The 57671-nt window shown below is 58.2% G+C and carries 42 protein-coding genes, 4 tRNA genes and 11 pseudogenes (1 of these 57 running past the window's edge); 32 read left to right on the forward strand and 25 right to left on the reverse strand.

What is annotated here, in order from left to right:
• The first annotated feature begins 259 nt into the window (after window positions 1-259).
• Window positions 260-478 carry a SlyX family protein gene (locus tag AU14_RS16155; RefSeq protein ID WP_041342487.1) on the forward strand — a complete coding sequence of 73 codons (219 nt, stop codon included), beginning with the start codon at window positions 260-262 and terminating at the stop codon, window positions 476-478.
• Window positions 479-499: 21 nt separating this feature from the next.
• Here AU14_RS16155 and dapE read toward each other — a convergent pair whose 3' ends face one another.
• From dapE to map, 6 genes and pseudogenes are all read right to left on the reverse strand, one after another.
• Complete coding sequence (dapE, locus tag AU14_RS16160; protein ID WP_041342490.1) at window positions 500-1636, reverse strand: succinyl-diaminopimelate desuccinylase; 1137 nt, start codon at window positions 1634-1636, stop codon at window positions 500-502.
• Entirely contained in the window at window positions 1623-2651 is a 1029-nt protein-coding gene (dapD, locus tag AU14_RS16165) for a 2,3,4,5-tetrahydropyridine-2,6-dicarboxylate N-succinyltransferase (RefSeq protein ID WP_041342493.1), read from the reverse strand. The genes dapE and dapD overlap by 14 nt, the downstream gene beginning before the upstream one ends.
• A gap of 30 nt (window positions 2652-2681) precedes the next feature.
• Window positions 2682-3029 carry an ArsC family reductase gene (locus AU14_RS16170; protein ID WP_041342496.1) on the reverse strand — a complete coding sequence of 116 codons (348 nt, stop codon included), beginning with the start codon at window positions 3027-3029 and terminating at the stop codon, window positions 2682-2684.
• On the reverse strand, window positions 3026-4228 hold the full coding sequence (gene dapC, locus AU14_RS16175; RefSeq protein WP_041342499.1) for a succinyldiaminopimelate transaminase: 1203 nt from the start codon (window positions 4226-4228) through the stop codon (window positions 3026-3028). The genes AU14_RS16170 and dapC overlap by 4 nt, the downstream gene beginning before the upstream one ends.
• Window positions 4225-6869, reverse strand: a pseudogene (locus AU14_RS16180) ([protein-PII] uridylyltransferase). Before AU14_RS16180 ends, dapC begins: the two are co-directional and overlap by 4 nt.
• Window positions 6870-7640 carry a type I methionyl aminopeptidase gene (gene map, locus AU14_RS16185; RefSeq protein ID WP_041342503.1) on the reverse strand — a complete coding sequence of 257 codons (771 nt, stop codon included), beginning with the start codon at window positions 7638-7640 and terminating at the stop codon, window positions 6870-6872. It abuts the pseudogene before it with no gap.
• 253 nt (window positions 7641-7893) lie between these two features.
• Between map and rpsB the strand changes: the two genes are divergently transcribed.
• The 17 genes and pseudogenes from rpsB (at window position 7894) to AU14_RS16270 (ending at window position 23563) form a co-directional block, all read left to right on the forward strand.
• On the forward strand, window positions 7894-8646 hold the full coding sequence (gene rpsB / locus AU14_RS16190) for a 30S ribosomal protein S2 (protein WP_041342506.1): 753 nt from the start codon (window positions 7894-7896) through the stop codon (window positions 8644-8646).
• A gap of 90 nt (window positions 8647-8736) precedes the next feature.
• Window positions 8737-9606, forward strand: coding sequence for a translation elongation factor Ts (gene tsf, locus AU14_RS16195; RefSeq protein WP_041342509.1), 870 nt, complete (start codon window positions 8737-8739; stop codon window positions 9604-9606).
• A gap of 182 nt (window positions 9607-9788) precedes the next feature.
• Window positions 9789-10517, forward strand: coding sequence for a UMP kinase (gene pyrH, locus AU14_RS16200; protein ID WP_041342512.1), 729 nt, complete (start codon window positions 9789-9791; stop codon window positions 10515-10517).
• A gap of 70 nt (window positions 10518-10587) precedes the next feature.
• Window positions 10588-11145, forward strand: coding sequence for a ribosome recycling factor (gene frr, locus AU14_RS16205; RefSeq protein WP_041342515.1), 558 nt, complete (start codon window positions 10588-10590; stop codon window positions 11143-11145).
• Between the two features lie 70 nt (window positions 11146-11215).
• Window positions 11216-11986 carry a polyprenyl diphosphate synthase gene (gene uppS / locus AU14_RS16210; RefSeq protein WP_041342518.1) on the forward strand — a complete coding sequence of 257 codons (771 nt, stop codon included), beginning with the start codon at window positions 11216-11218 and terminating at the stop codon, window positions 11984-11986.
• A gap of 22 nt (window positions 11987-12008) precedes the next feature.
• A complete protein-coding gene (locus AU14_RS16215; protein ID WP_041342521.1) occupies window positions 12009-12848 on the forward strand; it encodes a phosphatidate cytidylyltransferase in 840 nt (279 codons plus the stop codon).
• 2 nt (window positions 12849-12850) lie between these two features.
• A pseudogene (ispC, locus tag AU14_RS16220) lies at window positions 12851-14034 on the forward strand (1-deoxy-D-xylulose-5-phosphate reductoisomerase).
• 48 nt (window positions 14035-14082) lie between these two features.
• Window positions 14083-15432: an RIP metalloprotease RseP gene (gene rseP, locus AU14_RS16225; RefSeq protein WP_041342524.1), complete on the forward strand. Its 1350-nt coding sequence runs from the start codon at window positions 14083-14085 to the stop codon at window positions 15430-15432.
• A gap of 44 nt (window positions 15433-15476) precedes the next feature.
• Window positions 15477-17794, forward strand: a pseudogene (gene bamA, locus AU14_RS16230) (outer membrane protein assembly factor BamA).
• Between the two features lie 46 nt (window positions 17795-17840).
• Entirely contained in the window at window positions 17841-18338 is a 498-nt protein-coding gene (locus AU14_RS16235) for an OmpH family outer membrane protein (RefSeq protein ID WP_041342527.1), read from the forward strand.
• Window positions 18339-18380: 42 nt separating this feature from the next.
• Window positions 18381-19430, forward strand: a complete 1050-nt coding sequence (gene lpxD, locus AU14_RS16240) for a UDP-3-O-(3-hydroxymyristoyl)glucosamine N-acyltransferase (RefSeq protein ID WP_041342530.1) — start codon at window positions 18381-18383, stop codon at window positions 19428-19430.
• Window positions 19417-19854 carry a 3-hydroxyacyl-ACP dehydratase FabZ gene (gene fabZ / locus AU14_RS16245; protein WP_041342533.1) on the forward strand — a complete coding sequence of 146 codons (438 nt, stop codon included), beginning with the start codon at window positions 19417-19419 and terminating at the stop codon, window positions 19852-19854. Before lpxD ends, fabZ begins: the two co-directional genes overlap by 14 nt.
• A complete protein-coding gene (gene lpxA, locus AU14_RS16250) occupies window positions 19854-20645 on the forward strand; it encodes an acyl-ACP--UDP-N-acetylglucosamine O-acyltransferase (RefSeq protein ID WP_041342536.1) in 792 nt (263 codons plus the stop codon). Before fabZ ends, lpxA begins: the two co-directional genes overlap by 1 nt.
• Before the next feature lie 18 nt (window positions 20646-20663).
• A pseudogene (gene lpxB / locus AU14_RS16255) lies at window positions 20664-21850 on the forward strand (lipid-A-disaccharide synthase).
• Window positions 21851-21852: 2 nt separating this feature from the next.
• On the forward strand, window positions 21853-22548 hold the full coding sequence (gene rnhB / locus AU14_RS16260) for a ribonuclease HII (RefSeq protein WP_041342539.1): 696 nt from the start codon (window positions 21853-21855) through the stop codon (window positions 22546-22548).
• A gap of 69 nt (window positions 22549-22617) precedes the next feature.
• Window positions 22618-22694: transfer RNA gene (locus AU14_RS16265), tRNA-Met, on the forward strand.
• A 605-nt stretch (window positions 22695-23299) separates the two neighbouring features.
• On the forward strand, window positions 23300-23563 hold the full coding sequence (locus AU14_RS16270) for a fibronectin type III domain-containing protein (RefSeq protein WP_236744163.1): 264 nt from the start codon (window positions 23300-23302) through the stop codon (window positions 23561-23563).
• A gap of 35 nt (window positions 23564-23598) precedes the next feature.
• On the opposite strand, the gene AU14_RS22220 is transcribed toward AU14_RS16270, so the two are convergent.
• The 6 genes from AU14_RS22220 to AU14_RS16290 form a co-directional block, all read right to left on the reverse strand.
• Window positions 23599-24633 carry a PAS domain-containing sensor histidine kinase gene (locus AU14_RS22220; RefSeq protein ID WP_330217993.1) on the reverse strand — a complete coding sequence of 345 codons (1035 nt, stop codon included), beginning with the start codon at window positions 24631-24633 and terminating at the stop codon, window positions 23599-23601.
• On the reverse strand, window positions 24605-25753 hold the full coding sequence (locus tag AU14_RS23035) for a CHASE2 domain-containing protein (protein WP_269079069.1): 1149 nt from the start codon (window positions 25751-25753) through the stop codon (window positions 24605-24607). The genes AU14_RS22220 and AU14_RS23035 overlap by 29 nt, the downstream gene beginning before the upstream one ends.
• 8 nt (window positions 25754-25761) lie before the next feature.
• Window positions 25762-27231: a CHASE2 domain-containing protein gene (locus AU14_RS22225; RefSeq protein WP_269079070.1), complete on the reverse strand. Its 1470-nt coding sequence runs from the start codon at window positions 27229-27231 to the stop codon at window positions 25762-25764.
• 32 nt (window positions 27232-27263) lie between these two features.
• On the reverse strand, window positions 27264-27827 hold the full coding sequence (locus AU14_RS22230; RefSeq protein ID WP_236744165.1) for a LysM peptidoglycan-binding domain-containing protein: 564 nt from the start codon (window positions 27825-27827) through the stop codon (window positions 27264-27266).
• The gene (locus tag AU14_RS16285; protein ID WP_041342542.1) at window positions 27820-28560 is read right to left on the reverse strand and encodes a response regulator transcription factor; all 741 of its coding nucleotides are present in this window, start codon (window positions 28558-28560) and stop codon (window positions 27820-27822) included. The genes AU14_RS22230 and AU14_RS16285 overlap by 8 nt, the downstream gene beginning before the upstream one ends.
• A gap of 114 nt (window positions 28561-28674) precedes the next feature.
• On the reverse strand, window positions 28675-30861 hold the full coding sequence (locus AU14_RS16290) for a DNA topoisomerase III (RefSeq protein WP_041342545.1): 2187 nt from the start codon (window positions 30859-30861) through the stop codon (window positions 28675-28677).
• 126 nt (window positions 30862-30987) lie between these two features.
• Between AU14_RS16290 and AU14_RS16295 the strand changes: the two genes are divergently transcribed.
• Together AU14_RS16295 and AU14_RS16300 are read left to right on the forward strand one after the other, a co-directional pair.
• Window positions 30988-31344 carry a BolA family protein gene (locus tag AU14_RS16295; RefSeq protein ID WP_041342548.1) on the forward strand — a complete coding sequence of 119 codons (357 nt, stop codon included), beginning with the start codon at window positions 30988-30990 and terminating at the stop codon, window positions 31342-31344.
• Window positions 31341-31964: an L-threonylcarbamoyladenylate synthase gene (locus tag AU14_RS16300; protein WP_041342551.1), complete on the forward strand. Its 624-nt coding sequence runs from the start codon at window positions 31341-31343 to the stop codon at window positions 31962-31964. Before AU14_RS16295 ends, AU14_RS16300 begins: the two co-directional genes overlap by 4 nt.
• 21 nt (window positions 31965-31985) lie before the next feature.
• Here AU14_RS16300 and AU14_RS16305 read toward each other — a convergent pair whose 3' ends face one another.
• Complete coding sequence (locus AU14_RS16305) at window positions 31986-32576, reverse strand: hypothetical protein (RefSeq protein ID WP_236744166.1); 591 nt, start codon at window positions 32574-32576, stop codon at window positions 31986-31988.
• On the opposite strand from AU14_RS16305, the pseudogene AU14_RS19210 reads away from it, so the two are divergent.
• Window positions 32548-32823, forward strand: a pseudogene (locus AU14_RS19210) (Y-family DNA polymerase); the annotation flags it as partial. The gene AU14_RS16305 and the pseudogene AU14_RS19210 overlap by 29 nt on opposite strands.
• Window positions 32823-35940 (forward strand): annotated as a pseudogene (locus AU14_RS16310) (error-prone DNA polymerase). The pseudogenes AU14_RS19210 and AU14_RS16310, both read left to right, overlap by 1 nt.
• Before the next feature lie 220 nt (window positions 35941-36160).
• Here the strand turns inward: AU14_RS16310 and AU14_RS16315 are convergent.
• The 4 genes and pseudogenes from AU14_RS16315 to dbpA all read right to left on the reverse strand — a co-directional run bounded on the left by AU14_RS16315 (window position 36161) and on the right by dbpA (window position 41187).
• The gene (locus tag AU14_RS16315; protein ID WP_236744167.1) at window positions 36161-37495 is read right to left on the reverse strand and encodes a sodium ion-translocating decarboxylase subunit beta; all 1335 of its coding nucleotides are present in this window, start codon (window positions 37493-37495) and stop codon (window positions 36161-36163) included.
• A gap of 14 nt (window positions 37496-37509) precedes the next feature.
• On the reverse strand, window positions 37510-39300 hold the full coding sequence (gene oadA, locus AU14_RS16320) for a sodium-extruding oxaloacetate decarboxylase subunit alpha (protein ID WP_041342557.1): 1791 nt from the start codon (window positions 39298-39300) through the stop codon (window positions 37510-37512).
• A 40-nt stretch (window positions 39301-39340) separates the two neighbouring features.
• Window positions 39341-39592, reverse strand: a complete 252-nt coding sequence (locus AU14_RS16325; protein ID WP_041342560.1) for an OadG family protein — start codon at window positions 39590-39592, stop codon at window positions 39341-39343.
• Window positions 39593-39816: 224 nt separating this feature from the next.
• A pseudogene (dbpA, locus tag AU14_RS16330) lies at window positions 39817-41187 on the reverse strand (ATP-dependent RNA helicase DbpA).
• A 128-nt stretch (window positions 41188-41315) separates the two neighbouring features.
• Between dbpA and AU14_RS16335 the strand changes: the two are divergent.
• The 4 genes from AU14_RS16335 (at window position 41316) to AU14_RS16350 (ending at window position 43707) form a co-directional block, all read left to right on the forward strand.
• On the forward strand, window positions 41316-41852 hold the full coding sequence (locus AU14_RS16335) for a DUF2058 domain-containing protein (protein WP_041342563.1): 537 nt from the start codon (window positions 41316-41318) through the stop codon (window positions 41850-41852).
• 112 nt (window positions 41853-41964) lie between these two features.
• Window positions 41965-42300 (forward strand): hypothetical protein, encoded by a 336-nt coding sequence (locus AU14_RS16340; protein ID WP_148312770.1) that lies wholly within the window; start codon window positions 41965-41967, stop codon window positions 42298-42300.
• A 116-nt stretch (window positions 42301-42416) separates the two neighbouring features.
• Complete coding sequence (locus AU14_RS16345) at window positions 42417-43061, forward strand: hypothetical protein (protein WP_148312771.1); 645 nt, start codon at window positions 42417-42419, stop codon at window positions 43059-43061.
• A gap of 142 nt (window positions 43062-43203) precedes the next feature.
• On the forward strand, window positions 43204-43707 hold the full coding sequence (locus AU14_RS16350) for a CHRD domain-containing protein (protein ID WP_041342569.1): 504 nt from the start codon (window positions 43204-43206) through the stop codon (window positions 43705-43707).
• Between the two features lie 60 nt (window positions 43708-43767).
• Here AU14_RS16350 and AU14_RS16355 read toward each other — a convergent pair.
• The 6 genes from AU14_RS16355 to alaS all read right to left on the reverse strand — a co-directional run bounded on the left by AU14_RS16355 (window position 43768) and on the right by alaS (window position 48593).
• Window positions 43768-43844: transfer RNA gene (locus AU14_RS16355), tRNA-Arg, on the reverse strand.
• A gap of 27 nt (window positions 43845-43871) precedes the next feature.
• A tRNA-Arg gene (locus tag AU14_RS16360) sits at window positions 43872-43948 on the reverse strand.
• A gap of 63 nt (window positions 43949-44011) precedes the next feature.
• Window positions 44012-44101: transfer RNA gene (locus tag AU14_RS16365), tRNA-Ser, on the reverse strand.
• A 126-nt stretch (window positions 44102-44227) separates the two neighbouring features.
• The gene (gene csrA, locus AU14_RS16370) at window positions 44228-44425 is read right to left on the reverse strand and encodes a carbon storage regulator CsrA (RefSeq protein WP_007155535.1); all 198 of its coding nucleotides are present in this window, start codon (window positions 44423-44425) and stop codon (window positions 44228-44230) included.
• 190 nt (window positions 44426-44615) lie between these two features.
• Window positions 44616-45854: an aspartate kinase gene (locus tag AU14_RS16375; protein ID WP_041342571.1), complete on the reverse strand. Its 1239-nt coding sequence runs from the start codon at window positions 45852-45854 to the stop codon at window positions 44616-44618.
• A gap of 108 nt (window positions 45855-45962) precedes the next feature.
• Window positions 45963-48593 (reverse strand): alanine--tRNA ligase, encoded by a 2631-nt coding sequence (gene alaS, locus AU14_RS16380; RefSeq protein WP_041342574.1) that lies wholly within the window; start codon window positions 48591-48593, stop codon window positions 45963-45965.
• 140 nt (window positions 48594-48733) lie between these two features.
• Between alaS and AU14_RS16385 the strand changes: the two genes are divergently transcribed.
• A complete protein-coding gene (locus AU14_RS16385) occupies window positions 48734-49267 on the forward strand; it encodes an RDD family protein (RefSeq protein WP_041342577.1) in 534 nt (177 codons plus the stop codon).
• A gap of 15 nt (window positions 49268-49282) precedes the next feature.
• Here AU14_RS16385 and lptG read toward each other — a convergent pair whose 3' ends face one another.
• Together lptG and lptF are read right to left on the reverse strand one after the other, a co-directional pair.
• Window positions 49283-50344, reverse strand: a complete 1062-nt coding sequence (lptG, locus tag AU14_RS16390; RefSeq protein ID WP_041342580.1) for an LPS export ABC transporter permease LptG — start codon at window positions 50342-50344, stop codon at window positions 49283-49285.
• A pseudogene (lptF, locus tag AU14_RS16395) lies at window positions 50337-51439 on the reverse strand (LPS export ABC transporter permease LptF). Before lptF ends, lptG begins: the two are co-directional and overlap by 8 nt.
• Before the next feature lie 247 nt (window positions 51440-51686).
• On the opposite strand from lptF, the pseudogene AU14_RS16400 reads away from it, so the two are divergent.
• The 5 genes and pseudogenes from AU14_RS16400 to AU14_RS16420 form a co-directional block, all read left to right on the forward strand.
• Window positions 51687-53178: pseudogene (locus AU14_RS16400) on the forward strand (leucyl aminopeptidase).
• Window positions 53165-53677: a DNA polymerase III subunit chi gene (locus tag AU14_RS16405; RefSeq protein ID WP_041342583.1), complete on the forward strand. Its 513-nt coding sequence runs from the start codon at window positions 53165-53167 to the stop codon at window positions 53675-53677. The pseudogene AU14_RS16400 and the gene AU14_RS16405 overlap by 14 nt, the downstream one beginning before the upstream one ends.
• Before the next feature lie 86 nt (window positions 53678-53763).
• Window positions 53764-56615 (forward strand): annotated as a pseudogene (locus AU14_RS16410) (valine--tRNA ligase).
• A gap of 4 nt (window positions 56616-56619) precedes the next feature.
• Window positions 56620-57513 carry a ketopantoate reductase family protein gene (locus AU14_RS16415; RefSeq protein ID WP_158498330.1) on the forward strand — a complete coding sequence of 298 codons (894 nt, stop codon included), beginning with the start codon at window positions 56620-56622 and terminating at the stop codon, window positions 57511-57513.
• A 13-nt stretch (window positions 57514-57526) separates the two neighbouring features.
• Window positions 57527-57671: pseudogene (locus tag AU14_RS16420) on the forward strand (cob(I)yrinic acid a,c-diamide adenosyltransferase) (its annotated part continues 398 nt past the right edge of the window); the annotation flags it as partial.

Genomic DNA, 57671 nt, shown 5'->3' on the forward strand with positions numbered 1-57671 from the left:
CGGATATCGGGTAAAATCGCATACCCGGTCGATGAAAACCGCCGGTTGGCCTGTTGGTAAAGGCGCCTGCGGGCAAAAGCGGCATGATACCAGATTATCCGGTTTGCTGACTAAGGCAATGCGGCTGTCAGGTCCAGAACGTGCTGAAGTTATCAGTCGAAGCTATCAACCAAAGCTATCAGCAAAAGAAAGCAGAGGCGCCGAAAGTCACACAGTCACATTCTCAAACGATCCGTGCACGGGAGTTGCAGCAGCAATTATGAGTGAGAAAGATCTGGAAACACGACTCGACGAACTGGAAACGCGGATGGCATTCCAGGATGACGTCATAAATACGCTGAGTGAGCAGGTGGCTAAGCAGGAATTGGAGCTTCGCGAGTTGTGGCAAGCCAAGCAGCTGTTGCATCGGCAATTGAAAGAAGTTTCCCCCTCGAACATCAAGAGTGAAGAGGAGGAAACACCGCCCCCTCATTACTGAGGCAGGGCGGCTTGGGCGGCGTCAGGCCAGAAGCTCAACCAGAATTTGCTCGTAAATCTGGGAAAGCGTATTCAGATCCTCGGCCTTCACGCACTCGTCCACCTTGTGGATAGTGGCATTGATGGGGCCGAGCTCCACGACCTGAGCACCGGTAGGGGCGATAAAGCGCCCATCGGATGTTCCGCCTGAGGTCGACAGCTCAGTTTCCCGGCCAGTGACTGTCCGAATGGCATTCTGGCTGGCTGAAACCAGCGCGCCGCGATCAGTCAGGAACGGCCTGCCACTCAGATGCCAGTCCAGATCATATTTCAGGCCGTGCCGGTCCAAAATGGCGACCACGCGCTCTTCAAGACTCTCGGCGGTGTTCTCGGTGCAGTAACGAAAGTTGAAATGCACCAGGCACTCGCCAGGAATGATGTTGCTTCCGGTTCCAGATTCGATCTTGGTGATCTGAAAGGTCGTGGGCGGGAAGAAATCGTTGCCATTGTCCCAGAACTCCCGGGCCAGCGCGTCCAGAGCCGGCGCGGCTGTGTGTACGGGATTGTCTGCCAGATGGGGGTACGCGACATGGCCCTGAACACCTCGAACCGTCAGGTAGCCGTGCAAAGAGCCACGGCGGCCATTCTTGATCACATCCCCGACTTCCGTCGTGCTGGAGGGCTCACCGATCAGGCACCAGTCAATCTTCTCGTTCCGGGCTTCCAGGGTTTCTACCACCTTCACGGTACCGTCCTGGGCCGGACCTTCCTCGTCACTGGTGATCAGCAGCGCGATTGACCCACGATGGTTAGGATAGGCCTCAACGAAGCGTTCACAGGCGGTGACGAACGCTGCCAGGCTGCCTTTCATATCGGCTGCCCCGCGACCCAGCAGGAAGCCGTCCTTGATGACCGGCTCGAACGGCGGGTGGGCCCAGTTTTTCTCCGGGCCCGTTGGCACCACGTCGGTGTGACCGGCAAAGGCCAGCACCGGACCCTCTGAACCCTTTCGGGCCCAGAGGTTGTCAGTGTCACCAAACCTCAGGTTTTCGCCGTCAAAACCGAGCGGTCCCAGGCGCGACATCATCAGCGCCTGACAGCCCGCGTCATCCGGTGTGACGGATTGCCGGCGGATCAGGTCAATGGCCAGCTCAAGGGTTTTCGACTCAGTTGTTTGCATGCAGTTCTTCGTTCAGCTCGATGGCGGACTTGTTGGTTTTGCATTCCACGGTGCCAGTCTGGCTGTTGCGACGGAACAGCAGGTCGGGCTGGTTTGCCAGGTCACGGGCCTTGATAACTTCCACCAGCTTATTGTTGTCATCCAGCAGTGCTACTTTGGTACCTGCGGTGATATACAGGCCGGCCTCAACCTTGCAGCGGTCACCCAAGGGGATACCGATGCCGGCATTGGCGCCGATCAGGCAGTTCTCACCCACCGCGATGATGATGTTGCCACCACCGGACAGAGTGCCCATGGTGGAGCAGCCGCCACCCAGGTCGGAGCCCTTGCCGATCATGACGCCCGCCGAAATGCGGCCCTCGATCATGCTGGTGCCCTCGGTACCTGCGTTGAAGTTGATAAAACCTTCGTGCATGACAGTAGTACCTTCGCCGACGTAGGCACCGAGACGCACCCGGGCGGTGTCCGCAATGCGTACGCCGGATGGCACCACGTAATCGGTCATCTGCGGGAACTTGTCGACGGATTTTACTTCCAGCGTGCGGCCTTCAACCCGTGCCTGCAGCTGGCGGTCCGGCAGCTCGCCCAGATCGACAGCGCCTTCGCTGGTCCAGGCGAGGTTCGGAAGCAAACCGAAAATGCCGTCGAGCTTCAACGCGTGGGGCTTGGTCATGCGATGGGAAATCAGGTGCAGTTTGAGGTATACCTCAGGCGTGCTGGAAGCCGTGTCGTCGGTTTCCAAGATGGTCACTACAACCGGACGTTTGCTGTTTGCGGCGGTTTCCGCAAGCCGTGCCTGGTCGGCCTCGCCAATCTGACGCAGAGCGTGGGCAAGTTGGCTGAGCTGCTCGGCGGTGGCGCTGATCGCCTGATTTCCGCCCTTGTAGTCCAGGGCGTTCTGAACCACTTCCATCAGGGCGTTATCGGGGGTCATAACCGGCTGCTGGTAATAGACTTCCAGCCAATGTCCCTGCCTGTTCTGGGTGCCGATGCCGATACCGAATGCGAAACTCATCAGGTGGTTGCTCCTTTATGATCGTCAGACTTAAGCGTTTGAAAACTGTTGGGCCCAATCGTCGGCCTTGAAGCCAACGGAAATCGAACCTTCATGCTCGACCACCGGTCGTTTAATGATGGAAGGATTTTCCAGCATGAGGTTGTGGGCAAATGAACCGTCTATGGTATCACGAACCTCGTCCGGAAGTTTGCGCCAGGTGGTGCCACGGCGGTTAAGCAAGGTTTCCCAGCCAACCGCCTGTTTGAGTCTTTGGAGCAGGGCGTCATCCAGGCCGTCTTTTTTGAAGTCGTGAAAGCTGTGTTCAATGCCTTGCTCGTCGAGCCATTTGCGAGCTTTCTTGACGGTGTCGCAGTTTTTGATGCCGTAAATCTTCATGGGGTATTTGCCTTCACAAATTCAACAATTCGCCGCGCTGCTTCCACGCACTCTTCCAGGGGCGCCACCAGGGCCATCCGAACTCGGTTTTCTCCGGGGTTGTGGCCCTCGACGGTACGGGACAGGTAGCGACCGGGCAGCACATGCACGTTTTGCTGGGCCGACAGTTCCCGGGCGAAGGTTTCGTCGTCCATGGGTGTGACTGGCCACAGGTAAAAACCTGCATCGGGGAATTCGACGTCCATGACCTCGCGAAGAACGGGCACTACGGCCTCAAACTTGGCGCGATAGGCGGTTCGATTCTCAACCACGTGAGCTTCGTCCTGCCATGCAGCAATGCTGGCCAGCTGGTTGTGGATGGGCATGGCGCAGCCGTGGTAAGTGCGGTATTTCAGGAACCCCTTGAGTACCGAGGCATCGCCGGCCACGAAGCCGGATCGCAGGCCTGGCAAGTTACTGCGCTTGGACAGGCTGTGGAACACGATGCAGCGGGCAAAGTCATTGCGGCCAATGGCGGCGCAGGTTTGCAGCAGGCCCTCGGGCGGCTGGTTTTCATCGGGGTAAAGTTCGGAATAGCATTCGTCCGAGGCAACGATGAAGTCGTGCTTGTCTGCCAGTTCGATGACTTGTACCAGAGTCTCCCGGGGCATCACCGCACCACTGGGATTGCCCGGCGAGCACAGGAAAAGGATCTGGCAGTCTTGCCAGACCGAATCCGGTACCGCGCCAAAATCAGGAATGAAGCCGTTGGATCCGTCACAGGGCAGGTAGACGGGGGTGGCACCAGCCAGGAAAGCGGCGCCTTCGTACACCTGGTAGAACGGGTTCGGGCTAACCACCGTGGCGGAATCGCTGCCTGCGACAACGGACTGGACCAGGGAGAAAATGCCCTCCCGGGTTCCGTTGACCGGAACAATATTGTCGGCCGCGCTCAGTGAGCCGGTTTCAAGTTGGAAGCGTCGGGTTGCCCACTCGGCGATGGTGGTGCGCAACTCGTCGGTGCCCTTGGTCGTCGGGTAATTGGCGAGCTTGTCGAGATTGTCCGCGATAACCTGCTTTACGAACTCGGGTGACGGGTGTTTGGGCTCGCCGATGCCCAGAGAAATTGGCCGCAGGTGTTCTGGTGTGGAGATGCCTGCTTTTAGCTTGGCCAGTTTTTCGAAGGGGTAGGGATGAAGTCGGTCCAGGTTTGGATTCATTGAATATCGTCCAGCATTTTACAGAGGTCTTGCTGCAATTCATGGCATATCGTCGGATCGCGCAGGGGTTCGCCCTGTTCGTCAGTCACGAAGAAGACGTCTTCCACTCGTTCGCCGAGGGTTGCGATCTTGGCATTGGTCAGGCGCACCCGGTGATCCAGAAGTACTTGCCCGATACGGGCCAACAGGCCAGGTCGGTCCGGCGTAATCACTTCCATGACTGTACGCTGATTGATGGTGTCGTTTGAGAAGGTCACCTCGGTGGGAAACGCGAAGTGCTTCAGCTGCCGCGGTGTGCGGCGATGAATGATGTCGGGGTAATCATCAGGATCGTCCAGCTCTTCAATCAAGCGTTTTCGCACCCGGTCCTTGCGCGCCGGGTCTGTGCCCAGAGGCTGGCCTTTTTCATCCAGCACGACATAGGAGCTGATCGAATAGGGGCCTTCGCTCGAACTTATCCGGGCATCCACGATATTGAGATTCAGTTGCTCCAGCACCGCTGTAGTGGCAGCGAACAGTGCAACCCGGTCTTTCATATAGATGATGATCTGGGAGTAGCCATCTGTGGGGCCGCCGCGGGTGTCGCGAATCAGCACCAGCGGATCCGGATTGTCGCCGTGACGGATAATGGCGGCCGTCTGCCAGGCAATATCCACGGTCGAATCCTGCAGGAAATAGTCCTCATCGACCGTGTCCCAGATGTGATCAATCTGTTCGTCGGTCATATTCTGGGCGTGCAGGATTTCCCGGGCTTCCGACTGTGTGGCACTGACCCATTCATGACGTTTGATCGGTGTTTCCGTACCCCGGCGCAGGGCGCGCTTTGCTTCGATGTACAGCTGGCGCAACAGCGAGGCACGCCAGGTGTTCCACAGTTTCGGGTTGGTGGCGCTGATATCGCAGACGGTCAGAACGTACAGGTAGTCCAGGTGTGCCTGACTGGGTACTGCTTGGGCGAAGTTGTGAATGATGTCGGGGTCAGAGATGTCCTTGCGCTGAGCTGTCATAGACATCAGCAGGTGATTCTCCACCAGCCAGGACACCAGCTTGGTATCGCGCTCGCTCAGGTGATGTCGCTGGCAAAAGGCCTCAGCATCAATTGCGCCCAGTTCCGAGTGATCGCCGCCACGGCCCTTGGCGACATCGTGATAGATGCCGGCAATGTACAGGGTTTCCAGCTTCGGTAAACGGTGGATCAGTCGTGAGGCCAGCGGGTATTCGGTGCGTGCCCCGGTGCTGTTCAGTCGTACCATGTTGCGGATCACCCTCATGGTGTGGGCGTCCACGGTATAGATGTGAAACAGGTCGTGCTGCATTTGCCCGATAATCTGGCCAAATTCCGGCAGATACCGGCCGAGCACGTTGTATTTCTTCATGGCTGACAGGGTCTGGTCCAGGGCGTGCGGGGTTCGCAGCAGTTCCATGAACAGCGTGGTTACTGCCAGGTCCGACCGGAAGGCGTCGTCAACCAGGTGTCTGTGGGCTCGCAGGGATCGAATGGTCGTGGCCCTGATTCCCTTGATCTCCGAGTGCTGCGCCATCAGCACGAAAATTTCCATGATGGCGTAGGGAGCGTAGGCGAACACCTGATTGTTCACCGCTTCTATATAACGGTTGCGAATCTGGAAGCGCTTGTTCAGCGGCTGGATGTCGTCGATGGTGCCTGTGCCCAGGATCGCTTCGTCGTAGTATTGAAGGATAACGTCGGCGAGCTCTGCCAGTGCCAGCACCGTGCGGTAATAGGACTGCATCATCAGCTCAACGCCGAGACGCTTGCCCTCGTCGTGGTAACCGAGCATTTGTGCCAGTGCACGCTGATGATCAAACAATAGCCGGTTCTCGGGCCGGTCAGCCAGCAATTGCAGGCCGTAGCGAAGTTGCCAGAGGAAAGTCTCGCCCTGGAACAGAATCTGGTGTTCTTCTTCCGTCAGGATGCTGAACCGGGTCAGGTCGGCGATGTTTTGGAGGCCAAAGTGCCGCTTGGTGATCCAGCCAATGGTCTGGATATCCCTCAATGCGCCGGGCGAACCCTTCACATTCGGTTCCAGGTTGTACTCAGTGTCGCCGTATTTGTCGTGGCGATCCCGCTGCTCCTGTCGCTTGGCAATGAAGTAATCGCGATCGGTGCTGACGCCATCGCCATAGACCTGGGTGCTCAGCTCGTCCCGGAGCTCGTCCGGGCCTGCGATGGTGCGGGTTTCCAGCAGGTTGGTGAGGATAGTGACGTCATCGCGGGCAGCGGCTTTGCTTTCCTCTATGCTGCGAACGCTGTGGCCAATGTCGAGCTTCAGATCCCAGAGCAGCGTGATGAAGCGCTCAGGTCGTCCTGCCAGCTCTCTTCGATACTGGAACGGGTGAGGATCAGCAGGTCGATGTCTGACTGGGGGTGCAGCTCCCCGCGGCCATAGCCGCCGACCGCGACCAGTGCGATGTCCGGCGAGCTGGAGAAGGGGTAGCGATTCCAGATCAGCCTGAGCACCGTGTCCACGGTGTCGGCGCGGGAATGGACAAGGGCGCGAACATCGGCGCCCTGGCGGAAGGCTTCCGCGTCGGCATTGTACCGCTCTCTCAACAGCTCACGGGCTGCAGACACCGGGGAGGCGTCGTTACTGATGCGCGACTCCAGTTCGCTAAGGTCCACTTAGAAGGACTCTTCCGCTCGTTTGGTCAGAACTTCGTGGCCATCGGCGGTGACCAGAATAGTGTGTTCCCATTGAGCGGACAGCTTGTGATCCTTGGTGACCACCGTCCAGCCATCTGGCAGCAGCTTGGTCGTGTACTTGCCCTGGTTGATCATCGGCTCGATGGTGAAGGTCATGCCTTCCTGCAGCTCCATGCCTGTGCCGGGCTTACCGTAATGCATCACCTGCGGCTCTTCGTGGAACACCTTGCCGATGCCGTGGCCGCAGTAATCACGAACCACCGAATAACGATGCTTTTCAGCGTGCTGCTGGATAACGTGGCCGATGTCGCCCAGGCGTGTGCCCGGCTTGACCAGTTCGATACCTTTATAGAGGCACTCCTGGGTAATGCTGATCAGTCGCTCGGTGCCGGGCTTGGGTTTGCCCACTGTCCACATCTTGCTGGTGTCGCCGTGGTACTCATCCTTTATGACCGTGACATCAATATTCAGGATGTCGCCATCTTTCAGGATTTTCTTCTCTGACGGGATGCCGTGACAGATCACGTGGTTGACGGAAGTGCAGACCGACTTCGGAAACCCTTTATAGTTCAGCGGAGCAGGGATCGCCTTCTGTTCATTCACGATGTAGTCGTGGCAGATTCGATCAATCTCTTCGGTGCTGATTCCAGGCTTGATGTGTTCGCCAATCATTTCGAGCACTTCGGCGGCCAAGCGGCCGGCAACGCGCATTTTTTCGATTTCTTCCGGGGTCTTGATCGATACTTGCATCGGGCTTCCCATTGATTTGTATCAAACCGGCATTTTAAGGGCGCGAGAGGCTGGGTACAAGGAAGGGCGCTGGTAAAAATAATGGCGTTGGCTGCTCGAATTATGGTATAAACGCGCCCGCTGGAAACAAATCCGGCAAATTCACACACGTGTCGGCACGTTGTCCCAGGGTGCCTCCCTTCAGTTAGATGAAGGCGGGTTGGGGCAATCGGACGCGTGGAGGTCTAACCCGAAGCTAAATAAGGTAACTATCATGGCTCAGGTAAATATGCGTGACCTGCTGAAGGCAGGTGCTCACTTCGGTCACCAGACTCGCTACTGGAACCCGAAAATGTCGAAGTTCATCTTCGGCGCCCGTAACAAGATTCATATCATCAACCTTGAGCAGACTGTTCCTGCCATGAATGAAGCGCTGAACTTCATTCAGCAGCTGGCAGAGAACAAGAACAAGATCCTGTTCGTTGGCACCAAGCGTGCTGCGGCCAAGATCGTCAAGGAAGAAGCAGAGCGCGCTGGCCAGCCGTTCGTTAACCATCGCTGGCTCGGCGGCATGCTGACCAACTACAAGACGATCCGTCAGTCGATCCGTCGCTACCGTGATCTGGAAGCCCAGAGCAAGGACGGCACTTTCGACAAGCTGACCAAGAAAGAAGCTCTTGATCGTACCCGTGAAATGGACCGTCTCGAGCGTTCCATTGGCGGTATCAAGGACATGGGCGGCCTGCCGGACGCAATGTTCGTAATCGACGTGGATCACGAGCGTATCGCGATCAAGGAAGCCAACAAGCTGGGCATTCCTGTTATCGGTGTTGTTGATACCAACAGCGATCCGGACGGCGTTGATTACGTGATCCCGGGCAACGACGATGCGATTCGTGCGATCCAGATCTACGTGAAAGCCGTTGCTGACACCTGCATGGAAGCATCGCAGTCTGCAGGTTCAGGCGCTGACGAGTTTGTAGAAGTTAGCGAAGACGCTGAAGGCGCCGCCCCGGCCGCCGAATAAGCGTTAGCTTCACGTTGAGATGTAAAAGTGCGCCCGGGCCTGTTCCGGGCGTACTTCCCACCGAATTCGTAATAGTTGAGAGGATTGAACATGGCTGCAATTACCGCTGCAATGGTCAAAGAGCTGCGTGAGCGTACTGGCCTTGGCATGATGGAGTGCAAGAAAGCACTGGTAGAAGCTGAAGGCAGTGTCGACGCGGCAATCGAAGAGCTGCGTAAGTCTTCAGGCCTGAAGGCCGCCAAGAAAGCTGGCCGTACTGCTGCTGAAGGCGTATCTCTGGTCAAGATTTCTGACGACAATACCGTCGCCTACATTCTGGAAGTAAACTCCGAGACCGACTTTGTTGCTCGTGACGACAACTTCCTGAACTTCGCCAACGACGTTCTGGCCGTTGCTTTCGAAAATGGCGAAACCGACGTTGCCAAGCTGATGGAAGGCGATCTGGAAGCCAAGCGCGAAGCGCTGGTTCAGAAGATCGGCGAAAACATCACTGTGCGTCGTCTGGTTAAAGTTGAAGGCCCGGTTGTCGGTGGCTACGTTCATAGCACCAACAAGATTGCTTGTGTGGTTGCCCTGACCGCTGGCGATTCTGAAACTGCTCGTGACATCGCAATGCACGCTGCCGCTGTTAACCCGCGTGTTGGCAAGCCGGAAGAGATGCCTGCTGAAGAGCTTGAGAAAGAGAAAGACGTCATCAAGGCCCAGCCGGACATGGAAGGCAAGCCTGCCGAAATCGTCGAGAAGATGATGGGCGGCCGGATCAAGAAGTTCCTCAAGGAAAACAGCCTTGTTGAGCAGCCTTTCGTTAAGAACCCGGATCAGACTGTTGGTGAATTGATCAAGTCCGCCGGTGGCGAACTGGTCGAATTCGTTCGTCTGGAAGTGGGCGAAGGCATCGAGAAAGAAGAAGTGGACTTCGCTGCTGAAGTTGCTGCGGCAGCTGGCACCAGCAAGGCCTGATCCTTCTTTCGGCACTGGTTTAACACCACAGTGCCATCTGAGTCTGCCACGTTAGTCAGGTCTGCCTGGCTTTCGTGGCGGGCTTGTATCTGAGATACCCCTTTTTATGAGGAGTATGTCAGATACAAGCCTGCGACGCGTATTACGCCGGACCGCAGCCAACAGACGAAAAGGGGATCCTCATGCCGACATCATCCAAAACCCAGCCCAGATACAAGCGTGTTCTGCTCAAGCTCAGTGGCGAGGCCCTGATGGGGGAGCACGATTTCGGTATTGATCCCAAAGTCCTTGATCGTATGGCCCTTGAGATAGGGGCGCTGATTGGTATTGGTGTGCAGGTCGGCCTGGTTGTTGGTGGCGGCAACCTGTTCCGGGGTGCGGCATTGAACGAAGCCGGCATGGACCGGGTTACCGGTGATCACATGGGCATGCTGGCCACGGTGATGAATGGCCTGGCCATGCGTGACGCCCTGGAGCGGTCTAATATTCGGACCCGGGTAATGTCGGCGATCCCCATGAGCGGCATTGTCGAGCATTACGATCGTCGTCGCGCGGTGCGGGACCTGAAGGACGGTGACGTAGTCATCTTCTGTGCCGGTACCGGTAACCCTTTTTTCACCACCGATTCGGCGGCGTGCCTGCGTGGTATTGAAATCGAGGCGGACGCCGTTCTCAAGGCGACCAAGGTTGATGGCGTATACTCCGCAGACCCTTACTTGGACAGCAGTGCCGAAAAGTACGATCGCCTGACCTACGACGAAGTGCTGGACAAGAAGTTGGGTGTCATGGATCTGACCGCTATCTGTCTGGCCAGGGATCACGGCATTCCGCTGCGAGTGTTTGATATGAACCGGGCGGGCGCTCTGACGCGCATCGTAACCGGCGAGAAAGAAGGTACACTGATCGAGTAGTCGGGCCTCGGGACCATTGGCCTGAAGCCACGGCAACACATGATTTGACGAATGAATCGAGGATGCTGAAGTGATTAACGACATCAAAGCAGAAGCCGAAAAGAAAATGCAGAACAGCCTGGAGTCGCTCCATTCGGCTTTCAAGAAAATTCGCACTGGTCGGGCGAACCCGGCCATTCTGGACAGCGTCATGGTGAGCTACTACGGTCAGCCAACACCGCTGAAGCAGGTAGCCAGCGTTAACACCGAAGATAACCGTACGCTCACGGTTACTCCGTGGGAGAAGAACCTGGTGCCGACCATCGAAAAGGCCATCATGACTTCTGACCTGGGCCTTAACCCGGCCACCAGCGGCGACGTTATTCGTGTACCCATGCCGATGCTGACCGAAGAGACCCGTAAGGAAATGGTCAAGCAGGCCAAGGCCGATGCCGAGCACGGCCGGGTTTCCATCCGTAACGCCCGTCGCGATGCCAACAGCACCATCAAGGAGTTGCTGAAGGAAAAGGAAATCACTGAGGATGATGAGCGCAGAGGCGAGGACGAGATCCAGAAGCTGACAGACCGCTATATCGCCGAAGTCGAAAAGGCTCTGAAATCCAAGGAAGAGGATCTGATGGCGGTTTGATCGCCAGGATCTTCTTGCACGCGAATGATGATCCGGGGGCTACTTCTCCCCCGGTCGAGCAGAGGGTTTCATGACGGGAACGGTATCCGCAGAGATTCCGATGTCGGCAGAGAGCCGGCCGCGGCACGTGGCAATTATCATGGATGGTAACAACCGGTGGGCGAAGGAGCATCGGTTGACAGGTGTCGCTGGGCACAAGGCGGGCGTGGATGCCGTCAAGGCCGTGGTGGAGACATGCGGGCGCGAAGGAGTGGAGGTGCTCACCCTGTTCGCGTTTTCCAGTGAGAACTGGCGGCGCCCGAAAGACGAAGTGTCGGCGCTGATGAAGCTTTTCCTGTTTGCGCTTGAGCGTGAGGTTAAGAAACTGCACCGCAACAACATCCGGTTGCGGATCATTGGTGATCGTTCAGCCTTTAGTGCCGCGCTGCAGAAGCACATGCACGAGGCAGAAGAGCTCACTCGTCATAACACCCGCATGACCCTGGTTATTGCCGCCAACTATGGCGGACACTGGGACATTGCTGAGGCCAGCCGCAAGGTTGCTGTCAAGGTGCGCGCGGGTGAGCTTGAACCGTCCGATATCACCGATGACCTGATTCAGCAGCACCTGAGTATTGGTGACCTGCCGATGCCGGATCTGATGATCCGCACTGCGGGTGAGCAGCGCATCAGTAACTTCATGCTTTGGCATCTTGCCTACACCGAATTGTACTTTTCCCCTGTGTTCTGGCCTGACTTCAAGGCCGACGAGATGCGCAAGGCGCTACAGGCTTACGCTGGTCGTCAGCGCCGTTTTGGCCAGACCGATGACCAGATAGCCGCCAAAGCCTCACAACAATAACGAAACCATAGCGACGTTCACCGTGTTAAAAACCCGAATTATTACCGCATTGATCCTGGCTCCCATCGCTATTGGTGGCATTTTCTTTTTGCCGCCTCTTGGTTTTGCCCTGTTCACCGGCGCCATCATCACGCTTGGGGCCTGGGAGTGGGCTAATCTGTCCGGGATTGAAGGGCAGGGCGGCCGAGTGGCGTACGCCGCTGTCATTGCCGCGATCCTTTATGGGCTGCTGAACGTACCGGCCGTCGCTGTACTGTGGTTGGCACTGGCCTGGTGGTTTGTCAGTTTCCTGTTGGTTCGCAGCTATCCCGCCGGATCGGCCGGTTGGGGCAGTGTGCCGGTCCGCGCGATCATGGGTTTACTGGTGCTACTGCCGGCCTGGGTAGGTTTGAATCACCTGCGCACCGGCGTGCTGGACTTCGGAACGATCAGCAACAGCCTGTGGGCGATCCTCTACGTATTCTGTGTGGTCTGGGTTGCCGATATTGGTGCCTACTTTGCTGGCCGCGCTTTTGGTAATGCCAAGCTGGCGCCCCGAGTCAGCCCGGGTAAATCCTGGGCCGGTGTCTGGGGCGGACTGGTAGCCGTGGGTGTCTTCGCTCTGCTGGTCAGTTTGATTGTGTCCGCCAGTGTTCCTGAAACGGCATTCCTGATCCTCGCTAGCCTGGCGACCGGGTTGGTGTCGGTGTTGGGTGATTTGCTGGAAAGCATGCTCAAACGGTTTCGCGGTGTTAAAGACAGCAGTCAGCTGTTGCCCGGCCATGGTGGTATCATGGATCGCATCGACAGCCTGACAGTAGCCATTCCCGTGTTTGCTTTAATCATCACCCAACTTGGCTGGCTCACCGCCGGACAGTGGTAACCATGGAAACGCGCCGCCTTACGATACTCGGAGCGACCGGTTCTATTGGTTTGAGCACGCTGGACGTGATCCGGCGCCATCCCGATCGTTTTTCAATTTATGCGCTTACAGCCGGTACTCGGGCGAGCGAGCTGGCGGTGCTGTGTCGTGAGTTTCAGCCGGAGGTGGCGGTGATGGCTGACCCGGCTGCTGCGAAGCTGTTGACTGAGCTTTTGGCTGACTTGCCTGGTATTCGCGTTCTTAGTGGTACCGAGGGACTTTGTGAGGTGGCGTCGGCCCCGACAGCGGATACGGTCATGGCATCTATCGTTGGTGCAGCAGGCCTGCCGCCAACATTGTCGGCCGTTCGGGCTGGTAAGCGAGTGCTGTTGGCGAACAAAGAAGCGCTGGTGATGTCCGGTAAGCTGTTCATGGACGCGGTTGCCGACTCTGGCGCCGAGCTGCTACCGATTGACTCTGAGCACAACGCTATTTTCCAGTGCCTGCCCTCGGAACGGATTCGCGATCCCGAAGGCGCGGGTGTCGCTCGGATCCTGTTGACCGCCTCAGGCGGTCCATTTCGGGAGCATAGCGCTGACGCGTTGAGATCGGTTTCTCCGGCTCAGGCCTGTGCTCACCCGAACTGGTCGATGGGACAGAAAATTTCAGTGGATTCCGCCACCCTTATGAACAAGGGTTTGGAGCTGATTGAAGCGTGCTGGCTGTTCAATACCACACCCGAACGGGTTGAGGTACACGTCCATCCTGAGAGCATTATTCACTCCATGGTTGAGTATGTGGATGGATCGGTGTTGGCCCAATTGGGCAGCCCGGACATGCGCACTCCGATTGCCAATGGCCTGGCCTGGCCCGAGCGCATAGACGCCGGGGTTGCACCTCTGGATCTGTTTTCCATAGGTCGGTTCCATTTTGAGCGTCCAGATCTGGTACGCTTCCCTTGCCTGAGGTTGGCGGCCGAGGCATTTGTCCAGGGCGGTACTGCGCCAGCGGTGCTGAATGCCGCCAATGAGGAGCTGTCGCAGCCTTTCTGGCCGGTAACCTGTGTTTTGCCGATATCCCCGTTATCATAGAGCGGACGCTGGCGGCCACGACGGTGATGCCAGCAGACAGTTTTGAGGCGATTTTCGCTAAGGATTTAGAAGCGAGAGAGCACGCCCGGGAACAGATTGGAATGTTAACTGTCTGAAATTTCGAACATTGTGCTTGTGCGTTTTAGCCACTAACCGGGAATGCTATGCAAATAATCGAAACCATTTTGGCGCTCGCGCTGACCCTGGGCATTCTCGTCACATTGCACGAGTACGGCCATTTCTGGGTTGCCCGTCGTTGTGGCGTCAAAGTGCTCCGATTCTCGGTGGGGTTTGGTAAGCCGTTATTTTCCTGGTATGACCGTCATGGCACGGAGTTCGCAGTTGCGGCGATTCCCCTGGGTGGTTATGTCAAGATGCTGGATGAGCGGGAAGGCCCGGTTCCGGCAGAACTGAAGGACCAGGCCTTCACCTCCAAATCCCCCTCCCAGCGCATTGCCATTGCCGCGGCTGGCCCCGTGGCCAATTTCCTGTTCGCTCTGGCCGCATACTGGTTGCTGGGTATTGTCGGGGTCACCTCTGTCGCTCCCATTGTGGGCGACGTCGCCCCGGATACTGTGGCAGAGCGGATGGGCCTTCGCGAAGGCATGGAGCTGCACGCGGTCGATGGTCATCGGGTTTCGTCCTGGCGCGATGTGAACATGCGCCTGCTGGAGCGAGCGGGTGAGCGTGGCGACATTGCCATGGAGGTCACCGACAACGGCGCGCGAGGAACCATTGCAGGTGAGCTGGGTGGTTGGCGCCTGAGCGAGCAATCTCCGAACCCCCTGGCTGAATTCGGGATTACACCCTGGCGACCTGACATCCCCCCGGTACTTGGACAGATCTCAGAAGGCGGCCGTGCCCAGCAGGCGGGCTTGCAAACTGGCGATCAGGTGTTGGCCGTAGAGGGTGAGCCGGTGGCCAACTGGTTTGACCTGGTGGACTTTATTCAGCAAGCGCCGGAACAGACCCTGACTCTGACCATTCTGCGCGACGGTGCCGAACGCGCGATTCAGGTAACACCGAAAGCAAAAACCGTTGAGGGTAGTGAGACCATCGGGTTTGTCGGGGCTGGTGTTCAGCCCGTGTCCTGGCCAGAGGAAGCACTGCGGGAAGTCAGTTATGGCCCGCTCGCTGCGATTCCCCACGCCGTAAACGAGACCTGGGCAGACACACGGTTGACCCTCGTCGCCATCAAGAAAATGGTGACCGGATTGCTGTCCCCGACCAATCTGAGTGGGCCGATCACCATTGCCCGGGTTGCTGAAGCCAGCGTCAGCTCGGGCTTTGAAGATTTCGTCCGGTTCTTGGCCTATCTCAGTATCAGTCTTGGTGTTCTTAATTTGTTGCCAGTGCCCATTCTCGATGGTGGGCATATCGTTTATTACACCATCGAAGCTATCCGGGGCAGGCCGCTTTCTGACCAGGCGCAGGCACTCGGGTTACGAATTGGTATGGCATTGATTCTTACATTAATGGTGTTTGCTCTTTACAACGACCTGATGCGGTTGTGAGAATTGCGAGCTCTTTACGCGCATTAACCAGGCGAAATATTTGAATGAGACGTTCTCTTCTAGGTGTAGCCATTGGCCTCGCTGTAGCCGCGACTGGCATAAATACAGCCACGGCAGACGAATTTACGGTTGCGGATATTGAGGTTGAGGGCCTGCAAAGGGTATCTGCCGGTACGGTATTTTCATCCTTCCCAGTCAACATTGGTGAGCAGGTCGATCCCTCCGAGCTGGCCGATGCCATCAAATCCCTGTTCCGGACCGGTCTCTTCACTGATATTGAGGCCAGTCGCGATGCTGGCGTTCTGATCCTGACGGTTCGGGAACGTCCCTCCATCAGTTCGATTGAGATTGAGGGTAACAAGAACATCGAGACTGAAATGCTGATGGATGCGCTTTCGGGCGCCGGATTGCAGGAAGGTCAGGTGTTCCGCCGAGCGACACTGGAGCGTCTGGAGCTGGAAATCCTCCGTTCCTATATCGCCCAGGGGCGCTACAATGCGCGGGTCAAGGCGACCGCAGAAGATCAGCCGCGCAACCGTGTTGCTATTCGCCTGGAGATCAACGAGGGCACCGTAGCTGCCATCCACCACATCAATATCGTGGGTAACGAGGAGTTCAAGGACGAGGAGTTACTCGGGCTGTTCGAACTCCAGACCAGTACCTGGTGGAACTCTCTTACCAACTCCGATAAGTATGCCCGTGAACGCCTGAGTGGTGACCTTGAGTCGCTGCGATCCTTCTATCTGGATCGCGGCTACCTGGATTTCAACGTGGAATCGAGCCAGGTTTCCATCTCTCCGGATAAACAGCAGGTATTCATTGCCATCGCGCTCAATGAGGGGCCCCAGTACACCATCTCGGAAATCAACCTGCGCGGCGATCTGATCGTCGGCGAAGAGGAATTGCGTAAGCTGATTCCGGTGGAAGAGGGCGATGTCTTCTCCCGTGCCCGCATGACCGCGATCTCCGAGGCGTTGGCTTTCCGGCTGGGTCGTGAGGGTTATGCCTTTGCCAACGTTAATGCTGTGCCCGAGCCGGGCGAAGACAATACTGCAGCGGTTACCTTCTTTGTTGAGCCCGGAAAGCGTGCTTACGTTCGCCGGGTGAAATTCGATGGCAACGTCTCCACACGGGACGATGTCCTGCGCCAGGAGATGACGCAGATGGAAGGGGGCATAGCTTCCTCTGATCGAATTGAATATTCCAAGACCAAGCTCGAACGCTTGGGCTTTTTCAAGACGGTGGAAGTTGAAACCGTTCCGGTTCCCGGCACCGACGATTTGGTGGATGTGAACTACAGTGTTGAAGAACAGCCCACGGGCAGCCTGTCCGCGTCTGTTGGTTTCTCCCAGGATTCGGGGGTTATCCTTGGTGCCAACGTCTCTGAGAACAACTTCTTCGGTACCGGCAAGCGAGTCTCGTTTGGTGTCAACGTCAGTGACTCAGTGAAAAGTGCCAACGTGTCCTATCTGAATCCGTACTACACAGTGGACGGTGTAAGCCGTGGCTTCAGTCTGTTCGCCCGCGAGACCGACTACGAAGACGAGGACATTTCCTCGTACCTGCTGGATGAATACGGTGGCCGCGTCACCTTCGGTTATCCCACGGACAGCATTACCCGTCTGAACTTTGGTCTGGGCTACACCCAGTCCAACATCAAGGCTGGTACCTTCACGTCCCAGGAAGTGAACGATTTCATCGAGGAGGAAGGCGACTCCTTTAATAACTACTTCCTGTTTGGTAGCTGGCGCCGAAGCACCCTGAACCGGGGTGTCCTGCCAACTGACGGCTACAGCCATTCGGTGTCACTCGATGTGGCGGTTCCGGGCAGCGATCTGACGTTCTACAAGGTGAGTCACAAGACTGATTTTTATCAGCCGATCACCGATTCCGGTAACTGGATTTTCCGCGCCCGGTCAGACATCGGCTATGGCGATGGCTATGGCGATCGCACCCAGATGCCGTTCTACGAGCATTTCTACGCTGGCGGTTATGGTTCCGTCCGGGGTTACGAGGCCAACTCCCTGGGGCCGCGGGCCACCAACAGTCCCAACGACCTGTCTGACCCAGATCCGTTCGGTGGTAATGTGCTGACCGAGGGTAGCCTTGAATTGATTTTCCCGACACCGTTTGCTGGTGACAGTCGCTCGATGCGGACAGCGTTCTTCGTGGATGCGGGTCAGGTGTTTGATACTGACCGTGATTTCGAGCCCGAGCTTGAAGAAGTGCGGTTGTCCGCCGGTGTCGGTTTCCAGTGGATTACCGCCGTCGGCCCGCTGGCTTTCAGTCTTGCGAAGCCTCTGAATGATAAAGATGGCGATGAAACTCAGTCTTCCAGTTCTCGCTGGGCCAGACCTTCTGACGAATGAGCAGCATAAAAACAACGGATTAAACGTAGGAGAAACCCAATGTTCCGAATTTTCATGATGATTGCAGCGGCCCTGATGGTGCTGTCGTTCCCGGCTATGGCCGAGACCCGCATCGGCGTCGTTGACCTGCGCCAGGCACTGTTCTCGTCAAACGATGCGAAGAGTTTCAGTGAGTCACTGCAGAAGGACTTTGCCGCTGACGAAGCCAAAGTACGTGAAGTGCAGGAAGAAGCTCGCAAGCTCAAAGAGCGTCTGGAAAAAGACGGCGCCATGATGAACGAAAGTGAGCGCAGCAAGCTGACAGGCGAATTTCAGGAAAAGGTAAAGGAATTCAACTTCCTGAAGCAGCGTCTTGATAGTGCCGTCGCTCAGCGTAAACAAGCGTTCCTTGAGCAAGCCCGCCCGGAAGTCGATCTCGCTGTGGAAGAGTTGCTTGAAGAGAACGATCTCGACATTATCCTGCCCAGCGAAGCGGTGGTTTATGTGAAGCCGGAGATGAATCTCACCCCGCAGCTACTTGAGAAGCTGAACCGTTAACTTCCAAGCGGGTATCCCCGGACTGTTTTTAGGGAGCGAGTGATGACAAAGAAGTCCTTCCGGCTCGGCGAAATCGCCACGGCGTTGGGCGCCGAACTCAAGGGTGATCCAGACCTTGAGGTGACCGGACTCGCCACGCTGCAGGCAGCGATACCGGGTCAGATCAGTTTTCTGGCGAACCCGTCCTATGCCAAGTACCTGGCGAATACCCAGGCGTCGGCTGTGATCATGTCTCCGGCAGCCGCCGGCGACTCTGAAACCAATGTACTGTTACTCGATAATCCCTATCTGGGCTACGCTCGTCTGAGCCACTGGTTTGATCCAGAGCCCGTTGCCCAGCCAGGCATTCACCCGGCGGCCGTAGTGGACCCGGATGCCCGTGTGGCGGACACCGCGTCGATTGGCCCCAACGTGGTGATCGAGGCCGGCGTTGTAGTTGGCGAGCAGGTTGTGATCGGCGCCGGCTCGGTCATTGGTGCGCGAGCTCAAATTGGTGCTGGCACAGTAATCCGGCCGCGCGTGACTCTGGCTCACGATGTGGTTCTGGGGCAACGTTGCCACATTTTGAGCGGCGCTGTGATCGGATCGGATGGGTTTGGATTTGCCAACGAGAAAGGCGTCTGGCAACGAATTGCCCAGCTAGGCCGTGTGGTGTTGGGTGATGATGTGGAAGTGGGTGCAAACACTACCATCGACCGCGGTGCGCTTGACGATACTCTGATCGGAGACGGCGTGAAGCTCGATAACCTGATTCAGATCGCGCACAACGTGCAAATTGGTGATCACAGTGCCATGGCTGCCATGGTCGGTATCGCCGGCAGTACGCGCATTGGTCGCCACTGTGTGTTTGGCGGCGCCTCCGGCGTTGCCGGCCACCTTGAGATCGCAGACCAGGTGCATCTGACCGGAATGACCCTGGTGACCGGCGATATCCGGGAATCTGGCGTATATTCCTCGGGCACCAGTGCGGATACCAACCGGCAGTGGCGCAAGAATGCCGTTCGATTCCGGCAGCTGGATGATCTGGCGCGACGAATTAGAGACCTGGAAAAGAAATCAAAGGCTGAGGCCAAGCAAGATGATGGGAATTGACGAAATTCTGGAATACCTGCCGCATCGCTATCCGTTCCTGCTAGTGGACCGGGTGACCGAAGTGGAGAAAGGGAAATCAATTAAGGGTTATAAGAACGTCTCAGTCAACGAGCCATTCTTTCAGGGCCACTTCCCCAATAATCCGATCATGCCGGGTGTGCTGATCATCGAGGCCATGGCGCAGCTTTCTGGCATTCTCGGATTTGTGACCGTGGGACGGAAACCCGCTGACGGCGTGGTACAATACCTAGCTGGATCCAGCAAGGCACGCTTCAAGCGGCCTGTGTTGCCGGGAGACCAACTCTGCATGGAGTCAGAGCTGATATCCGGCAAGCGTGGCATCTACAAATTCGAATGTCGGGCATTGGTCGACGGTGACGTCGTGTGCGTGGCAGAGATTCTGACCGCTGAGAGAGAAGTTTGATGGCGACAAGTGACTGGTCGGGTGTTCATCCTCAAGCGATTGTAGACCCATCAGCCAAACTCGCGGACAACGTGACCGTTGGCCCGTGGAGCTACATTGGGCCCGGCGTTGAGATCGGGGAAGGTACCGAGATTCTGTCCCATGTGGTTGTGAAGGGGCCGACAGTGATCGGTCGCAACAACCGGATTTTCCAGTTCTCCAGTATTGGAGAGGAATGCCAGGACAAGAAGTACGCGGGTGAACCGACGACGCTGACGATCGGTGATAACAACGTCATTCGCGAGAACTGCACAATCCACCGGGGCACGATCCAGGATCGTGGTGAAACCCGGATTGGCAGCGGTAATCTTCTGATGGCCTATGTGCACGTTGCTCACGACTGTGTGGTGGGTGATAACGCTATTCTGGCCAACTGCGCGACCCTGGCGGGTCACGTGAACGTGGGTGATTTCGCCATTCTGGGCGGTGGCACCATGGTGCACCAGTTCTGTCAGATTGGCCCCCACAGTATGGCGGCCGGCGGCAGCATTGTGCTCAAGGATATTCCTGCTTACGTGATGGCCAGTGGCCAGTCCGCCGAGCCCCATGGCATGAACGTAGAAGGTCTGAAACGCCGTGGGTTCAGCAAGGAAGTCCTGCTGACGCTGCGTCGAGCTTACAAGGTGATCTATCGCCAGGGGCTCACGACCGAGCAGGCGGTGGAAGAGTTGACCAACGCCTATTCGGATATTCCTGAAATACGCCCCCTCATTGACTCCCTTCGTGGAGCGCACCGCGGCATCATCCGCTAATCTGGCGGGAGCCTGCTGGTGACGGACCATCCTAAGCAGAGCGCGGTTGTCAGCGACCGCGCCATTACGTTCGGAATCATTGCCGGTGAGGCTTCCGGTGATATTCTGGGTGCCGGTTTAATCCGCTCTCTTCGCGCTCGCTATCCCAAGGCCCGTTTTGTCGGCATTGGCGGCGACGACATGATCGCCGAGGGCTTTCATTCGCTGGTGCCCATGGAGCGGCTTTCGGTGATGGGGCTGGTTGAAGTGCTGGGCCGCATCCGAGAGCTGTTCCAGATTCGGGCTCGCTTGCTGGAGTACTTCTTCACTACGCCGCCGGATGTGGTGATCGGAATCGATTCTCCGGACTTTACCCTTGCTATCGAACGCCGTTGCCGTGATGCGGGCATCCCATCGGTTCATTATGTCAGTCCATCGGTCTGGGCGTGGCGCCAGAAGCGCATCTTTAAGATAGCCAAGTCCGTTAACCTGATGCTGACACTGTTTCCGTTTGAAGCTCGATTCTATGAAGAGCATCAGGTGCCTGTGGCGTTTGTCGGTCACCCGTTGGCTGATCGGATACCGATGGTCCCGGAAACCGGAAGGGCGCGTCAGGAACTGGGTCTGGACGACCAGGCGCCGCTGCTGGCGGTGCTGCCCGGAAGCCGGGCTGGTGAGGTTGAGCGCCTGGGTACCTGTTCCTTGAAGCCGCGCGTTGGATCCAGGAAAAGCGGCCGGATCTGCAATTGGTGATTCCTTGTGTCAATCGGGATCGGGAGCGGCAGGTGCGGGACCTGGTAGACGCCCTGGAGGTGAAACTTCAGGTGACCATTGTCCGAGGTCGTTCACGGGAGGTGATGGCAGCGTCCGATGTGGTGCTGTTAGCCTCCGGTACTGCCACTTTGGAAGCAATGCTGCTGAAAAAGCCTATGGTGGTTGGCTATCGGCTGAGTGATTTCAGCTACGCATTGCTGTCCCGGTTAGTGAAAATCCCCCATGTGGCGTTACCGAACTTGCTGGCCAAGAAGGCATTGGTTCCTGAGTTGTTGCAGGCTGACGCAAGCCCTGAATCCCTGGGCGCGGCTGTACTCGAACGTCTGGAAAATGAGAGCGAGCGTCAGCGACTGGTCGATGCCTTTACCGAGTTGCATCACACGCTCAGACAGGATGCGGATGAAAAGGCGGCGCAGGCAGTCTCAGAATTGCTGGAAAGGAAACGAGGTTAATCATGGCGCGTGTCGAGCTGCCGCCGTTTGAATGTTCCTATCGAGGCTCCCTGCTGGCGGGTGTGGATGAAGTCGGGCGCGGGCCATTGATTGGTGCAGTCGTCACTGCGGCGGTCATCCTGCACCCTGACCGGCCCATTGCAGGGCTTGCCGATTCCAAGAAACTGACGGAAAAAAAGCGCAACGCACTTTACGATGAGATCATGACCAAGGCTGAGGCCTGGTGCATAGGCCGATGCGAGGCTTATGAGATTGATCAGTTGAATATCTATCAGGCCACCATGGTCGCCATGGAGCGTGCCGTTGAGGGGCTGGGAGTTGAGCCGGAGTATGTGCTGGTGGACGGCAACCGGTGCCCTAATTGGCGCTGGCCCTCCGAACCGGTAGTGAAGGGCGATAGCCGGGTTGAGGCAATCAGTGCCGCATCGATCCTGGCCAAGGTGGCGCGGGATCGGGAAATGGAGGTGCTGGAGCAAACGTACCCGGGTTATGGGCTGGCCAAGCACAAGGGCTACCCGACGCCCGTACATCTGGAGGCACTGAATCGCCTGGGCGCGACTCCTGAACATCGTAGTTCCTTCCGCCCCGTTCGTGAAGCTATTGATGCGGTTGGTCTTTGGCAGCCGCCCAGTACGACTGAGCGCGTGGGTACCGAAGACCTGTCCTTTCCAACTGATTTGTTTGAAAATAGTGATTGACAGGGCGCCGTTAGCTCCCTATTATACGCGCACGTTGATCGGGGTTGCCCCGGTAAACAACCAGTTTGATGCGGGGTGGAGCAGTCTGGTAGCTCGTCGGGCTCATAACCCGAAGGTCGTAGGTTCGAATCCTGCCCCCGCTACCATCTTTGAAAGACGGATCAGTTTTCTGATCCGTCTTTTTTTTGTGCTCAAGAAAGGTCGAATGGTTTAGTCGGCTTGTTCGCATGTTTCATCTTGCTAATCCGCTCATTATTCGCCGACACTTTGACGAGTTTAGTGTCGTTTAATGTCGGAAATATTGACGCTATTCTGACGCCACGACCCAGCTTCCTCCAGAATCCTTGTTGAATCTGACGTATTTTTACGCCTGTTTTCTGTCTTTTTTGTAAGTAATACCACGTAGCCGCATGTCATTTTGGGCAAAAAATTGCCTAAGAAACAGTGTCATGGGGCTTTTTATTACCTATTCCTGTCGAAAAATTGACCGATTTGTAATTAGGAAAACGACGTTTGTCACATTTAATATCGGCCTCGTTTTATACAATTTTACAAAATCGACGGAATAATGGTGGGTATACGCATGAAACGCGTCAGCAAAATGTCAACGGCATGGATCGCCGCGTTTTTGATGGGAGCTCTTTTAACAGGTTGTGGTGGCGGATCTTCCGGCTCTAGCGGCTCAGGTTCTTCGTCAGTCACAGGAGCCGGCAGTGTCGGTGGGGGTGTCTCAGGCCCGCGCACGGCGGTGTTGAGCTGGAATGCGCCCCTGACTCGCGTCAACGGCGAAAGCATTCCGATGGGGGAGCTGGACCGGTATGTGATCCGCTATGGTCAGGATGACGAGAACCTGACCGAAGAAGTGGTGGTGACCAATGCCCAGGCCCAGGCTGAGATGTCTTACGCAATCAGTGGGCTCGATAATGGTATCTGGTACTTTACCATTCAGGTTCAGGACACCAGCGGTCTCATTAGTGAGCCCTCAGACGTTGTTAGCAAATCTGTACAGTCTTAACCGCGATTTACCCGTCTGCCTGAAGCGACGCTGTCTCAGGCCAGAGGGTCGGCTATTGGAAGCCTCAGTGTGAAAGTCGATCCTTCCCCGGGTTCCGAGGCTACTGCAATTTGTCCTCTGTGCTTTTCAACCACTGTCTTCACGAATGACAAACCAAGCCCGGTGCCGTGCACGCCGGCAAGTTCACTGCGTTTCTGACGGCGATAACGGTCGAAGAGGTGGGGAAGTTCTTCGGCGTCTATCCCACTGCCTTCATCACCAATCGTCAGGCAGGCCAGGTGGCCGGCACGGAATACCTGAATGTCGATCGCCGATCCTGCCGGGCTGTACTGGACTGCGTTGGTCAGCAGGTTGATGACCGCTCTCTCAAGCAACTCCGCATTGCCTCTTAGCCAAAGATCCTCAGTACCCTGAAGGTGGAAGTGAATGCCTTTTTCGGCCGCCTGTTCACTGACGCTGTCCCGGGCATTCTCCACGATTGCCAAGATTTCGCACTCGTAAAAGCGGGTCTCCGTCAGTTGTTCGGCGCGGGCAAGCTGTACGAACTCCTCAGCCAGGTGGTAACTGCGTCGGGCCAATCTGCCGAGCTGATCCAACTGTTGCTGGTCGATAGGGCTGGGGTCGCGTTTAAGCTGCTCGATGAGGGCCAGTTGGGAGACCAGTGGCGAGCGGACATCGTGGGAAATGAAGTCGATGGCTTCGCGGTGCTGTCGTTGTTGCTCGCGAAGCTCGGAAATATCGGAGATGTTCGCGATGATACCGTGCTGGTCGCTGTCTGGCAGGGCAAACGGCGCAAAGTGAATCAGGAAGTCTTTGTTGTGGATGTGCAGGTCCACTGTCCGGCTCTGTTGCAGTGTCAGAGTCTCAGATACGGTCTCATGCCAGGGTGGCGTTTCCCGGGGATCGTGGCCCTCCAGAAGCCGGGCCAGCGGCAATCCGCCGAGGCTGGGCATGGGTTCCCGGAACCATTCTTCAATATGACCGTTGGCAAACCGGATAACCCCCAGCTCATCGGTCACAATGATGCCGTCGGGCATGCGCTCAAAGCTGTGGCGAATAAACTGCTGCATGTGATTGAGCCGTTCCGTGGCGATGCGTACCCGTTGAATTCGCGCGGAAATATTCTCCCGCGGGCGTTCCGTCTTCTTGGCGTCCTGGGCGAATTCCACATGCAGGCGCCGCAGATAGCGCTGTATAGCGTCCCGGCTCAGGTCGTTGGGAAGAATCAGGCCCAGAGTGTAGGCGGTTTTGCCGCGCATCAGCTGTACCCAGCTGCGGTTGGTGTCGTGATGCCATTGGCTGGCTCAGTTGCTGAGGAATATCCTGCTCTGAGAGCTCTTTAGCGGAGAGAATAAATTGGTCCTCGCTCAGGAGCCAGCCACGGGGCTGAAGCAGGGCCTGCAGGTGCTCCAGAAGCTGAGCCGGGTGCCTGCGGGCCGGGTCCGGAACGGAAACGTGGGGTGTACGGGCGAGTACGTCCAGTTGTCGATTGAGAAACCGGTTGGTCATGGCCAGGCGGAAACCACTTGATACCGGAAACGCCATCAGGGGAATCAGCAGCGCATTAGCCACCGGCAGCCAGACCCGAGCGGTGAACAGGCCAAGCAGGAATAACGCTACCACGGCAGCCAGGGTAAACAGACACGCCAACAGCGTGCGGGTAGGCCGCATTCTCGGCAGCGTGATTGCCAGCAGAAGGATGGTCGCCAGCGCAAGGCCCGGGCCAACCCAGCGGGGCGTGGGTTTTATCATCAACTCCTGGCCGAGTGCGGAGTACGCATTGGCGTGGAATTCCACACCGGACATTGGCCGGCTCAGTCCTGAAAAGGGAGTCGGCAGGATATCGCCAAAACCTGCTGCGGTTGCGCCTACAAATACCGTTTTACCATCGAACAGCTCGGGATTGGTTGGCTCGTTCAATACTCGAACATAGGAGTGCGTAGGCAAGGTTCCGGCACCACCGGCCAGCGGCACAGCATGATAACCATCTCGGACATTGACGAAGGGCGCCGCCCCGTGGGAGCGGACCTCTCGTTTGGCGGTTTTGGTGGCGGCCGCGGAAAGGCTGGGCCATAAATGGCGCCCCAGGCCGTTGTACAGATAAAGACCTCGGGCAACACCATCGGTGTCCAGTTCCACGTGGGCATGGCCAAGGGCAGCGGCAGCAGAGGCCAGTTTTGCCGTGGGCAACTGTTCGCTCAGCAGATAGTTGGACGCAGGCGGCGATAAGTAGACCGGTAAAACGACATTGCATGATCAGCCATGGCTCGGGCCAGTGCCGCATCGTCTGGCGACGGCTCCGGAAACAGAATGTCGAAAACAATGGTGTCGGCGCCGGCGGCGTGCAGTTTTCGGATGACTTCTGCATGGACACTGCGTTGCCAGGGCCATCGGCCGATGCGGTTCAGACTGAGTTCATCAATGGCGACGATGGCAACATCATCGGACGGCTTGGCTGGCAGGGAGGTGGTGGCTATATCGTAAAGCCAGAGGTTGAGGCGATCAGGCAGCGCCGATGCTGGATAAGCAGGATCAGCAGGGTCAGCAGCAGGCCCATGGTCCAGGGGGTCGTGTTTATTGGCAGCCAATCCCGGTTCATGCGTCCTGCTGTATCGGTCGATCAATGGATTATTCCAGGTAGAGTTCCCTCCCGGGGCCCAGCGACTGGTCAGGGGGGCATCTGAAAGAGCTTTCAGCCGCACAAAATACCGTCTTCCGGGAATCAGACGCAAGGCTGCTGTCGTCTCAGGCAGCGTTGCCTCCTTGATTATGTTCTGGAATTCGGGTTCTTCCGAGAGCTGAAGGTGATATTCCTGAGCGGTCCGGACCTTTTCCCAGAACACCCGCACCTGGTTGTCAACGTAGTTGATACTGATGATGCGCACTGGCGGCAGGCTGCCATTCACGACCACTTTCCTGGTTTTGCTCGTGGCCACCGAGGTGCCACCTGCCTCAGTCACAACACGCCAGTAATACTGACCCGGGCTAAGCGGGCGCAGGGGCAGCGCTGAGGTTTCCGGTGCCCACTCACTGGAAGTTACCAGATCGTTGAAGCTTTCGTCCTCGGCGACTTCAACCCGTGCAACTTCGTTCTGGCCATTCAGGCGCCAGCTGAATTCGGGCATATCATCGTCTGCCAAGCTGCCCTCTTCAGGCGCAACCAGGCTCGCGGCCTTCGCCTGCAGATCCACTTTTACCGGTACAACGGCAGGCAGGCCGGTGGTGCCACGTGTGGTCAGTGCCGCCAGGTGAATCTCGTAGGCGCCGTTGTCCAACATGCTGATGTCGAATTGCCTGCCGTCAAGCTCGCGGCTTTCCACCCAGCGTCCGCTCCCGGATTCAAAAATATCCAGCCGGTGCTGTGTCGCCGGGCTGGGTGCCCATTTCAATGTGGCAGGTAATTGGGTCAGGGTGGCTGGCAGTGGCTTCACGTCGGGTGCCGGTGGCAGGCGGCGAATGGTGAGGCCGCCACTTGGCTGGGTAGAAACCGTGGCGCTGTAGCCGGCCGGAATCCGACGGGTTTTCCCGGGGGCACCAAAATCAACCACGCCTTCGGTAACCTGAAGGCTGCTGCCGGTTGCCGACGTTTGTAGGGCGAAGGCGGTGCCCCGAACTGCGGCAACGGCAGACGGTGTTTCAATTTCGAATCGGGCACCGCCCTCAATCACCGGTTTGACACGGGTGTGAACCTCCCCCTTATTCAGGCGCAGCTGGTGTCCACCATTCCGGATTTGCCGTATTGGGTGAGCCGGTTGAAGATCAATCGGGAATCGGGCGCCAGCCGGACTTCCGATCCGTCCGCCAGGTTGACGGTCGCGGAGCCCGAGCTGGAGACAATTTCATCACCAGCCCGAATCAGGGTGTTGGGGGTAAGTGGGGTTTTCCGGCCATTTGCCCGGGAGATTAGCTGCACCGAGCCGGAGACCGTGGTTACCCGCGCTGCATCGGGTTGGCGCTTGAGCCAGTGCAGGGGAATTCGGATGCTGTCGCCCTCGGCGACAAGGGCATCTTCTTCGATATTGTTGAATTGCAGCAGGCGCGATGCACTGTAGCCACGAGCCAGCAGTTCCTTGGCAACCTGATGGTAATTTTCGCCCGGGCGCAACGTGTAGAGCCATTCCTGCGCCGTCGCTGAAGGCGCCTGAGCAGACGGAACACCCGAGCCTTGGGTTATGGACAGCTCGGCCTGGGCAGTCGTTGCTGTCCAGAGAATGGCCGAGATCGCCAGCGCCAGAAGAGTTCTTAGTGTTCCAGCTCTACGCATTCGCAGCCCGGTCGGTCTCACGGATGTCGGAGCTGCTGTCCACTTGGGGGTGCTGCATGGATTCAAGCCGGTAGCCGCGCTGATAAATGGTTTTGATCCGGAAGCCGTTTTCCGGATTCAGCCCAAGGCGACGCCGCAGCCGACTCATATGGGTGTCGACGGTGCGGGTGTTGATTTCCCGTGCCAGGCCCCAAACGCGCTCCAGAAGCATTTCCCGGGTCAGCAGGCGGCCCTGGTTCTGGAACAGGAACAGGGTCAGGTCAAAATCTTTGTCGGTCAGGGTGAGTTCGTCCCCATGCAGCGTGATGGTTCGGCGCTGGGTGTTCACTTCGAAGGGGCCGTACTTCAGAACTTCTTTTTCGCTGTCCGGATTGCTGCGGCGAGCGAGGGCGTTAATGCGTGCCACCAATTCTGCCGCCCGGGCAGGCTTGGCCAGGTAGTCATCGGCGCCGGCATCCAGTGCGCGCACAACATCGGCTTCGCTGTCACGTTGGGTCAGGAATACCACCGGAACCACCCAGTTGAGCTGCGCTCTGACGCTTTCGAGTACGTCGATGCCGGTCATGTCCGGTATCTGCCAGTCGAGGATCAGCAAATCATAGCTGCGATGAAGAACGGCGCTGAGAAACGCCTGGCCCGTTGGAAAAGTGTCGCAGTGGTGACCACGCTCTGACAGCATCGACTGGACGTGCTGCGCCTGTTCGTATTCATCTTCAAGCAGAGCAATGCGCATCAGACCTCTCCATGGGTTTTTGCGGTTGTGACCGTGCCTAACACCTGGGCATGGGACAGATTACCGGTTTATATCAATCGATTATCACAAAAACTGGCCGTTCGTTCAGTATCGTTATGTAGAGTTGCGTAAGTGGAGTGCGGGCTTTCCGTTGTCGTCATTGACTGTTTGTCGGCAGGCGGGGAAATTACTGCAGCCCCAGAACCAGCCTTTTTTCCCGTTCCTGCGGACCAGTGGGGAAAAGCAGTGGGGACAGGGGATGGGTTTCTGCCCGGTGCCGTCCTCCGGCGCCGCATCCTCGAGAGGGCGGGTGCCCCGGCACTGGGGATAGCGTGTGCAGGCGAAGAAGCGACCGAACTTGCCATCCCTTTCGGTCATCGGCGCCCGGCATTTTGGGCAATGTACCTGGCCATCCTGCGCCGGTTCGGCTCCATCCGAGGCTGGATCAACCTTAGGTGCGCCCTGAGGACGATCGATGAAGCCCCGGACTTCCTGCTTCAGGGTGTCGAGAAATTCCCGTGGATCGCCTTCGCCACGACGAATGCTCTCCAGGGTGGCTTCCCAAACTGCGGTCCGGTCCGGTTTGCTGACTGACTCCGGCAGGGCGGTTATCAATGCCTTGGCTTTATCGGTGGCGCGAATATGGCGGCTGTCGCGGTACAGGTAATCCCGCTTGAACAGGGTGTCGATGATGGCGGCACGGGTCGCTTCGGTGCCCAGGCCGTCTGTTTCCCTCAAGGTTTTCCGCAGGTGCGGGTCGGTCACGAAGCGGGCAATGTTGGTCATCGCCGACAGTAGTGTGGCGTCGGTGAAGTGCTGTGGCGGCTGGGTTTTACGCTCTGCGATGGTGGTATCGTCGCACAGCACGGGCTCACCTTTGTCCAGGCGTGGCAGAGGTGCCTTTGATGGCTCGTTGCGGCCTTCGCGAAGCTTCAGTTCCAGAGTTTTCCAGCCCGGGACCAGAATCGCAGTTTCGGTGGCCCTGAACTGGTGGTTGGTGACTCGAACCGTGAGTTTCCCTTCCCGATGTACCGCGTCGGCGGAGAACTGCATCAAGTAGTAGCGACTGATCAGTCCATAAAGTTTTTGCTCGGCAGCGGTCAGCGTCCCGTTCGGCGATGGCCGGCTGGTTGGGATTATGGCGTGGTGGGCATCAACCTGCTTGTCGTTCCAGGCTGCCGTGCGGCGCTCGGTATCGGCTTGCTGGCATGCTTCTACTAAATCCGGAGCTACTCTCGAAATTGCGCGAACAACCTGTTCCCTCTGCCCGAAATGGCCCTCGGGAAGGTAGCGACAGTCTGACCGGGGATAGGTGATCAGCTGATGGCGTTCGTAAAGATTCTGCGCGGTGTCGAGCACCTCTTTAGCGCCCATGCGAAACAGCCGGCCGGCTTCGATTTGCAGGGCCGAGAGTGACAGGGGAAGCGGCGGTGCTTCGGGGCGATCCCGGAATCGTGACTCAGTGATGGTGCCGGGGCGGCCTTGTACATCGGCGGCAATTTGATCGGCCGTGGCTCGGTCCAGTAGCCGGTTTTCTTCGTCGAGGTGCTCCTGGAATTGTTCGTCGGGCAGCCAGCGGGCCGTGAAAGGGCTCTGGTCGGCCTCGTCTTCCTGAGCCGCGAACTGGGCTTCGATGCGGAAATAGGGTTTTGGTTCGAAATTCTCAATCGTGTTGTCACGCTCAACCACCAGCCCCAATACCGGTGTTTGAACTCGTCCGACGGAATATACGCCTTGCTCGCCAGGACGCTGGTAACTCAGGGTGTAAAAACGGGTCAGGTTGATGCCGTACAGCCAGTCCGCGCGTTGCCGGGCCAGGGCAGAATGCGAGAGCCGACGGAACTCGCGGTTGTCTTTGGGCGCCTGGACGGCCCTGGCTACGGCCGCGGGCGTCAGGTCATTGATCAGTACCCGTTGGACCGGCGCCTCGGTGCCAACGTACCGAATGACCTCGTCTACCAGCAGCTGACCTTCCCGGTCCGGGTCGCCCGCGTGAACAATCGTTGTGGCCTGCCGGATAAGAGACTCAAGCACCTTTAATTGCTGGCGTACGCTGTCTTTGGGCATGACCTCCCATTTGTCCGGGAACATGGGCAGGTCTTCCTGGCGCCACTTCTTCCAGGCCGGGTTGTAGCGGGCAGGTTCCGCGGGCTCCAGCAAGTGGCCTATGCACCAGCTGACGGTAGCGGCGGTTTCGCCATTGCCACAACGGATCCAGCCCTGGCCTTTCTGGTGTGGACCGGGCAGGGCGGCAGCGATGGCGCGACCTAGACTTGGTTTTTCGGCGATGTACAGATGCATGAGCGTGTGTGCGGTTGAATCGGGATGGGAATGTGGCCGTTTGGTTCTTTGCTGTCAAGGTTCGGGTGGTTGGTGCTTTGTGTAGTAGACTGCAGTCACAGAACGTATTCGGAGAATGGTCGAGTTATGAAGATCCAGAACGCAATCGAATCAAAGCTTAACAAGGCTTTCGATGCCCGCCTCCTGCATGTGGAGAATGAAAGCCACAAACACAGTGTGCCACCGAATTCGGAGACTCATTTCAAGGTAACCCTGGTCTCAGCGGACTTTGAGGGTGAGATGAAGGTTAAGCGCCACCAGGCAATCTATCGGGTTCTAGCGGAGGAGCTGGCGGGTGAAGTGCACGCTCTGGCATTGCACCTGTATTCGCCGGAGGAGTGGGAAGCAACCGGTCAGTTGGCACCGGAGTCACCCAATTGTCTGGGGGGATCGAAGAAGGACCCAGCTATGAAAGCGCCCACTGGTCAGGGAGAGGACGCATGAGCCAGTTTTTCCAGATTCACCCGGAAACCCCACAAAAACGCCTGATCAATCAGGCCGTGGATATTCTCCGCCGGGGTGGGGTAATCGTGTACCCCACGGACTCAGCCTATGCCATTGGCTGTCACCTGGGGGACAAGCAAGCGGCGGATCGAATCAAGCGGATTCGACGCCTGGACGACAAACACAACTTTACCCTGGTGTGTCGGGACCTGTCCGATATCGGCGTCTACGCCAAGGTGGATAATACCCAGTACCGCCTGCTCAAGAATTTCACGCCCGGGCCTTACACGTTCATTCTGGATGCCACCAGTGAAGTGCCGCGCCGGCTGCTGCACCCCAAGCGCCGCTCCGTTGGGGTGCGGGTTCCGGACAACGCCATTGTTCAGGAATTATTGGGGGAGCTGGGCGAGCCGATCATGAGCAGTACTCTGATTCTGCCCGGTGAGACAGAGCCGATGACGGACCCATACGATATCCGGGAAACCCTCGAACACGAGCTGGACCTGATCATTGACGGCGGTTTCTGCGGTATGGAAGCCACCACGGTAGTCGACTTCACCGGAGAGGCACCGGCGGTTACCCGGGTCGGAAAAGGCGATCCCGCCCCCTTTAATGTCTAATGATCAGGTAATGACTGACGATCAGGCGCGCGCGTTCAGACTGAACGCGTAGTTCCTGTTGTTGTCGGTCACCCCGAACTGCTCTGTGCCGGCGGAGCGGCGCAGGCTGTCGTAACGGTGTACCAAGTCCTGTAGCCCGTTGAATTGCTGGTTTTCGCTGACCAGAGTGTCTAGCAACGGGTTGTTTACGCCGTAGGCCTGGTTAAGCTTCAGGGCATTGTCCATGAATCCGAGTGTGGGTTCGTTGATGCTCAGCCGGCCGAACGCGTCCTTGAAGTTCTTGTTCACATTCAGATCGTTCTCGATCGAGGTTTTTGCCTGATCCGGAATCCCGCCTGAAACCTGAACGCTACCGGATTCACTCCGGTTCACACTGAGCGCAGTGCCGGGTTGCAGGTTGTACTCGGCAAGCTTGTGCCGCAGCGTTTCCCGGACAAAGGCAAGATCCTGCCCCACGGTTTGCTTGTACTCAGCCATGGCCAGCTTGCGAGATTTCTGATTGGCCAGGTCTGCAAAGTTGTCACCGGATGGGGTAAAGCGGTCGTCGCCGGGCGCGCCAGCCGGCTGAGGCTGCGCCGCGTCTGCCTTGCGGGCCTCCGGGGTGCAGCGCAACAACCGACCAGCGGGCACCACGGCTAACCAACTGCCCCGCCGCCCGCTGTGGTTACTGCAGGGGCCGCAACCACTCACGGAAGCACCCATCGCCTGGTTTGCCGGCCCGGAACGCATCAGCGGTGGCTGGTGGGACGGCCAGCGGGTGCACCGGGACTATTACATTGCCCAACTCAGCAGCGGCCAACTGGCCTGGGTGTTCCGGGATATCCGGGAAGGCTGGTTCGTACATGGATGGTTTGGCTGATGACCGAGGCTGCCTACGCTGAGCTGTTCTGCTTCAGCAACTTCACCTTCCTGACTGGCGCCTCACACCCCCACGAGCTGGCCGAACGGGCAGCGGAACTGGGCTATGCCGCACTGGCCATCACCGACGCCTGCTCGGTGGCCGGCATCCCCCGGGCCTGGGCAGCCCTGAAAGACAGCCCGGTAAAACTGATTACTGGCAGCTGGTTTGAACTCGAAGATGCCCCACCCGGCGCCAGCCTGCCCCGGTTCATTCTGCTGGCCCGCACCCGCCGGGGCTATGGCCAGCTGTGCCAGCTGATCACCACCGGCCGGCGCCGAGCCGAGAAAGGCCAATATCAGCTGTACTTCCGGGATGTGGAAACCCACGCGCTGGATGACTGCCTGTGTCTGTGGTTACCGCCCACCCTGGTTGAAGCCGATGCCGATCAGGCCCTGGCTTGTGGCGAATGGCTGCAACGCCTGTTTGACCCCAGATTGTGGATCGCCGCCGCCCGCACCCTGGAATCCGGCGAAGAACAACAGCTGGCCCGGGCCCGCTGGCTAGCCGACCAGTTACGCTGCCCGATCACCGCCACCGGCGAGGTGCACATGCACAGCCGGGAACGCCAGCCCCTGCAGGACGTACTCACCGCCCTGCGCAACCACACCAATCTGGAGCAGGCCGGCCATTGCCTGTTCCAGAATGGCGAACGCTACCTGCGCCCGGTGCCGGTGCTGCAACGGCTGTTCCCAGACACCTGGCTGCGGGAAACCCGGCAGATTGCCGACCAGTGCACCTTCCAACCCGGCAGCCTGCGCTACGAATACCCGCCGGACCTGGTGCCCGAGGCAGAAACCCCGGCCGCGTACCTCAAGCGGCTGACCCGCGAAGGCGAACGCCGCCGCTACCCGGATGGCACACCCCTGACCGTGCAGGCGCTGATCCGCAAGGAGCTGGATCTGATCTCGGAAATGAAGTACGAGCACTACTTCCTCACCATTCACGACATCGTCGCCTTTGCCCGCAGCCGGGGCATTCTCTGCCAGGGCCGGGGCTCCGCCGCCAACTCGGCAGTGTGTTACTGCCTGGGCATCACCGAAGTGAACCCGGCCCGGGTGGAGCTGCTGTTCGAACGCTTTATCTCCAAAGACCGCAACGAGCCACCCGACATCGACGTGGACTTTGAACACGAACGCCGGGAAGAAGTCATCCAGTACATCTACCGGCGCTACAGCCGGGAACGGGCGGCACTGGCGGCCACAGTCATCCGCTACCGGCCCCGCAGCGCCATCCGTGATGTCGGCAAGGCACTGGGTTTTGATCCGGCTCAGGTAGAGCAATTGCTGGAAGGCATCGACTGGCGCGACAAAGCCACCGGCTGGCGCCAGCAGGTACTCGACAAACGCCTGACCCGAAACCCCAAGGTGGCGGACCAGTTCTTTACCCTGGTTAACACCCTGCTCGGCTTCCCCCGCCACCTTTCCCAGCACGTGGGCGGCTTTGTCATCAGCTCCGGCCCGCTGGCCGAACTGGTGCCGGTGGAAAACGCCGCCATGGCCGACCGCACCGTGATCCAGTGGGACAAAGACGACCTGGAAAGCCTGGGCCTGATGAAAGTCGATGTACTCGCCCTGGGCATGCTCTCCGCCATCCGCAAGGCCCTGGAACTGATCAGCGACCAGAAAGGCCATCCGTTCCAGATGCAGGACATCCCCCAGGAAGACCGCGCCACCTACGCCATGCTTCAGAAAGGCGACAGCATTGGCGTGTTCCAGGTCGAATCCCGCGCCCAGATCAACATGCTGCCAAGACTCAAACCGGCAACCTATTACGACCTGGTGATCGAAGTAGCCATCGTCCGCCCCGGCCCGATTCAGGGCGACATGGTGCACCCCTACCTGCGCCGAAAACACGGACTGGAACCGGTGGAATACCCCAACGATGCCATCCGAAAAGTACTCGAGCGCACCCTGGGCGTGCCCATCTTTCAGGAACAGGTCATCAAACTCGCCATGGTGGCGGCCGGCTTCTCCGCCGGCGAGGCGGACCAGCTACGCCGCGCCATGGCCGCCTGGAAATCCCACGGCGATCTCACCCAGTTCCGGGAAAAACTCATCACCGGCATGCTCGAACGCGGCCACGATACCGACTTCGCCGAACGGCTATACGAGCAGATCTGCGGCTTCGGCGGCTACGGCTTCCCGGAATCCCACTCGGCCAGCTTTGCGTTGCTGGTGTACGTCTCCGCCTGGATCAAGTGCCACTACCCGGCCGCTTTCTACTGCGCCCTGCTGAACAGCCAGCCCATGGCTTCTACTCGCCGTCACAATTAGTCCAGGACGCCCGCCGTCATGGCGTCGCCGCTTTGCCGCCAGACGTCAATCACAGCCAATGGGACCACACCCTCGAAGGCCCTGACCGCAAACTGAGACTGGGCCTGCGACTGATCCAGGGCCTGTCCGCCAAAGGCGCCGAACGCCTGTGCCAACAACGACCGCCCGAAGGCTACCGCTCCACCAGCGAACTGCGCCAACGCGCCGGCCTCAACCAGCGCGACATGGAACTGCTGGCTGGCGCCAACGCCATGCCGGACTTCACCGACAACCGCCACCAGGCCTACTGGCAACTACTCGGCCACGAGCAACCGGCCGAACTCTTCGCCGCCGAAGCGGCCGAAACCTACAATCAGGAAACCTGCGAGCAACTGCCCGACCCCACCGAAGGCAGAACGTACTCGCCGACTACGCCAGCCAGGGCCTGACCCTGCAACGCCACCCGTTGGCCCTGCTCCGAGACCAAGGCCACCTACAGTTCTGCCTGAGCGCCGAACAACTCCAACAAACCGAAGCCGGTCGCCCCGTTCAGGTTGCCGGTTTGGTCACCGGCCGCCAACGCCCCGGCTCCGCCTCCGGCGTTACCTTCGTCACCCTGGAAGACGAAACCGGCAACATAAATGTGGTGGTCTGGCTGGAAACCGCCCGGCGTCAGCGCAAACCGCTGCTAACCGCCCGGCTGCTGCATGTGAAAGGAATTCTGGAACGAGAAGGCGACATTATTCACGTGATGGCAGGAAAGCTTTCCGACCTGAGCCATCTCATCAAGACGCTCCCGGTCAGTTCAAGAAACTTTCATTGAAGATCGTTTTGTTCAGGCCTCCCCGATAGATTGGAGAGCCGGTGTGAGCCTTCCTTTCAGGAATGTTGGAGGCCACGGATGGCCGGAAACAAGCGTACAGGGATGTACTTGCAGCGGTTCCTGAAAGGAAGGCTCACACCGGCTCACGCACCAAGCTCGCAGGCCAGAAAAACAAAAACCCCGCACAAAGGCGGGGTTTTTGGCACTGAAGGAGCAACGATCAGCTAAGCAGCTTGATCATCACACCCGCAGCAACCGCAGAGCCTATAACACCAGCCACGTTTGGACCCATGGCGTGCATCAGCAGGAAGTTCTGCGGGTTAGCTTCCAGACCAACCTTGTTGGAAACCCGTGCCGCCATCGGTACAGCCGAAACACCGGCAGAACCAATCAGCGGGTTAATGGCTTCCTTGCTGAACTTGTTCATCAGCTTCGCCATCAGTACGCCAGAGGCTGTACCCACACCGAAGGCAACGATACCTAAGCCCAGGATACCCAGAGTCTGGCCATCCAGGAACTTGTCCGCCATCAGCTTGGAACCAACAGACAGGCCAAGGAAGATCGTCACAATGTTGATCAGCGCGTTCTGGGCGGTGTCGCTCAGACGCTCAACAACACCACACTCACGCATCAGATTACCGAAGCAGAACATACCCAGCAGCGGCGCTGCATCAGGCAGGAACAGAACGACAGCAATCAGTACCACCAGCGGGAAGATGATCTTCTCTTTCTTGCTGACCGGACGCAGCTGATTCATCTTGACCGCACGCTCTTCCTTGCTGGTCAGCGCCTTCATGATAGGCGGCTGAATCATCGGTACCAGCGCCATGTAAGCGTAGGCAGAGACCGCGATGGCACCCAGCAGGTGCGGAGCCAGAACACTGGACACGTAGATGGACGTTGGACCATCCGCGCCACCGATGATACCGATGGCTGCAGCTTCCAGGATGGTAAAATCCAGAATGCCGAAAGCGTCCAGCAGGGCTGCACCAATCACGGTACCGAAGATACCGAACTGTGCTGCTGCACCCAGGAGCAGAGTCTTCGGGTTCGCCAGCAGCGGACCGAAGTCGGTCATCGCGCCCACACCCATGAAGATCAACAGAGGCCCAATGGTGCTGCCGATAACCACTGAGTAGAAGTTATACAGCATGCCATTGCCATAACCGGCATCCTGAGCAACGGCATTCGCCATCGCCATTTCGGAATAGCTGGCCTCTTTCACCGCCACCTTGAAGGTTTCTTTCAGTTCGGGCGTTACCGCCTGCCCGGCCTGGTAAGCAACATCCAGCGGCGCCGCCAGGGCAGCCAGAACCTCAGTCGCGCCATTCTTCAACGCGAAGTGGATAGCATTTTCCGCCGCAGTCAGGGCCAGCCCTGCCTCCGGGATGTTCGCCAGGATGCCGCCGAAGCCAATCGGCACCAGCAGCAACGGCTCAAAGCCCTTACGAATCGCAAGGAACAGCAGGAGCAGGCCGATGGCAATCATCACCACCTGGCCTGGTTCGATATTGAACAGGCCACTGCCTGTCCAGAGCGTCATAATTTTTTCCATGGAATGCTGGCCCTTTATGCGATTGTCAGCATTTCATCATCAGGAGAGACGGCGTCACCGACCTTGATGAAGACTTCGCCGATAGTACCGGCCTTGGGTGCGCGAACCTCAGTTTCCATCTTCATGGCTTCGAGGATAATCAGCACATCGCCTTCTTCGACAACATCGCCCGGGGAAACCTGAACCTTGAAGATGTTACCGCCCAGAGGCGCAACAACCGGCTCACCTTCACCTGCAGCAGGTGCGGGTGCAGCAGAGGCTGCGGCCGGAGCAGAGGCAGCACCGCCCTCGCCCTGGATCTGGGTGATTTCACCACCTTCGGAAACAGCAACCACGAACTTCTTACCGTTAACATCAACGGTGTAAGTCTCGGGACCAGCGGCCTTCTTGGCAGGTGCAACATCGTCAGCGCTCGGCACTGGCTCAAACGCATCCGGGTTGTCACGGTTCTCAAGGAACTTCAGGCCGATCTGCGGGAACAGTGCGTAGGTCAGCACGTCATCCTCAACGTTGTCGGCCAGCCTGATGCCCTTCTCGTCTGCCAGTTTCTTCAGCTCGTCGGTCAGCTTGTCCATTTCTGGCTCAAGCACATCCGCCGGACGGCAGGTCATCACTTCCTTGCCATCGAGAACGCGGTCCTGCAGTTCCTTGTTCATGGGAGCCGGCGCAGCGCCGTACTCACCCTTCAGGATGGCAGAAGTTTCCTTGGAGATGGACTTGTAACGCTCGCCGGTCAGAACGTTCAGTACCGCCTGGGTACCTACAATCTGAGAGGTCGGAGTTACCAGCGGGATGAAGCCCAGGTCTTCGCGAACCTTGGGAATCTCATCCAGAACCTGGTCGAACTTGTCGCTCGCGTTCTGCTCACGCAGCTGGTTTTCCATGTTGGTCAGCATGCCGCCCGGAACCTGAGCAATCAGGATGCGGGAATCGGTGCCGCGCAGGCTGCCTTCAAACTTCGCGTACTTCTTACGCACCTGGCGGAAGTAGCTGGCGATTTCTTCGAGCAGAGTCAGGTCCAGGCCGGTGTCGCGGTCTGTGCCTTCCAGAATGGCAACAACCGCCTCGGTGGGCGAGTGGCCATAGGTCATGCTCATGGAAGAGATCGCGGTGTCCACGTTATCGATACCAGCTTCCGCGGCCTTGATGGCAGTAGCGGTAGACATGCCGGTGGTGGCGTGGCACTGCATGTGGATGGGGATATCCAGCTCTTTCTTCAGACGGCTGACCAGATCATAAGCCACGTAAGGCTTCAGGATACCGGCCATGTCTTTGATGGCGATGGAGTCCGCGCCCATGTCGGCAACTTCTTTCGCCATTTCAACCCACATGTCGATGGTGTGCACGGGGCTGGTGGTGTAGGCGATGGTGCCCTGGGCATGTTTGCCAGTCTTGCGAACGGCCTTGATGGCACGGTCCAGGTTACGCGGATCGTTCATTGCGTCGAAAATCCGGAACACGTCTACGCCGTTCTCGGCGGCGCGCTCACAGAAACGGTCGACCACATCGTCCGCGTAGTGACGGTAACCCAGCAGGTTCTGGCCACGCAGCAGCATTTGCTGTTGGGTGTTGGGCATGGCCTTTTTCAGTTCACGAATGCGCTCCCAGGGGTCTTCGCCCAGGTAACGGATGCAGGAGTCGAAGGTAGCTCCGCCCCAGGATTCCAAAGACCAGAAACCAACCTTGTCGAGTTTCTCGGCAATGGGCAGCATGTCATCAAGCCGCATGCGTGTGGCAAGCAGGGACTGGTGGGCGTCACGCAGGATAACGTCCGTAATCCCCAGCGGTTTCTTAGTGTCAGTCATCGTGTCAGCCTTCTGTTTAAAGGTTCTATCTTTTACCAGGTCACTTCTTGTGGCGTGACCGGAATTGTCCAATTGCCTTCTTGATGGCCTCGGCGGTGTCCGGATCAACCGACGCAGGCGCCTTGGGCTTGGCACGTGGTGTTTTTGCCGGGGTTGCCGGCTCTGGCGGCGCAAACCGAGCGACCAGCTTGGACATGAGCAGCGTTGCGAACACCAGCACTACCAGGAATGCAAACACAAATCCCATGCCGGCAATCATCAGATCTACGGCTTGTGACATCAGGTCATTCATATCGAATAGCTACCTGTTTCTGGTTTGTTGATTTCCCCGATTTGCCTGGTTAGACCAGTTCTACTAAAGTCTTAGGCCACGCACAGGCGGTTCGGGAGGCAAAATCCTGCGTAATTTACCGTTTTAGCCCGCCATGAGCAACCTAATTGCGAATTACTATACGGGGTTTCCGAGCCGTTCACCTGAATTGCACACCATGTTAACTGACGCCGCTACGCCCCATTTCACGCATATCGGACGCGTATTTTCCGGCCTTTGATCCGCCCACTTTCGAGTCGCTTCAGCGCTTGGCAGCAACACTTCTCTCGACAGCGACAAAGCACTGGAAATCGAACAGGTCGATTTTCCCGACCGCCTTGCCCGGAATCCCGGCTTCGCCTGTGAGCGCACCCAGAACATCACCCGGACGAATTTTCTCTTTACGACCGCCGGCGATGCACAGGGTGGTCATGGCGGGCTCCAACGGCTGCAGCGGAGCTGCCATCAGCGCCTCGGTATTGCCCCACTCCACTGCCTGGCCACGGTCTGATTCCAGACGGTTGACCTTGTGGCCCTTGGAGGGGGTGCAGAAGGTCACCGCCAAGCCCTGCTCGCCCGCTCGCCCGGTACGCCCTACCCGATGGGTATGCACTTCGCTGTCGCGAGCCGGCTCGGCGTTAATCACCAGCGGCAGGGATTTAATATCCAACCCCCGGGCCGCCACATCTGTCGCCACCAGCACCGAACAGCTTTGATTGCCAAAGCGAACCAGCACGCTGTCACGGTCCCGCTGTTCCAGGTCACCGTGCAACGCCAGTGCGGAGAACCCATGTTGACGCAATGCCTCGGCCAGCTCGTCGCACTGCTGCTTCATGGCGCAAAACACGATACAGGACGTCGGCTGGCGCTCGGACAACAGCGCCATCACCGCATCCTGGGCAGAGCCCGGGGCGATTTCGTAAAACAGCTCCTGGATATCCGGGTTGCCCTTTTTGGCCTCGGCGCGAACGTCCTGTGGTTCACGCTGATAGCGGCCACTGAGCGCGCGAATCGTCTCAGGCCAGGTGGCTGAGAACATCAGGGTCTGACGGGAATCGGGCGTCTGCCCGAGAATGTCTTCCATGGCCTCTTCGAAGCCCATGTCCAGCATCCGGTCCGCCTCATCCAGGACCACGGTGTTTACCCGGTCCAGGCTCAGGGTTCCCTTGCGCAGGTGATCCTGAATACGCCCGGGCGTACCCACCACGATGTGAGCACCATGCTGAGAGAGCCAATCTGGGCCCAATCGATACCCCACCGCACAGGGTCAGGATCTTTACATTATCCCGGGCGCGCGCAAGTTCCCGGAGCGCCTTGGCCACCTGATCCGCCAGTTCACGGGTCGGGCACAGCACCAGGCCCTGGACCGCAAACAGACGTGGATTCAGGTGCTCGATCAGACCAATTCCGAAAGCGGCGGTCTTGCCGCTTCCGGTCTGGGCCATGGCAATGACGTCCTTTTTCGCCAGGCATGGGGGCAAGGCTTTCGCCTGAATTTCGGTAGGCTGCTCGAATCCAAGCTGCTCCAGGTTGGAGGCCATAGCCGGGGAAAGACCAAACTCTTTAAAGGAAGGCATACGGGAAAATCCTGAAATCGGGGGCTGCGAATTGTGGAGGCACATTAGTGAGGGCGTATACTACCGCATCAGGATACCAGAGTTTGTCACCAATTAACTGAGTTACCGGGAGCTACGAGGAGTTACTAATGCCTTCCCTGCAGGATCAGCTACTGAAAGCCGGCCTGGCCGACGAGAAAAAGGCCAAAGCCATTCGCACCGAAAAACGCAAGAAGCGCAAGGCCCAGCCCAAGGGTGCGGTGCAGGAAAACGAGGCCGAAATTCGGGCACGCAAAGCCCGTGAAGAGAAAGCCGAGCGAGACCGGGAACTTAACCGGCAGCGCCAGCAAGAAGCCGAGAAGAAGGCCATACAGGCCCAGATCCGCCAGCTGGTGAGCACCAATCGCCTGGATCGCAGCCGGGGCGAAACCTCCTACCAGTTCGTGCACGACAAGAAGATCAAGAAGATCTTTGTCGACGACACCATGGTGGACCAGCTGTCCCGGGGCCGACTGGCCATCGTGTTCGTGAATGACAACTACGAGCTGGTTGCCGAAGGGGTAGCCCGGAAAATTCAGGAACGGGATGAAACCGCTGTGGTGGTGCTCCACGACCGGAAAACCGATGACACCGGTGATGACGACCCGTATGCCGGCTATGAGATTCCCGACGACCTGATGTGGTAAGCGCGCCATCGGGATTCCACAGCGCCGCCCACCGACTTTTCCAATCTTAGGCTAAGCTAAGTAACAAGAGGACGTACGATTCACACACCCGGCGTCCTCGAGGGGGAAAGGCATGGCTGGGCGGTGTTACTCATTATTGTTCATCAGCTTTTTCCTTCTTACCTCACTACTGCATCCCGCCCTGGCGTCAGACAACCAGAACGCGATCCTGGACGGCGCCGTGTTCGAAGGCATCTTCAGAGAAACGGGGGCGGATTCCGGAGGTGACGACGACCGGCTGATCTTTCAGGATGGCTTCTTCACCTCCGAAGCCTGCCAGCAGTATGGCTTTGCCAAAGGCCCCTATTCCGCCACCAAAATCCCGGACGGTGCTCGATTCCAGGCGACGTCAATTAGCCCGAGTCACGGAGTTATGACCTGGGAAGCGTGCGCTCGGGCGATCGCATGAGTGCCGATGTGAAATGGGTCAAGGAACGGTGGTACTGGACCACGCGCCGGGAATACCAATTCAACGGCACGCTGGTCGAGTCCGAGTAGCATCCGGCCGGCTCAGGAGGGACAGCTTTGAGCGTAATGGCAGGCCGTCGATTCGCAAAGCTCAGCCTACTCATCGCCATAGCCGTTGTATTGAATCTTTCCGGGCACTGGCTGATCCAGCTGTTTGATTTCCAGATTTTTCCCCGCCACGAACCAGTGCTGCACCTGATGGTGCTCAGTGCCGCCAGCCTCTACATCCTGCTGATGGCCGTACCATTCATGCCCGGCATAGAGATCGGCCTGGCCCTGCTCTTCATCCTTGGCGGCGAAGGTGCCCTGCTGGTGTACCTATGCACGGTCACCGCGTTATCCATCAGCTTCTGGCTGGGACAGCTGGCCCCGGAACACAGCATGAGCCGGCTGCTGCACTGGCTACACTTTGAATCAGCCTCCAGGGTCGCCAGCCAGCTTGAAACCCTGTCACCGGCAAAGCGCATAGAGTCCCTGTTCGCATTGGCTCCGAAAGGCGTACTGCCGTTCCTGCTTCGCCATCGCTTCGTTGCCATCGCGGTGCTGCTGAACCTGCCCGGCAACGCCATCATAGGTGGTGGCGGCGGCATTGGAATGCTGCTGGGGATCTCGCGGATGATTTCTTTTCCAAAGTACTTCCTGACGGTAGCCCTGGCCGTTTCGCCTGTCCCGCTTGTGTTCTACCTATCACAGGCGCTGTAATGCACCCCCGGTCACGCCAACATCTGCCCGCCCCACTTACGATCCGGAATTTTTTTTAGTTTGCCTGCAACTCTTTGCAACGTCTGGACGCATATCCTTAGACGAGCTTGCTCGCAATCCTACGAAACCAAGGAGAAAACCAATGACAACACTTACGTTTCGAAAGCTTGGCCTCGCGGCTTCAGCTATCTGCCTGTTCGGCCTGGCAGGCACATCCCAGGCGGGCCACACCAACCACGTACTCGACGCCAAACTGAGCGGTGCGGAGATGGTTGGCTCCATGGGTGACAGCGATGGTAAGGGCTATGCTCATGTATTCGGCATCGACGGCGACCCCACCACGCTCTGCTACGTAGTGCAGGTAGACAACATCCAGACCGTACCGGTCAAGGAAGGCATGGCTGCCCACATCCACGAAGCGGGCAAGGGTATGAATGGTGCCCCGGTGGCAATGCTAGCAGGGCCGGAGGATGGCGACGCCGCTGATTGCCTAACCGAGGGCGAGGAAGGCAAGTTCCCCACGGGCGAGACTGGCATTGTTCAGCGCATCCTGGAGAATCCGTCGGACTTCTACATCAACGTGCATAACCCCGAGTTTCCTGATGGCGCGATCCGCGGCCAGCTGATGGGCCCTCACAGCATGTAAGTCAGGGCTTTTCTGCAGGCAATAAAAAACCCCGCACTTGGCGGGGTTTTTTATTTAATATGGCGCGGCTGGGAGGATTCGAACCTCCGACCGCCTGGTTCGTAGCCAGGTACTCTATCCAGCTGAGCTACAGCCGCTTAAAACTGGGCAAGTTGTTGAAGAAGTGGCGCGGCTGGGAGGATTCGAACCTCCGACCGCCTGGTTCGTAGCCAGGTACTCTATCCAGCTGAGCTACAGCCGCGCATTCATCACTTGCTGTGGTTGAGTGCTACGTCAACCTGTCCTCTTTTCCAAAAAAGGAAAATGGCGGAGAGGGAGGGATTCGAACCCTCGGTACGCTTTCGCGTACGGTTCCTTAGCAGGGAACTGGTTTCAGCCACTCACCCACCTCTCCTTGAGAACGGGGCGTATACTACCATAAGATTTCTGTTTTCATAGGGTTGACACCAATTTTTTTGGCCCCGATTTGCCGAGAAAACAAAAAAGCCGCTCAGGTTTCCCTTGAACGGCTTTTTCTCTTTCAGCTGTTGCCCGGTTCCGGCTCCTCAGAGCCCTTCTCCGACTGTATACGCTGATAGATTTCTTCCCGGTGAACCGCAACTTCTTTTGGCGCGTTGACACCAATGCGAACCTGATTCCCCTTCACTCCCAGGACAGTGACTGTGATTTCGTCACCGACCATCAGGGTTTCGCCAACTCGGCGAGTCAAAATCAACATATCCCTTACTCCCTATCCAGAGCTACCTGTTCCGACAAATGGTTATTCTTGATATACCTTATTTTATAGTGAGGCCACTTTCTGACCCAACGACGCACATTCCCTTATACGGATGCACTATGTCATAGGCTCAGTAAATGAGTCTCTTATTAACTAGGCCTGCCACTAACTAAAACTGGCAACTGCCCGTTTAACCTTCCTCCTTTACCGCAAGCTTATCCAGTTCGAACTCACTATGCAGAGCGCGAACCGCCAGCTCAAGATACTTCTCATCAATCACCACGGAGATCTTGATCTCAGACGTGGAGATCATCTGAATATTGATGCCCTCGTTGGACAACGCCTCAAACATCCGTGTAGCCACACCAGCGTGTGAACGCATGCCAACACCCACAATGCTGACCTTGGCAATCTTGCTGTCGCCGCTGACTTCGCGAGCGCCCAACTCGTCTGCAACACCCTGCAGCACTTCCTTCGCGCGCTTGAAATCGTTGCGGTGCACGGTGAAGGTAAACGCGGTCTTGTTATCCTCGCCCACGTTCTGAACGATCATGTCTACTTCAATATTAGCATTACTCACCGGTTTCAGAATGCGCAGCGCACTCCCCGGCGTATCGGGAACGCCGGCGATGGTCAGTTTTGCTTCGTCACGGTTAAAGGCGATGCCGGAAACAACCGGTTGCTCCATGGCGTTTTCATCCTCAAAAGTAATCAGGGTGCCTTCCCCTTCCTGGAAGCTGGAAAGAACCCGTAATGGAACGTTGTATTTGCCTGCAAATTCGACTGACCGAATCTGAAGAACCTTGGATCCCAGACTCGCCATCTCAATCATTTCTTCGAAGGTAATGCGATCCAGGCGCCGGGCGCTGTCGACCACTCGCGGATCGGTGGTGTACACGCCATCCACGTCAGTATAGATCTGGCACTCGTCTGCCTTCAGCGCAGCTGCCAGGGCAACCGCCGTGGTGTCTGATCCGCCACGACCAAGCGTGGTGATGTTGCCGCACTCATCGATGCCCTGAAACCCGGCCACGACCACTACCCGGCCTGAGTCCAGGTCCTCGCGCATGCGCTGCTCATCAATCTGCTTGATGCGCGCCTTGGTGTGGGTGCTGTCAGTAACAATCCGCACCTGGGAGCCAGTGTAAGAACGGGCCGCGCAACCGCGCTTCTGCAACGCCATCGACAGCAAGGCAATGGTGACCTGCTCGCCGGTGGACACCAGTACGTCCATTTCCCGGGGCGTCGGTTCCTCCATGATGTTGCTGGCCAAACCAATCAACCGGTTGGTTTCACCGCTCATGGCGGAAACCACCACCACTACATCGTGACCTTCCTTCCGAAAGCGGGCGACCTTCTCCGCAACCGCTTCAATACGCTCGGTCGTGCCAACCGAGGTGCCACCAAATTTCTGAACCAACAGAGCCATTTTTTTCCCAATATCCGAAACGGGGACTCACGGCGAGGCAGCGCCTCGCCAGTCTCAAGAGCAAGCGAGCTGGAGTATAACCTCCTAGCCCACCTCACAAACAGTTAGTTAAGCTATATTTTGCTCAATCCAGGCAGGAACCCCGGCCAGCGCGTCCGCCAGTTTGCTCGGATCACTACCACCGCCCTGGGCCATATCAGGCCGGCCGCCGCCTTTACCATCAACCTGAGCGGCCAGGTGCTTCATCAGGTCGCCGGCCTTGATCTTGCCGGTGGCAGACTTGGTCACACCAGCCACCAGCGTGACCTTGCCGTCTTCCACACTGGCCAGCACAACCACGCCCTCACCCAGCTTGTTCTTAAGCTGATCGGCGGTTTCCATCAGGGCTTTGCGATCGGCGCCTTCCATTTCCGAGGCCACTACTTTGAGACCAGCCACGTCGACAGCGGAACCTGCCAGATCACTACCTGCGGAGCTTGCCAACTTGGCCTTCAGGGCATCCACTTCTTTCTCTAGCTGACGGCTGCGATCCAGGGTTTGCTGCACTTTTTCGACAACCGTGTCACGCGTTGCCCGAACCAGACCAGCAGTGTCGCGCAGAGTACGTTCGGTGCTGTCCACCCACTCCAGCGCGCCCATACCAGTCACTGCTTCGATACGGCGAACGCCAGAGGAAATGCCACTTTCAGACGTGATGCGGAACAGGCCAATATCACCGGTACGACCAACGTGAGTGCCGCCGCACAGCTCCACTGAATAGTTGTCAGTGCCCATGCTCAGCACTCTTACGGTGTCACCGTACTTCTCACCGAACAGAGCCATGGCGCCTTTTTCCTGGGCCTGCTCCATATCCGTGATTTCGGTTTGCACCGGAGTGTTATCGAGGATCAGCTCATTCACCTTGCGCTCAATCTCAGTCAGCTGCTCTGGTGTAACTGGCTCGAAGTGCGAGAAATCGAAACGCAGTTTGTCCGGATCCACCAGTGAACCTTTCTGATTCACGTGCTCACCAAGAATCTTGCGCAGCGCCGCGTGCAGCAGGTGCGTGGCGGAGTGATTGCGCTTGGTGCGCTCACGACGGGCGTGATCAATGCGCGCATCCACTTCCAGACCCGGGAACAGCTCACCTTCAATCAGCGTGCCTACGTGAAGGTGGTTATCGCCTTCCTTGCGGGTGTCAGTGACCTTGAAGCGGCCACCACTCCAGGTCAGCAGGCCGGTGTCACCCACCTGACCGCCGGATTCGGCGTAGAACGGTGTGCGTTCCAGGACCACAACGGCCTCGTCACCTGCCTCGGCGTTCTTTTCTTCGCCACCAACAATCACGGAACGAATGCGCTCATGGCCGTCGATGTGGTCGTAGCCGGTGAATTCGGTCTTGCCTTCAAGCTTGAGCCCGGCGGCGTTGTAGTCGATACCGAACTTGCTCGCGGCACGGGCGCGGTCACGCTGGGCTTCCATGGCTTTCTCGTAGCCTTCGTAATCCAGGGTCAGGCCACGCTCGCGGGCAATGTCGTTGGTCAGGTCGACCGGGAAACCGAAGGTGTCGTACAGAGTAAAGATGGTTTCGCCCGGAATCACTTCGCTTTTCAGCTCAGCAATGTCCTGTTCCAGCAGACGTAGGCCTTTGTCCAGGGTCTTGGCGAACTGCTCTTCCTCCTGCAGCAACACCTTTTCGACCTGCTTCAGGCTGCTGACCAGCTGCGGGTAAGCCTCGCCCATAAGCTCAGCCAGGGGGCCGGCAAGCTTGTAGAAGAACGGCTGGGTAGCGCCCAGCTTGTTGCCGTGGCGGGCGGCGCGACGGATGATGCGGCGCAGTACGAAGCCACGGCCTTCGTTCGAGGGCATAACGCCGTCGGAAATCAGGAAGGCACAGGAACGAATGTGGTCGGCCACCACGCGCAGGCTGGCCTCGCTGGCATCCACACCACCGAGCACGTCAGAGGCCGCTTTCAGCAGATTCTGGAACAGATCGATCTCGTAGTTGCTGTGCACGCCCTGCAGCACGGCGGTAATGCGCTCCAGACCCATGCCGGTATCTACGGACGGCTTGGGCAGGTTCAGCATCTCGCCATCGGCGGTGCGGTTGTACTGCATGAAGACCACATTCCAGATCTCGATGTAACGGTCGCCGTCTTCTTCGGGACTGCCCGGAGGTCCACCGGCCACATCCGGGCCGTGGTCGTAGAAGATCTCTGTGCACGGGCCACAAGGGCCGGTATCGCCCATCTGCCAGAAGTTGTCAGACGCGTAACGGGCACCTTTATTGTCGCCGATGCGGACAATGCGATCGGCCGGAACGCCGATTTCCTGGTTCCAGATATCGAAGGCTTCATCGTCGTCGGCGTATACGGTCACCCACAACTTTTCCTTGGGTAGCTTCAGCCACTGATCACCGGTCAGGAAGGTCCAGGCGTAGTTGATCGCTTCGCGCTTGAAGTAGTCACCAAAGCTGAAGTTACCCAGCATTTCAAAGAAGGTGTGGTGACGCGCGGTATAGCCCACGTTTTCCAGGTCGTTGTGCTTACCGCCGGCACGAACGCACTTCTGGGAGGTGGTGGCCCGGGTGTAGTCACGCTCTTCCCGGCCAAGGAATGCGTCCTTGAACTGGTTCATTCCCGCATTGGTAAACAGCAACGTGGGATCGTCCGCCGGAACCAGCGAACTGCTTGAAACAATGGTGTGACTTTGCTGTTTGAAATAATCGAGAAATGCCTGTCGCAACTCAGCGGTTTTCATAGCCCTTTGATACCTTTCCAGAAACTTGCCGTAAATCCGGCGCGTCCGCGATTGAATACGAATACTTACATGCGTGTGCAAATCGGCTACTCTAGCACACGCCGAGAACGGGAAAAACGTGAAACCGCACAGGAGACCCCATGCCCCGACGCTTCCATGATGCCGAAGAACTGTTGCCACCGGCCACATTTCTGAAGCGTGCACTAGCCATTATCTATGACGGCCTGATCAGTATCGCGGTTCTACTCGTGGCGACCTGGATCTACACCGTGATTGGTGGATGGTTCACCGGCTGGGACAAGTTTGAAGAGATGGCGGAAGCAGGCCAGCTGGCCGGAGATCCCGGTCTCACCTTTGCCCTGTTTCTGACCCTGTACCTGTTCTTCGCGTATTTCTGGACTCGCATCGGCCAGACACTGGGCATGCAGGTCTGGCGCATCCGCATTGAGAACCTGGACGGCACCTCAGTGAGCTGGAGCCAGGCTCTGCGCCGCTATGTAACAGCAGCCGCGGTGATCTTTCTGACCTTGCTGGCAAGCTACTATGTCGGCGCAATCACCTTGATCATCACCCTGCCCGCCGTGCTCGCCCTGTTCTTCCCTATCAATGGCCTGTCGGTCACCGATCGCCTGTCCGGCAGCGTGGTGGTGCAGGTTCCGAAAGAAAGCAAATAACTGCCAGCAGCCCGACTAACCGGCCCGGCGCATCAGGATGGCGCCGGCCGCCGCGTTGATGGCAATCGGGATCAGTACCGCCAGCATCGGGTTAAAGCCATACACCAGACTCATCGGCCCGAGCAGATCCTGCATGTACTTGAACAGCAGGCCCACCAGTAAGCCGGTGAATACCCGGAACCCCATGGTCACCGACCGCAGCGGGCCGAAAATAAAGGAAATCGCCACCAGCACCATCACCCCGGTACCTAAAGGCATCAGTGTCTTTTTCCAGAATGCCAGCCAGTACCGCGACGCGTTCAGATCCTGCTCTTCCAGGTAACTGGCATAGGTGTACAGGCCAGACATGGAGAGGTTCTCCGGCTTTACGATCAGCACGCTCAGCACCTGGGGCGACAGCCCGGTTTCCCAACGCATGGACTGTTCCGTTTCCAGCGCTGTTCCCTCATTTTCAAGAAGGGTTCTGCGGACATCCTCCAGGCGCCAGTGATCGCCCTGGAATATGCCGCGCTTGGCAAAGCTGGCCGACTGCAGCTCCCGCTCCTCGTTGAACCGGAACAGTGACACGCCGTGTAGCACGCCATTGGGCTGCACCGCATTGAGGTGGATAAAGACATCGCCTTCCCGGTGCCAGACCCCGGTGGCGGAGGCTACATTGCTGCCGGCGCCGAGCGCCACCGCTTTCTCGCTTTGCGCAAGACGTTCAGCCGGCGGCGCTACGTATTCGCCGATGAGCACACCCAGAACCACAACCACCAGCGCCGGCTTCATGGCCGACCAGACAATGCGCTTCAGGGAAACACCGGCGGCCCGGATCACCGTCAGTTCAGACGAACTGGCCATGGAGCCAAGCCCCACCAGGCAACCCATAAAGGCGCCCAACGGCAGGTAATCGTAGATGCGCCGTGGCAAGGTCAGGGCCACGTACCAGAGTGCTTCCAGGGTCTGATAGTTGTTGCGGGTGTCTTCCAGCTCGGCGATGAACCCGAAGATCAGGTCCAGCGACAACACCACCACCATGACCAGAAACATGGCACCGCCAACGGTGCGCATGACATAACCGTCAATCCTACGCATGGGTGCGCGCCTCCTTCAGTGCCCTGCGCTTATGCAGCCACGCCGGTCCAAATTGCAGCCAGAGCCCAAACGACAGGAACAGGGCGTGCACCCAGAGCATACCGATCCACTCCGGCACCTTGCCATCGGCGAGGGCATCCCGGGCGACGATCAGAAGCCCCAGGTAGGTGATGTACACCAGCATCGCCGGCAGCAGATGAAAGAACCGGCCCTGGCGTGGATTGACCCGGCTCAGGCGAACCGCCAGCAGGGTCACGATGGGCACAATCAAGGGCAGCGAGAAGCGCCAATGCAGAAGCGCTCGATCCTCAAGGTTGTCGGACTTCATCAAGGCCAGGGTGCTGAGCCCTTCCTCCAGCTCCCGGGTGCCTTTTTCCCCGCTCTCGATTTTCAGACCGTAGCTTCGAAGCCGGTGACGTTGTAATCCAGTCGGCCGGCCTCGCCGTTAAAACGGCCTCCTTCTTCCAGAATCAGGAACCGGCTACCAGTCTCGCGATCGATCAGCTGGGATCCGGAATTGGCGGTGAAGATCGTAATACCCTCGCCGTCCTTGCCGTACTCCGCAATGAATACGCCGCGCAACTCCCGTTTGTCGTCGCTGAGGCCTTCGGTATAGGTCACCCGGTTACCGGCACTGAAATCCTGAAAACGACCGGGCGCCAGCATTTCAAATTCGGTAGCCTGGCGCTGCTCGTTGAAGATCTGCTCCACCTGCTTCATGCCCCAGGGCGATACATACAGGCTCATGGCTCCGACCACGACCATCACCGGCAGGCTGCCGAGCAGGGTTTTGGTCAGTAGTTGCCGGTCACTCACGCCACAGGCAAACAACACCGTCATTTCGCTTTCAAGGTACATGCGCCCGTACGCCAGCAGAATGCCAATGAACAGGCCCAGAGGCAGGATCAGTTCAAGGAAGCCGGGAAAACGGAACGCCATGATCGAGAACAGCACATCAGCAGCGATCTCGCCTTCCGCGGCGCTGCCCAGGTACTTCAGGAACCGGCCGCTCATGAACACCAGCAAAAGAATGCCGGAGACGGCCACCATACTGATCATCACCTGGCGAATTAGATAACGGAAAATAATGGTCAAAAGGATCTCTCTGCCGGTGCCGGTAAATCATGGAGGAAACAGGTAACTGCGCGTATTCTATGTAACCTTCGGGCCGAATGACAGAGTCGGAACGATACAGACGGCCCCGGCCCGTGACTCTCGAACAACTCTGGCGTAAGTAGCCCCATGGCTTGATAAATGCGCGGCCGGCCCCAATGCTAGACTAGATCGGAAATCGCTTCCGCCTTCGGCGGTGAGTTCTTCAAAAGAATCAACAGGAGTTGCCATGAATTTCAGCCTGAGCAGTAAAGCCATTGCCAGCACCAAAGCCGACTGTCTTGTTATTGGCCTGCCCGAAAAAGGCACCTGGCCAGAATCCACGACTCAGGCCGACGAAGCGCTGGACGGGTTGATCAAGACACTCCAGAAGAACGGCGACGTCAGTGGTAAGAACGCCACCACCCGCACCGTACCGCTGAGCAACCAGCCTGGAGCCGGGTTGTGGTTGTGGGCACTGGCAATGACAACGAGCGCACCCAGGCCACCTACCGCAAAGCCCTGATTGCCATGGTCGGCGCGCTGAAAGACGGCCCCTCCAGATCCGCGCTGATCACACTGACCGACACCGCCGTTACCGGCACTGACGCGGTCAGCTCTGAAGAGGCTCGCCTCAATCTGATCGGTCGCACCCTGGAAGAACAGCTCTACACCTTCCACGACTACAAGAGCGACAAGCCGGCCGCGCGCAAGCTCAACAAGCTTGTGGTCACGGCCTCCGGCAGCGGCAAGGGCATGAAAGACGCCTTCAATCTGGGTCTGGCGACCGGTCGTGGCATGAACTTTACCCGCGATTTGGGCAACACCCCGCCCAACATCTGCCATCCGGAATACCTTGCCCAGCAAGCCAAGCGCATGGCCAAGGAGCACGACTGCATCAAGACTGAAGTGCTCGACGAAAAGCAGATGGAAAAGATGGGTATGAACACCATCCTCGCCGTCGGCAAGGGCAGCACCCAGCCGCCACGCCTGATCGTAATGGAATATCGCGGTGGCAATTCGAAGGACAAGCCGCACGTGCTGGTTGGAAAAGGCATCACCTTTGATACCGGTGGTATCAGCCTGAAGCCGGGCGCCGGCATGGACGAAATGAAGTACGACATGGGCGGCTCTGCCAGTGTTTTCGGCACCATGCAGGTCCTGGCAGAAACCCAACCCAAGATCAACGTGGTTGCGGTGGTCGCGGCCGCTGAAAACATGCCGGACGGTGGTGCCTGCCGCCCGGGTGACATTGTCACCACCCTGTCGGGCCAGACCGTCGAGATCCTGAACACCGACGCCGAGGGCCGCCTGGTGCTGTGCGACGCCCTCACCTACGTCAAGAAGTTTGATCCGGAAGCGGTGATCGACATGGCCACCCTGACCGGTGCCTGCATCGTGGCCCTGGGCCACCACGCCACTGGCCTGCTGGCCAACAACGATGAACTGGCGAATGAGCTGCTGGCCGCCGGTGAACGCTCCGACGACCGCGCCTGGCGCCTGCCGCTTTGGGACGATTACCAGAGCCAGCTGGACAGCAACTTCGCCGACATGCAGAACATCGGCGATCGCTCCGCCGGCACCATCACCGCGGCGTGCTTCCTGTCCCGCTTCGCCAAGGAGTACCGCTGGGCGCACCTGGATATTGCAGGTACAGCCTGGCATTCCGGCAAGGCCAAAGCGCCTCCGGTCGCCCGGTGCCCCTGCTGGTTAACTACCTGATGTCTCATGTCGGCAAATAACACCGACGGACACCCGGAGCCGGGCAGCACCGCTGCCCGGGCCTCCGGACAGAGCGACGCCAATCAACGCTACTGGTTCCACATCCTGGCCCAGAACACGCCCGCTGCCCGCAACCTGCACGCCGCCAAACTGGTGGACAAGGCCTGGCAACAAGGCGATCGCGTCTGTGTGGTCTGCGATACCATGCAGCACGCTCAGGAATTGGACGACCTGCTCTGGAACTTCAGTCCGGATGCGTTCATCCCACACAGCTTAATACCCGATTCCGCCACTACCTGTCCCGAGCCCGTTGGCATTCTCCTGTGCCCACCTGTGGCCGAGGACTGGGACACCGTGGTCATATTGTCTGCCACCCTGCCGGCCGACGCCGACCGCTTCAAACGTCTTGCCCTGGTCGCCCATAACGACCCAGCGGTTCTGAACCAGGCACGATCACACTTCAAGCAGCTTCGGGCCCTCGGTATCGAACCGAAAGTCCACGATCAACGAAAGCGCTGAGGTTCGCCGCAAACAAGGCGACCATGTATAATCGTGCGTCCTGAATTTTCCCTTGCGAACTAACCAACGGTCACCTGCAGATACCCATGGAAAAAACCTACCAGCCAGAAAATATCGAGCGCCAGTGGTACGAAAACTGGGAAGCCAAGGGCTATTTCCGCCCCACCGGTGAAGGCGAGTCCTACAGCATCGCCATTCCGCCACCCAACGTTACCGGCAGCCTGCATATGGGCCACGCGTTCCAGCACACGATCATGGACACGCTCACCCGGTATAAGCGCATGCAGGGCCACAACACGCTTTGGCAGGTAGGCACCGACCATGCCGGCATCGCCACCCAGATGGTGGTGGAGCGCAAGCTGGCCGCAGAAGAGGAAAAGACCCGCCACGACCTGGGCCGCGACGAGTTCATCAAGCGGATCTGGGACTGGAAGGAAGAATCCGGCGGCACCATCACCCGCCAGATGCGCCGCTTGGGCAACTCGGTCGACTGGGACCACGAACGCTTCACCATGGACGATGGCTTCTACAAGGCCGTTCAGGAAGTCTTCATTCGCCTGTATGACGAAGGCCTGGTGTACCGCGGCAAGCGCCTGGTGAACTGGGACCCGAAACTGCACACCGCCATTTCCGACCTGGAAGTGGAGAACAAGGAAGAAAAGGGCTTTTTCTGGCACCTGCGTTACCCGCTGGCTGACGGCGCCAAGACTCAGGACGGCAAGGACTATGTGGTGGTCGCCACCACCCGCCCGGAAACCATGCTGGGCGATACCGCCGTTGCCGTACACCCGGACGACGAGCGCTATCAGCACCTGATCGGCAAGCACGTGCTGCTGCCGCTGGTGAATCGCCGGATTGCCATTGTTGCCGACCACCACGCCGATCCGGAAAAAGGCAGCGGGTGCGTCAAGATTACCCCGGCCCACGACTTCAACGACTACGCCGTGGGCAAGCGCAACGAACTGCCGATGATCAACGTGATGACCCAGGACGCCAACATCCGGGACGTCGCCGAGGTGTTCAATTCCGACGGCACCGAGAACACCGATATCGACGGCCAGTTGCCGACTGCCTACGCCGGCCTGACCCGCGAGGCAGCCCGCAAGGCTATCGTGGCCGACCTGAACGACGCCGGCCTGCTTGAACGGGAAGAAGACCACGTTCTGAGTGTTCCCCGGGGTGACCGTTCCGGACTGATCATCGAGCCGATGCTGACCGACCAATGGTTTGCCGACGCCAAGACCCTGGCCAAGCCCGCTATTGAAGCGGTCGAAGACGGCCGTATCCAGTTCGTGCCCAAGCAGTACGAGAACATGTACTTCTCCTGGATGCGTGACATCCAGGACTGGTGCATTTCCCGCCAGCTCTGGTGGGGCCACCGAATCCCGGCCTGGTACGACGCCGAGGGCAACATCTACGTTGGCCGCAGCGAAGAAGAGGTACGCCAGAAGCACAGCCTCGACAGTGACCTGGAACTGTCCCAGGACGCCGACGTGCTGGACACCTGGTTCAGCTCCGCGCTGTGGACCTTCGGTACCCTGGGCTGGCCCGAGATCACTGAACGCCTGAAGCAGTTCCATCCCACCGATGTGCTGGTCACCGGCTTCGACATTATCTTCTTCTGGGTTGCCCGGATGATCATGATGACCATGCACTTCATGAAGAACGAAGACGGCACGCCGCAGGTGCCCTTCCACACCGTGTACGTCACCGGCCTGATCCGCGACGAGCACGGCGACAAGATGTCCAAGTCCAAGGGCAACGTGATTGACCCGCTGGACATGATCGACGGCATCGGTCTGGACGACCTGCTGGAGAAGCGCACCGGTAACCTGATGCAGCCGAAACTGGCTGAGAAGATTGGCAAACGCACCCAGAAGGAATTCCCCGAAGGCATCACCGCCCACGGTACCGACGCCCTGCGCTTTACCCTGGCAGCCATGGCGACCACCGGCCGTGACATCAACTGGGACATGAAGCGCCTCGAAGGCTACCGCAACTTCTGCAACAAGCTTTGGAACGCCGCGCGCTATGTGCTGATGAACACCGAAGGCGAAGACTGCGGTGTGAATGACGAGCCCGTCGAGCTGTCCCTGGCAGACCGCTGGATCATCAGCGAGCTGCAGACCTGCGAGCAGGAGGTGATTCGTCACCTGGACCAATACCGCTTCGATCTGGCCGCCTACGCGCTGTACGAGTTCATCTGGAATGAATACTGCGACTGGTACCTGGAACTGTCCAAACCGGTACTCAGCGATGACAGCGCCAGCGCCGAAGCCAAGCGTGGCACGCGCCGCACCCTGGTTCGCGTGCTGGAAGCCGTGCTGCGGGTCGCGCACCCGATCATGCCGTTCATCACCGAGGAAATCTGGCAGCGGATCGCCCCGCTGGCGGGCAAATCCGGCGACAGCATCATGCTGCAGCCCTACCCGCAACCGGACAGTGGCAAGCAGGACAGCGCCATCACCGCCGATATCGAGTGGCTCAAAGGCGTGATTCTGGCCGTGCGCAACATCCGCGGCGAGATGAACATCTCCCCGGCCAAGAAAGTACCGGTGCTGCTGCGTGGCCAGAGTGCCGACGACAAACGCCGTATGGACGACAACCGCCAGTTCCTTGCGTCTCTGGCCAAGCTGGACAGCTTGGACTGGTTTGACGGTGATAAAGCCCCGATGTCCGCCACTCAACTGGTTGGTGAGATGGAAGTACTGGTACCCATGGCCGGTCTGATTGATAAGGACGCTGAGCTCAAGCGCCTGGACAAGGAACTGGAGCGACTGCAGAAAGAAATCGGACGTCTGGAAGGCAAGCTGGGCAATGAGAAGTTTACCGCCAAGCGCCCGCCGAAGTGGTGGAGAAAGAACAGGAAAAGCTCCGGGATGCCCAGGGCAGCCTGTCCCGTCTCAGTGAGCAACGGGCCGACATCGAGGCCATGTAACGGCATGATTGCCATTCTTGGCGCAGGGGCAATGGGGCGGCTATGGGCCGCCTCATTGCCCGCTGATGATCCCGTCTTCATTGCCCGCCCTGGGCAGAGCCCCGGCACACCCCTCAGCTACAACTTTCTCGCCCTGGACGGCAGCGAACGCACGGTCACCGTGCCCTGGCTTGCACCCTCACAGGTCCCTGAGCTGGTTTTGGTTACCACCAAAGCAGGCGACACCCTGACGGCCCTGGAGGCCATTGCCGAGTCCCTGCCGCCCACCGTGCCTATCGTGTTGTTCCAGAATGGTCTGGGTAGCCAGCAACAAGTTGCCGCGCGCTGGCCGGAGCGACCCGTTCTGGCCGCCAGTACCACCGAGGGCGCCAACCGGCCGTCGTCTGACCGGGTTGTACATGCCGGTGCCGGCGCCACCTGGCTGGGCCCAATGACCGCCCCGGCCAATGCGATCCTGGCGGAATGCACGACGGCGCTCGCCAGCAGCGGACTCACCGTGCATGCTGAATCAGACATCCTCGGTCGGCTGTGGCAGAAGCTGGTGATCAACGCCGGTATCAACCCATTCACCGCTCTGCTCGACTGCCCCAACGGCGATATTCTTCACGCCGACCTGTTCCTGAACCACATTGATGGCCTGTGCGAGGAAATCGCCACCCTGATGGAGGCGGCTGGCCAGCCACGGCAAACACCGGCAACCTTGAGAGAACGCATCGAAACTATTGCCCGCAATACCGCTCGCAATACCTCGTCCATGCGCAGCGACGTGCAGAACGGACGCGCCACTGAAGTTGATTACATCAACGGCTTCCTGGTGAGGCTGGGCCAATCCAAAGGAATTGCCACACCGGTGAACCAAATGTTAGCGGAGCGGGTACATCAACTGTCACTAAACTAACAGGAGTAAGCCCATGGGCAATCGCCTTTCGAAGATCTACACCCGAACCGGAGACGATGGCTCAACCGGCCTGGCCGATGGCAACCGAATTGCCAAGAATGCCCAACGGGTTGATGCCATGGGCACCGCCGACGAGCTGAACTGCCACGTCGGCCTGC

Source organism: Marinobacter similis (genome assembly GCF_000830985.1).
Classification (GTDB): domain Bacteria; phylum Pseudomonadota; class Gammaproteobacteria; order Pseudomonadales; family Oleiphilaceae; genus Marinobacter; species Marinobacter similis.

Coding starts and splice junctions, on each gene's coding strand:
- AU14_RS16155 (WP_041342487.1), top strand. CDS start 260: ATGAGTGAGAAAGATCTGGAAACACGACTCGACGAACTGGAAACGCGG.
- dapE (WP_041342490.1), bottom strand. CDS start 1,636: ATGCAAACAACTGAGTCGAAAACCCTTGAGCTGGCCATTGACCTGATC.
- dapD (WP_041342493.1), bottom strand. CDS start 2,651: ATGAGTTTCGCATTCGGTATCGGCATCGGCACCCAGAACAGGCAGGGA.
- AU14_RS16170 (WP_041342496.1), bottom strand. CDS start 3,029: ATGAAGATTTACGGCATCAAAAACTGCGACACCGTCAAGAAAGCTCGC.
- dapC (WP_041342499.1), bottom strand. CDS start 4,228: ATGAATCCAAACCTGGACCGACTTCATCCCTACCCCTTCGAAAAACTG.
- map (WP_041342503.1), bottom strand. CDS start 7,640: ATGCAAGTATCGATCAAGACCCCGGAAGAAATCGAAAAAATGCGCGTT.
- rpsB (WP_041342506.1), top strand. CDS start 7,894: ATGGCTCAGGTAAATATGCGTGACCTGCTGAAGGCAGGTGCTCACTTC.
- tsf (WP_041342509.1), top strand. CDS start 8,737: ATGGCTGCAATTACCGCTGCAATGGTCAAAGAGCTGCGTGAGCGTACT.
- pyrH (WP_041342512.1), top strand. CDS start 9,789: ATGCCGACATCATCCAAAACCCAGCCCAGATACAAGCGTGTTCTGCTC.
- uppS (WP_041342518.1), top strand. CDS start 11,216: ATGACGGGAACGGTATCCGCAGAGATTCCGATGTCGGCAGAGAGCCGG.
- rseP (WP_041342524.1), top strand. CDS start 14,083: ATGCAAATAATCGAAACCATTTTGGCGCTCGCGCTGACCCTGGGCATT.
- AU14_RS16235 (WP_041342527.1), top strand. CDS start 17,841: ATGTTCCGAATTTTCATGATGATTGCAGCGGCCCTGATGGTGCTGTCG.
- lpxD (WP_041342530.1), top strand. CDS start 18,381: ATGACAAAGAAGTCCTTCCGGCTCGGCGAAATCGCCACGGCGTTGGGC.
- fabZ (WP_041342533.1), top strand. CDS start 19,417: ATGATGGGAATTGACGAAATTCTGGAATACCTGCCGCATCGCTATCCG.
- lpxA (WP_041342536.1), top strand. CDS start 19,854: ATGGCGACAAGTGACTGGTCGGGTGTTCATCCTCAAGCGATTGTAGAC.
- rnhB (WP_041342539.1), top strand. CDS start 21,853: ATGGCGCGTGTCGAGCTGCCGCCGTTTGAATGTTCCTATCGAGGCTCC.
- AU14_RS22220 (WP_330217993.1), bottom strand. CDS start 24,633: ATGCAGCAGTTTATTCGCCACAGCTTTGAGCGCATGCCCGACGGCATC.
- AU14_RS22230 (WP_236744165.1), bottom strand. CDS start 27,827: ATGCGTAGAGCTGGAACACTAAGAACTCTTCTGGCGCTGGCGATCTCG.
- AU14_RS16285 (WP_041342542.1), bottom strand. CDS start 28,560: ATGCGCATTGCTCTGCTTGAAGATGAATACGAACAGGCGCAGCACGTC.
- AU14_RS16290 (WP_041342545.1), bottom strand. CDS start 30,861: ATGCATCTGTACATCGCCGAAAAACCAAGTCTAGGTCGCGCCATCGCT.
- AU14_RS16295 (WP_041342548.1), top strand. CDS start 30,988: ATGAAGATCCAGAACGCAATCGAATCAAAGCTTAACAAGGCTTTCGAT.
- AU14_RS16300 (WP_041342551.1), top strand. CDS start 31,341: ATGAGCCAGTTTTTCCAGATTCACCCGGAAACCCCACAAAAACGCCTG.
- AU14_RS16315 (WP_236744167.1), bottom strand. CDS start 37,495: ATGGAAAAAATTATGACGCTCTGGACAGGCAGTGGCCTGTTCAATATC.
- oadA (WP_041342557.1), bottom strand. CDS start 39,300: ATGACTGACACTAAGAAACCGCTGGGGATTACGGACGTTATCCTGCGT.
- AU14_RS16325 (WP_041342560.1), bottom strand. CDS start 39,592: ATGAATGACCTGATGTCACAAGCCGTAGATCTGATGATTGCCGGCATG.
- AU14_RS16335 (WP_041342563.1), top strand. CDS start 41,316: ATGCCTTCCCTGCAGGATCAGCTACTGAAAGCCGGCCTGGCCGACGAG.
- AU14_RS16340 (WP_148312770.1), top strand. CDS start 41,965: ATGGCTGGGCGGTGTTACTCATTATTGTTCATCAGCTTTTTCCTTCTT.
- AU14_RS16350 (WP_041342569.1), top strand. CDS start 43,204: ATGACAACACTTACGTTTCGAAAGCTTGGCCTCGCGGCTTCAGCTATC.
- csrA (WP_007155535.1), bottom strand. CDS start 44,425: ATGTTGATTTTGACTCGCCGAGTTGGCGAAACCCTGATGGTCGGTGAC.
- AU14_RS16375 (WP_041342571.1), bottom strand. CDS start 45,854: ATGGCTCTGTTGGTTCAGAAATTTGGTGGCACCTCGGTTGGCACGACC.
- alaS (WP_041342574.1), bottom strand. CDS start 48,593: ATGAAAACCGCTGAGTTGCGACAGGCATTTCTCGATTATTTCAAACAG.
- AU14_RS16385 (WP_041342577.1), top strand. CDS start 48,734: ATGCCCCGACGCTTCCATGATGCCGAAGAACTGTTGCCACCGGCCACA.
- lptG (WP_041342580.1), bottom strand. CDS start 50,344: ATGCGTAGGATTGACGGTTATGTCATGCGCACCGTTGGCGGTGCCATG.
- AU14_RS16405 (WP_041342583.1), top strand. CDS start 53,165: ATGTCGGCAAATAACACCGACGGACACCCGGAGCCGGGCAGCACCGCT.
- AU14_RS16415 (WP_158498330.1), top strand. CDS start 56,620: ATGATTGCCATTCTTGGCGCAGGGGCAATGGGGCGGCTATGGGCCGCC.